This is a genomic window from Thermogemmatispora aurantia (assembly GCF_008974285.1).
GTDB classification, from domain to species: Bacteria; Chloroflexota; Ktedonobacteria; order Ktedonobacterales; family Ktedonobacteraceae; genus Thermogemmatispora; species Thermogemmatispora aurantia.
In genome coordinates this window covers 115,343-173,013 of sequence record NZ_BKZV01000007.1, presented here as the reverse complement: position 1 = coordinate 173,013, position 57,671 = coordinate 115,343, and the positions used below count along the sequence as shown (strand labels likewise).

General features: G+C 59.8%; 43 protein-coding genes and 2 tRNA genes (2 of these 45 running past the window's edge). 31 read left to right on the top strand and 14 right to left on the bottom strand.

Annotation, left to right across the window (positions count from 1 at the left end):
* Together KTAU_RS19005 and KTAU_RS19000 are read right to left on the bottom strand one after the other, a co-directional pair.
* Positions 1–628: the 5' portion of a formimidoylglutamate deiminase gene (locus KTAU_RS19005; RefSeq protein ID WP_151729860.1), read on the bottom strand. Its footprint begins 689 nt before the window's first position; 628 of the gene's 1,317 nt are visible here — the first part of the coding sequence; its start codon is at positions 626–628; its stop codon lies off the left edge, out of view.
* 62 nt (positions 629–690) lie between these two features.
* On the bottom strand, positions 691–1,695 hold the full coding sequence (locus KTAU_RS19000) for a LacI family DNA-binding transcriptional regulator (protein ID WP_151729859.1): 1,005 nt from the start codon (positions 1,693–1,695) through the stop codon (positions 691–693).
* Positions 1,696–1,988: 293 nt separating this feature from the next.
* On the opposite strand from KTAU_RS19000, the gene ptsP reads away from it, so the two are divergent.
* The 3 genes from ptsP (at position 1,989) to KTAU_RS18985 (ending at position 7,238) form a co-directional block, all read left to right on the top strand.
* A complete protein-coding gene (gene ptsP, locus KTAU_RS18995; RefSeq protein WP_151729858.1) occupies positions 1,989–4,451 on the top strand; it encodes a phosphoenolpyruvate--protein phosphotransferase in 2,463 nt (820 codons plus the stop codon).
* Positions 4,448–5,401 carry a 1-phosphofructokinase gene (gene pfkB, locus KTAU_RS18990; protein WP_151729857.1) on the top strand — a complete coding sequence of 318 codons (954 nt, stop codon included), beginning with the start codon at positions 4,448–4,450 and terminating at the stop codon, positions 5,399–5,401. The genes ptsP and pfkB overlap by 4 nt, the downstream gene beginning before the upstream one ends.
* 319 nt (positions 5,402–5,720) lie before the next feature.
* Entirely contained in the window at positions 5,721–7,238 is a 1,518-nt protein-coding gene (locus tag KTAU_RS18985; protein WP_151729856.1) for a PTS fructose transporter subunit IIC, read from the top strand.
* Positions 7,239–7,637: 399 nt separating this feature from the next.
* Here the strand turns inward: KTAU_RS18985 and KTAU_RS18980 are convergent, their stop codons facing one another.
* Together KTAU_RS18980 and KTAU_RS18975 are read right to left on the bottom strand one after the other, a co-directional pair.
* Entirely contained in the window at positions 7,638–7,820 is a 183-nt protein-coding gene (locus KTAU_RS18980; RefSeq protein ID WP_151729855.1) for a hypothetical protein, read from the bottom strand.
* A 315-nt stretch (positions 7,821–8,135) separates the two neighbouring features.
* Positions 8,136–8,378 carry a hypothetical protein gene (locus KTAU_RS18975; RefSeq protein ID WP_151729854.1) on the bottom strand — a complete coding sequence of 81 codons (243 nt, stop codon included), beginning with the start codon at positions 8,376–8,378 and terminating at the stop codon, positions 8,136–8,138.
* Between the two features lie 435 nt (positions 8,379–8,813).
* Here KTAU_RS18975 and KTAU_RS18970 point away from each other — a divergent pair, with 435 nt between their 5' ends.
* Positions 8,814–9,923, top strand: coding sequence for a LacI family DNA-binding transcriptional regulator (locus tag KTAU_RS18970; RefSeq protein WP_151729853.1), 1,110 nt, complete (start codon positions 8,814–8,816; stop codon positions 9,921–9,923).
* Positions 9,924–10,313: 390 nt separating this feature from the next.
* Positions 10,314–11,072, top strand: a complete 759-nt coding sequence (locus KTAU_RS18965; RefSeq protein ID WP_151729852.1) for a hypothetical protein — start codon at positions 10,314–10,316, stop codon at positions 11,070–11,072.
* Between the two features lie 145 nt (positions 11,073–11,217).
* Here the strand turns inward: KTAU_RS18965 and KTAU_RS18960 are convergent, their stop codons facing one another.
* Together KTAU_RS18960 and KTAU_RS18955 are read right to left on the bottom strand one after the other, a co-directional pair.
* The gene (locus KTAU_RS18960; RefSeq protein WP_151729851.1) at positions 11,218–12,039 is read right to left on the bottom strand and encodes an alpha/beta hydrolase family protein; all 822 of its coding nucleotides are present in this window, start codon (positions 12,037–12,039) and stop codon (positions 11,218–11,220) included.
* A gap of 268 nt (positions 12,040–12,307) precedes the next feature.
* Positions 12,308–12,769 (bottom strand): S-adenosylmethionine decarboxylase family protein, encoded by a 462-nt coding sequence (locus KTAU_RS18955; protein WP_112427191.1) that lies wholly within the window; start codon positions 12,767–12,769, stop codon positions 12,308–12,310.
* 1,275 nt (positions 12,770–14,044) lie between these two features.
* Here KTAU_RS18955 and KTAU_RS21685 point away from each other — a divergent pair.
* Positions 14,045–14,197, top strand: a complete 153-nt coding sequence (locus tag KTAU_RS21685) for a hypothetical protein (RefSeq protein ID WP_170293431.1) — start codon at positions 14,045–14,047, stop codon at positions 14,195–14,197.
* 232 nt (positions 14,198–14,429) lie between these two features.
* Here KTAU_RS21685 and uvrB read toward each other — a convergent pair whose 3' ends face one another.
* Positions 14,430–16,445 (bottom strand): excinuclease ABC subunit UvrB, encoded by a 2,016-nt coding sequence (gene uvrB / locus KTAU_RS18950; RefSeq protein ID WP_170293430.1) that lies wholly within the window; start codon positions 16,443–16,445, stop codon positions 14,430–14,432.
* Positions 16,446–16,774: 329 nt separating this feature from the next.
* Between uvrB and KTAU_RS18945 the strand changes: the two genes are divergently transcribed.
* Entirely contained in the window at positions 16,775–17,878 is a 1,104-nt protein-coding gene (locus KTAU_RS18945) for a zinc ribbon domain-containing protein (RefSeq protein WP_170293429.1), read from the top strand.
* A gap of 233 nt (positions 17,879–18,111) precedes the next feature.
* Here the strand turns inward: KTAU_RS18945 and KTAU_RS18940 are convergent, their stop codons facing one another.
* Positions 18,112–18,792 (bottom strand): hypothetical protein, encoded by a 681-nt coding sequence (locus KTAU_RS18940; protein WP_151729848.1) that lies wholly within the window; start codon positions 18,790–18,792, stop codon positions 18,112–18,114.
* A gap of 488 nt (positions 18,793–19,280) precedes the next feature.
* On the opposite strand from KTAU_RS18940, the gene KTAU_RS18935 reads away from it, so the two are divergent.
* On the top strand, positions 19,281–21,299 hold the full coding sequence (locus KTAU_RS18935) for an APC family permease (RefSeq protein WP_151729847.1): 2,019 nt from the start codon (positions 19,281–19,283) through the stop codon (positions 21,297–21,299).
* A 318-nt stretch (positions 21,300–21,617) separates the two neighbouring features.
* Positions 21,618–22,541 (top strand): class I fructose-bisphosphate aldolase, encoded by a 924-nt coding sequence (locus KTAU_RS18930; RefSeq protein WP_112427203.1) that lies wholly within the window; start codon positions 21,618–21,620, stop codon positions 22,539–22,541.
* Positions 22,542–22,786: 245 nt separating this feature from the next.
* Here KTAU_RS18930 and KTAU_RS18925 read toward each other — a convergent pair whose 3' ends face one another.
* Positions 22,787–24,163 carry an MFS transporter gene (locus KTAU_RS18925; protein WP_151729846.1) on the bottom strand — a complete coding sequence of 459 codons (1,377 nt, stop codon included), beginning with the start codon at positions 24,161–24,163 and terminating at the stop codon, positions 22,787–22,789.
* Between the two features lie 467 nt (positions 24,164–24,630).
* Here KTAU_RS18925 and KTAU_RS18920 point away from each other — a divergent pair, with 467 nt between their 5' ends.
* The 8 genes from KTAU_RS18920 to zwf all read left to right on the top strand — a co-directional run bounded on the left by KTAU_RS18920 (position 24,631) and on the right by zwf (position 32,412).
* The gene (locus KTAU_RS18920; RefSeq protein WP_170293428.1) at positions 24,631–25,881 is read left to right on the top strand and encodes an MFS transporter; all 1,251 of its coding nucleotides are present in this window, start codon (positions 24,631–24,633) and stop codon (positions 25,879–25,881) included.
* Between the two features lie 154 nt (positions 25,882–26,035).
* Positions 26,036–26,109: transfer RNA gene (locus KTAU_RS18915), tRNA-Glu, on the top strand.
* A 292-nt stretch (positions 26,110–26,401) separates the two neighbouring features.
* Positions 26,402–26,475: transfer RNA gene (locus KTAU_RS18910), tRNA-Glu, on the top strand.
* A gap of 300 nt (positions 26,476–26,775) precedes the next feature.
* The gene (locus tag KTAU_RS18905) at positions 26,776–27,171 is read left to right on the top strand and encodes a cupredoxin domain-containing protein (RefSeq protein ID WP_151729844.1); all 396 of its coding nucleotides are present in this window, start codon (positions 26,776–26,778) and stop codon (positions 27,169–27,171) included.
* 458 nt (positions 27,172–27,629) lie between these two features.
* Entirely contained in the window at positions 27,630–28,319 is a 690-nt protein-coding gene (locus KTAU_RS18900) for a hypothetical protein (RefSeq protein WP_151729843.1), read from the top strand.
* Positions 28,320–28,709: 390 nt separating this feature from the next.
* Positions 28,710–29,684, top strand: a complete 975-nt coding sequence (locus KTAU_RS18895) for a hypothetical protein (RefSeq protein WP_151729842.1) — start codon at positions 28,710–28,712, stop codon at positions 29,682–29,684.
* A 208-nt stretch (positions 29,685–29,892) separates the two neighbouring features.
* Entirely contained in the window at positions 29,893–30,342 is a 450-nt protein-coding gene (locus tag KTAU_RS18890; protein WP_151729841.1) for a hypothetical protein, read from the top strand.
* Between the two features lie 492 nt (positions 30,343–30,834).
* Positions 30,835–32,412 carry a glucose-6-phosphate dehydrogenase gene (gene zwf / locus KTAU_RS18885; protein ID WP_151729840.1) on the top strand — a complete coding sequence of 526 codons (1,578 nt, stop codon included), beginning with the start codon at positions 30,835–30,837 and terminating at the stop codon, positions 32,410–32,412.
* A 145-nt stretch (positions 32,413–32,557) separates the two neighbouring features.
* Here zwf and KTAU_RS18880 read toward each other — a convergent pair whose 3' ends face one another.
* The 4 genes from KTAU_RS18880 to KTAU_RS18865 form a co-directional block, all read right to left on the bottom strand.
* Positions 32,558–34,021, bottom strand: coding sequence for an MFS transporter (locus tag KTAU_RS18880; protein ID WP_151729839.1), 1,464 nt, complete (start codon positions 34,019–34,021; stop codon positions 32,558–32,560).
* Between the two features lie 148 nt (positions 34,022–34,169).
* Positions 34,170–35,441 carry a pentapeptide repeat-containing protein gene (locus KTAU_RS18875; RefSeq protein WP_228026536.1) on the bottom strand — a complete coding sequence of 424 codons (1,272 nt, stop codon included), beginning with the start codon at positions 35,439–35,441 and terminating at the stop codon, positions 34,170–34,172.
* A 617-nt stretch (positions 35,442–36,058) separates the two neighbouring features.
* Complete coding sequence (locus tag KTAU_RS18870; protein ID WP_151729837.1) at positions 36,059–36,688, bottom strand: bacterio-opsin activator; 630 nt, start codon at positions 36,686–36,688, stop codon at positions 36,059–36,061.
* Positions 36,685–37,581: a KaiC domain-containing protein gene (locus KTAU_RS18865; RefSeq protein WP_228026535.1), complete on the bottom strand. Its 897-nt coding sequence runs from the start codon at positions 37,579–37,581 to the stop codon at positions 36,685–36,687. Before KTAU_RS18865 ends, KTAU_RS18870 begins: the two co-directional genes overlap by 4 nt.
* 375 nt (positions 37,582–37,956) lie before the next feature.
* Between KTAU_RS18865 and KTAU_RS18860 the strand changes: the two genes are divergently transcribed.
* The 12 genes from KTAU_RS18860 to murD all read left to right on the top strand — a co-directional run bounded on the left by KTAU_RS18860 (position 37,957) and on the right by murD (position 51,420).
* Positions 37,957–38,403: a carboxymuconolactone decarboxylase family protein gene (locus KTAU_RS18860; RefSeq protein WP_069801716.1), complete on the top strand. Its 447-nt coding sequence runs from the start codon at positions 37,957–37,959 to the stop codon at positions 38,401–38,403.
* A 168-nt stretch (positions 38,404–38,571) separates the two neighbouring features.
* A complete protein-coding gene (locus KTAU_RS18855; RefSeq protein WP_151729836.1) occupies positions 38,572–39,585 on the top strand; it encodes a catechol 2,3-dioxygenase in 1,014 nt (337 codons plus the stop codon).
* 440 nt (positions 39,586–40,025) lie between these two features.
* The gene (locus KTAU_RS18850) at positions 40,026–41,108 is read left to right on the top strand and encodes a cobalamin-independent methionine synthase II family protein (RefSeq protein WP_151729835.1); all 1,083 of its coding nucleotides are present in this window, start codon (positions 40,026–40,028) and stop codon (positions 41,106–41,108) included.
* Between the two features lie 463 nt (positions 41,109–41,571).
* Complete coding sequence (locus KTAU_RS18845; protein WP_151729834.1) at positions 41,572–42,306, top strand: response regulator transcription factor; 735 nt, start codon at positions 41,572–41,574, stop codon at positions 42,304–42,306.
* Between the two features lie 183 nt (positions 42,307–42,489).
* Positions 42,490–42,990, top strand: a complete 501-nt coding sequence (locus KTAU_RS18840; protein WP_151729833.1) for a putative universal stress family protein — start codon at positions 42,490–42,492, stop codon at positions 42,988–42,990.
* Positions 42,991–43,080: 90 nt separating this feature from the next.
* Entirely contained in the window at positions 43,081–43,551 is a 471-nt protein-coding gene (locus KTAU_RS18835; protein ID WP_151729832.1) for a DNA-binding transcriptional response regulator, read from the top strand.
* A 110-nt stretch (positions 43,552–43,661) separates the two neighbouring features.
* Complete coding sequence (gene kdpF / locus KTAU_RS18830; protein ID WP_151729831.1) at positions 43,662–43,757, top strand: K(+)-transporting ATPase subunit F; 96 nt, start codon at positions 43,662–43,664, stop codon at positions 43,755–43,757.
* 35 nt (positions 43,758–43,792) lie between these two features.
* Positions 43,793–45,529 carry a potassium-transporting ATPase subunit KdpA gene (kdpA, locus tag KTAU_RS18825; protein ID WP_174844078.1) on the top strand — a complete coding sequence of 579 codons (1,737 nt, stop codon included), beginning with the start codon at positions 43,793–43,795 and terminating at the stop codon, positions 45,527–45,529.
* Between the two features lie 3 nt (positions 45,530–45,532).
* Positions 45,533–47,746 (top strand): potassium-transporting ATPase subunit KdpB, encoded by a 2,214-nt coding sequence (gene kdpB, locus KTAU_RS18820; RefSeq protein ID WP_151729830.1) that lies wholly within the window; start codon positions 45,533–45,535, stop codon positions 47,744–47,746.
* Positions 47,747–47,773: 27 nt separating this feature from the next.
* Positions 47,774–48,394, top strand: coding sequence for a potassium-transporting ATPase subunit KdpC (gene kdpC / locus KTAU_RS18815; RefSeq protein WP_151729829.1), 621 nt, complete (start codon positions 47,774–47,776; stop codon positions 48,392–48,394).
* Positions 48,395–48,465: 71 nt separating this feature from the next.
* A complete protein-coding gene (locus tag KTAU_RS18810; protein ID WP_151729828.1) occupies positions 48,466–49,833 on the top strand; it encodes a universal stress protein in 1,368 nt (455 codons plus the stop codon).
* Positions 49,834–50,022: 189 nt separating this feature from the next.
* Positions 50,023–51,420, top strand: coding sequence for a UDP-N-acetylmuramoyl-L-alanine--D-glutamate ligase (murD, locus tag KTAU_RS18805; protein WP_151729827.1), 1,398 nt, complete (start codon positions 50,023–50,025; stop codon positions 51,418–51,420).
* 120 nt (positions 51,421–51,540) lie between these two features.
* Here the strand turns inward: murD and pckA are convergent, their stop codons facing one another.
* The gene (pckA, locus tag KTAU_RS18800) at positions 51,541–53,124 is read right to left on the bottom strand and encodes a phosphoenolpyruvate carboxykinase (ATP) (protein ID WP_151729826.1); all 1,584 of its coding nucleotides are present in this window, start codon (positions 53,122–53,124) and stop codon (positions 51,541–51,543) included.
* A 765-nt stretch (positions 53,125–53,889) separates the two neighbouring features.
* On the opposite strand from pckA, the gene KTAU_RS18795 reads away from it, so the two are divergent.
* Positions 53,890–56,943 (top strand): FtsX-like permease family protein, encoded by a 3,054-nt coding sequence (locus KTAU_RS18795; protein WP_170293427.1) that lies wholly within the window; start codon positions 53,890–53,892, stop codon positions 56,941–56,943.
* 33 nt (positions 56,944–56,976) lie between these two features.
* A protein-coding gene (locus tag KTAU_RS18790) for an ABC transporter ATP-binding protein (protein WP_151729824.1) crosses the window boundary here: on the top strand, positions 56,977–57,671 show its 5' portion. It continues 271 nt past the right edge of the window; 695 of the gene's 966 nt are visible here — the first part of the coding sequence; its start codon is at positions 56,977–56,979; the stop codon falls past the right edge of the window.

The following is a 57,671-nucleotide window of genomic DNA, read 5'->3' as shown; positions in this document are numbered from 1 at the left end:
CCAGTCCGACGGAGGCTCCCTGACTGCGCAGGGCCTCGACCCGCTCCAGATAGGCAGCGACCGAGGAATCGCAGAAGCGGCGCTGCTCCTTTAAGGCCGGCTGGCCAAAGTCGTTGCGCGCATAGGCGGCAAGCAAGATCACCAGACGAATGCCTGCCTCACGGGCTGCTTGGAGCAGAGCCTCAGCCATGAGATTGGGGGGACTGTAGGGCTGACCATCGGGTTGATGGTGCACATAATGAAACTCGCCAACCGTGGTGTAGCCGGCAGCCAGCATCTCGCGATAAGTAGCCCGGGCCAGCGTGTAAAGACGTTCAGGGTCGAGGCGCTGGGCCTCGGCATACATCGCCTGGCGCCAGCTCCAAAAGGTATCACGCCCGCTTACAGGCCGCTGAGCCTGACCACGTAGCGCGCGCTGGAAGACATGGCTGTGGACATTCACAAAGCCAGGCAGCAGGGCCTTGCCCGGCAGCGGCTCTAATACAGCCCCTTCCGGCAAGGTGAAGGTCACCCCATCGGCAAAACGTGGCTGCAGTCCCGCAAGGCGCCCATCCTCACCCAGGGCCACTAGCAGATCGCGCTGCCAGCCGCGGGACGTATAGACATAATCAGGCCATAGATAGCGCATGGCCGCCCCTCTTCTCCTTTTAAGATATAGTCTTCCCTACCAGCAATTCAGGCCCGCCGCTCTCAACCACAACGAACGCGCGGCGCACTAGAGCCGCGAACCAACAGGCGGCCTTTAAGAATAACGCGTCGCGTCGGACGCTCCGGCTCAGCCACCCGCTGTAGCAGCAGTTCGGTAGCCGTCTTGCCAATCTCATACGTCGGCTGCTCAATCAGGGTAATCGGTGGCTGGACCAGCGAGGCCCAGGTGGTCTCATCAAAGGTGACGAGCGCTACCTCATCGGGAATACGCAGCCCGCGCTCGCGGATCGCTTCCAAGGCTCCCGCCGCCAGCAGACTATTGGTCGTGAGCAGGGCCTCCGGCGGCTCAGGCAGATCTAACAGTCGCAGGGCCGCCGCATAGCCAGCCTCAATCTGCGGCGGCACAAAGCGCACCAGCTCCGCTGTCGGCAGCAGCCCATAGGCTCGCAATGCCTGCTCGTAGCCGGCACAGCGCTCTCTCCCCGTGGTACTGCGCTCCCCGCAGATGGCAGCAATACGCTGATAGCCATTCTCAAGCAGGTGTCGGGTCAGGCGATAGGCCGAATCAACGTTGTCCAGTAAGACCATATCAACGTCAGCGTCAGGAATCGAGCGGTCGATGACCACCACCGCAAAACCCGCCTCCAGTTCGCGTAACCCCGCCGCCGTCGGCCCGGTCGGCGAGAGGATGACGCCCGCTACGTTGGCATCACGCATCACATTGAGATAAATGCTCTCCTTCTTGGGGTCCTCGTCCGTGTTGCAGAGAATCAGACTGTAGCCTTCCTCGTAAGCAGTATCCTCGACGGCCCGGCTGATGGCCGTGAAAAAAGGATTGCGAATGTCTGAGACAATCAGGCCAATAGTCGTGGTCTGCTGAGCACGCAGGCTGCGCGCAATGAGATTGGGACGATACTCTAGCTCCTTGATAGCCTTCAGTACACGCTCGCGCAGCGCCGGACGCACGTGCGGACTGTTGGCCAACACCCGCGAAACGGTGGCCGTCGATACGCCCGCCGCTCTGGCTACCTCTTTGATGCTCGCCATGCACGCTCTCCGAATGCCTCTCGGTGATGGGCTTGCTTGCTGGCTGACTGACTCACTCCAGTCAATTTGAATCTTACTATACCACAATTTTGTATCTCGGCATATCACCATACGGCCATTTCGGTAATCATATTGAAATCGTTTACAAAATACTCTGCCATTTTCCGGCCAAAAAAGCCAATTTCTGGGCTTCTCAAGCCGCGGAAGAAGGGGGACCACTTGACAAAACTATTGTAATCGTTTACAAATAAGACAGAGTGTATGCCCTGGCTCCTCTCCCCCTGGAGGCAACGATGATTCGCATAACTGAGCAGCAAGTTCGGCTGCAGGCGCAGGCCGAGGACAAACAAGGAGCCATTCGCCAGGCGGGCGACCTCCTGGTGCGCAGTGGCTGCATCGAGGCAGGCTACATTGACAGTATGTTGCAGCGTGAGCAGGTCGCCAACACCTATCTTGGCAACGGCATTGCCATCCCCCACGGCTTGCCCCGCGATCAGGAGCTGATTCACCATACCGGGATTGCTGTGCTGCAGCTACCTGCTGGCGTAACCTGGAACCCCGGCGAAATTGTCCACCTGGTAGTGGCCATTGCCGCTCGCTCCGATGAGCACATCGATGCGCTGCGGCGGCTGACGCGTGTGCTTGGCGACATGGCTGCCGTCGAGCGCCTGATCCACACGACCGACCCCCGAGATATTATCGAGGCTCTCACCGGCGAACGGCCCGCCGCTCCAAGCACCGTGGCTGACTACGCTACATCTTTTGAAGCGGTGATTCAGAATCGGACCGGGCTGCACGCCCGTCCGGCGACACACTTTGTGGAATTGGCCCGCGCTTTCCAGGCAGCGATTCGGGTGCGCTACGGTGAGCGTGTCGCTGATGGCAAGAGTCTGATCGCGCTGCTCCAGCTGGGGGCCGAGCGCGGCGCCACCATCCGGGTCTCAGCAGAAGGCCCCGATGCGGCCCAGGCCCTGGCCACTCTGCAAGAGGCCATCGCCGCTGGCCTGGGCGACGAGCTGGAGCCGCTACCAGCCCGCGATGAGCAGATTCCAGGCGCTGTCCCTCGCTGGGCTCCACGCTCAGCGGCAGCCATCTACAGCGGCCTCGGAGCCTCTGGCGGTCTGGCGATTGCGCCGCTGCAGCGCTATCGCCGCGAGCGTCTAGAGGTCTTCGATCAGCCGGGCGATCCCGCCAGCGAGGGGCTGGCCCTCCAGCGCGCCCTCGATAGTGCACAGGCCGAACTGGATCAGCTCTACGAGGAGGTGCGGGCGCGCCTCGGTTCGAGCCGGGCCGCGATCTTCCGCGCCCATCGTGAGTTTCTGCAGGACGCTGAGCTGATTCAAGAGGCGGTCCGCTTCATCTACGCCGGGCACGGCGCTGCCTGGGCCTGGCAACAGGCCATCAGTAGGCGCGTGAATCAGCTGCAGCAGCTTGATGATCCGGTGCTGGCGGGACGCGCCGTCGATCTGAGCGACGTCGGCGAGCGAGTGTTACGCCACCTGCTCGGTATGAGTGCCCCAGGGGCCTTCCCCAGCAGTGGGCCGGTGATACTGGTGGCAGACGATCTGACGCCCTCGGATACGGCAGCTCTGGACCCGGACATCGTGCAGGGTCTGTGCACGGCGCGCGGTGGCCCAACATCGCATACAGCCATTATTGCTCGTTCCCAGGGCATACCGGCGGTGGTGGCCGCTGGTGAGGGGGTGCTGGCACTCGCCGATGGAACGCCAGCTATTCTCGATGGCTTCAACGGACGACTTTACGTGAAGCCCAGCGAGGCCGATCTGGCTGAGGCACGGACGCTGCAGGTGCAGCTGCAACAGCAAGAGGAAGCGGCTCAGGGCCAGCGCTTTGCTCCGGCAGTCACCCGCGACGGTCACCATGTGGAGATCGCGGCCAATATCAACCGCGCTGAGGAGGTTCCCCAGGCCCTGGCCGCTGGAGCGGAGGGCGTCGGTTTAATGCGCACGGAATTTCTCTTCCTGGGACGGGCCGCTCCTCCTTCGGAGGATGAGCAGTACGCGGCGTACTGCGCGATGGCCCGCGCCTTGAACGGGCGCCCACTGATCATTCGAACGCTGGATATCGGCGGCGATAAGCAGGTGCCCTATCTGGAGTTGTCCGCCGAAGATTCTTCTTTCTTAGGTCTACGCGGCATTCGTCTGTGTCTGGCCTATCCAGACCTCTTTCTAACACAGCTGCGCGCGCTCTACCGCGCCGCCGCCTGTGGGCCGATCAGTATTATGTTCCCGATGATTGCAACGCTGGAGGACTTTGCCCAGGCCCGCGACTATGCCGAGCGCGTACGGCGCGAGTTGAACGCGCCGCGGCTGCCGTTGGGCATGATGGTCGAGGTGCCTTCGGCGGTGCTGCTGGCCGAGGAGTTCGCCGCGGAGGTCGACTTCTTCTCGATCGGTACCAATGATTTGACACAGTATACGCTGGCGATGGATCGCCTCCATCCCCAACTCGCGCGCCAGGCCGACGCGCTTCATCCCGCCGTGCTGCGGATGATTGCGCACACGGTGGAGGCAGCACGCGCTGCCGGCAAGTGGGTGGGCGTCTGTGGCGGCCTGGCGAGCGAGCCACTGGGGGCCGCCCTCCTGGTCGGTTTGGGCGTCTCAGAACTGAGCATGACTATCCCCGCAATCGCGACGATTAAAGCTCAGATCCGTCGCCGCTCATTGGTCGAACTGCAGCAGCTGGCCCGGCGGGCTTTAGGCTGCCGCTCGGCAGAGGAGGTACACGCCCTATGAAGGTGGCAACGGTGACTTTGAATCCGGCAATCGATCAGACGGTGCGTGTGGCTTCTTTGGAGCCGGGCCACGTCCACCGAGCGCGGACCATGCTCTTACAGGCTGGCGGCAAGGGGATCAACGTGGCAGCCTTTCTGGCGGCGAGCGGCTGCCCAGTGATTGCCACAGGCTTTCTGGGAAGCGAGAACGCCTCGGTTTTTGAGCGCTTCTTTGCCGAGCGCGGCATCGCTGATGCCTTCGTACGTCTTCCAGGCCAGACCCGCATCGACATCAAGATTGTTGATGAGGAGCGACGACAGACTACCGATATCAATTTGCCGGGCCTGGCTCCTTCAGAGGAGGCCCTGAGCAAGCTGTGGCAAACAGTCGAAGACCTGGCAGCCGACTGCCGCTGGTTTGTGCTGGCGGGAGCCTTACCGCCAGCGGTCCCTAGCTCCCTCTACGCGACCTTCATCGCGCGTCTGAAGGCCCTGGGTCGACTAACAGTACTCGATGCCAGCGGCGAGGCCCTTGCCCAAGGTATCCTGGCCGGGCCTACGCTGGTGAAGCCAAACCGGGTGGAGCTGGAACAGCTGGTGGGTCAGCCCCTAACCAGCCTGAGTGAGGTGGCACAGGCCGCTCGCTCCTTGTTGCGGCACGATATTCGGCGCGTTGTGGTCTCGCTCGGCGAGCAAGGGGCGCTTTTTGTGGAAGGCGAGCAGGTTCTGCAGGCTCTGCCGCCAGCGGTGACGGTAGAGAGCACAGTCGGGGCTGGCGATGCCATGGTAGCAGCTTTGGTGCTGGCCGAGCAGCGCGGCCTCGATCTGGCCGCCACTGCGCGCCTGGCTACAGCTTATGCCCTGGCTCGTATTTCGCGCCTCGATGGGACGTTGCCGCCATCGGCAGTGCTGGAGGACTACAGTGAGCGCGTGCGGCTTTCGCCGCTGGCTTTGCTCAGCGCGGAGGGCTAGCACCGTACCGGGTTTCCATCCACGGTCGGGCTTGGGTCCCCGCTCATTAGATGAGCCGTGGGTCCGGAGGCTTAACCGCGGCGATGATCGTTACCGCCCTGCCTTCTGAGCCTGAGATAGCTGCCTGGCTCACCTGACCTGCGCGGCCTCTTCTCCCTCGCCTGGATGGGCTGAGCCGCAGGCGAGCAGTGCCTTGCTGTCAGATCAGCGGCCAGTCAGCACCCAAAAGAGCAGTGTCAGTGTTTTAGCCCCTATCTACGTAGGAGCAACGAAGCAGCGTCGTTTCGTCGACACCTAGCACACACAAAGGAGTTCGCACATGGCACGGATTGTAGCCATCACCTCATGTCCCACGGGCATCGCCCACACCTTTATGGCCGCTGAGGGTCTCCAGCGCGGCGCCGAGGCTCTAGGCCATACGATCAAAGTCGAGACTCAGGGATCGGTCGGAGCCCAGAATACCCTGACTCCCGAGGAGATCGCCGCCGCCGATGTGGTGATTATCGCTGCCGATACCAAGGTCGACCTGCGTCGCTTCAGCGCGAAGACGGTCTATGAGACCTCCACCAGCGCCGCCATCAAGGACGGCCAGACGGTCATTCGCGAAGCGCTCGCCCGCGCCGCGGCTACGGCTGGTCAGGTTAGCGCGAGCGCAAGCGGCGCAGCCAGGGCCGAGTCCGGCGAGAGCAGCGGCTATCTGGCGCGAGTGCAGCAGGCCAAGGCGGCGCAGGCTCAGGCCCGCCGTGGTCCTTACAAGCACCTCCTGACTGGCGTCTCCTACATGATCCCCTTTGTTGTCGCAGGCGGTATTTTGATCGCGCTGGCTTTTGCCATCGCTGGTTACCGTATTGCCTTCTACGATACCTCCAATTTGACTACCTTGACGACTGGCTTCAGTGCCAATCCGCTGCAGTCGGTAGGGGCGGCGCTCTTCGTTATTGGCGCTAAGGCGGGCTTCCTGCTCTTCGTCCCCATTCTCTCGGGCTTCATTGCTTACTCTATTGCCGACCGGCCTGGCATCGCCCCAGGTATGATCGGCGGCGTTCTGGCCAGCCTGACCGGCTCGGGTTTCCTGGGCGGTATCATCGCCGGCTTTCTGGCTGGTTATCTGGTCTATTGGATGAACCGCAGCATTCGCCTGCCCAGCAATCTCGCTGGACTGATGCCGGTGTTGATCCTGCCCTTGTTCGGTTCACTAATTGTTGGCCTGCTGATGCTCTATGTGGTCGGTACACCGGTCGCCTTGCTGAACCAGGCCCTGGTCAACGGCCTCAAGGATCTGCAGGGAGCTAATGCCGCCGTGCTGGGGCTGATCATTGGTTTGATGATGGCATTCGACATGGGTGGCCCGGTTAACAAGGCGGCCTATGCTTTTTCGACAGGCCTGCTACTCGACGCCCACAACCCCGTCTATCTACCAATGGCCGCGGCTATGGCTGCCGGAATGACGCCCCCTCTGGGGCTGGCTCTGGCGACGTTGCTCTTCAAGAATCGTTTCACTCCTGACGAGCGCGAGGCTGGCAAAGCCGCCTGGGTGCTGGGCCTCTCCTTCATCACAGAAGGCGCCATTCCTTTCGCTGCCAATGATCCATTCCGCGTTATTCCTTCGATTATGGTCGGCTCGGCAGTGACCGGCGCACTCTCGGCCTTCTTCGGTTGCCAGCTTCACGTGCCTCACGGCGGGATCTGGGTCATGTTCTTGCCAGGCGTGGTGGGCAATCTGCCGCAGTATCTGTTGTCGATTGTGGTGGGCACCTTGGTGACAACAGGTATGCTCTTCGTGCTCAAACGCCCCATCACAGTTGAGCAGGAACGGCTGGAAGCGGCCCTGGCCTGAACAGCAAGCTCTCGCCAGCCCAGTAAGCCGGAGGGGAGAAGCCCAGCCGCCTGGGGTGAGACAGCAACTGGCAGAGACCACCGCTGTCTCACCCTCCGTTGGCGGGAGAGAAGACCACATTCCCACAGCCCTGATCGGCAGCAGGCTGCTTCTGTCACGGCGCACCAGGCTCATTTGATTTGGCCGGAAGTCCTCAGAAGAGGACTGCCAGGTTTCAGAGCGGCTACCTGCAGCCTGGTCTGCCGCCAGCGTGGCTTTGACCTGACACGCCGGCCTGATCCTTTTCCTTTGCCCACCGTACTCGTCCCCACGAGGGCACCAGTCACCAGTCGGAAGACCAGCATGGTGAGCCAGTAGGGCGAGAGCAGCAGCGCACGAGCTGCCGGACCCCGGAACTGCTTAATACTGACTGATAGCTACGCTCTCCTCTCCGGAGAACACGATGCTGACCTTGATGGCCGGATCAATCGCCTTCACGAGGCGAATCAATGGCAATGCATTGATGGCACAGGCCACTGGTCCTCTGGTCCTCTTTGGAACGTAGACGTCATTCCCACGCTGCTCCACAGGTCCCATTGCCATAGACTTCGTTGCCAATCTCCCAAAATTTGATATCATAGTGATGGGTGACGTTGGCATACCTCACCCAGGCAACAGCCTCCTGGGACGTCCCAGCGCCGTAGTGGACAGTGATGACGGGGATGGCTTCTACTGGCGCACGACCTGCATGAAGCGGAAGCGGTCAACGGTGACTGGTCCGGCATCGGTATCGCCAGGCTCAATAGTCTTGCTCGGCTAGTGAAAGACATCCGCGGTCGAACCATCCAGGTGGCACATGACCGGTACGCCGTCTGCTCGTAGGAGGGCGGACACCTGGGAAGCAAGAAGATGCCCATCTCAGACGGCTTCGTTGACGCCAAAGGCGACAGGCGCCAAGAAGCTCACCGTCTGCCGTGGCGTTATGCGCATGTCGACCACAACCGCCGTGGTCGCAGCCCTGGCTCCAATCTCTTCCTGGCTGGATGCTTCGGCCTCTACCGAGGGAATGCTGGAGAGATTCAGTAGCAGCAGAGCGGCAACGACAATGAGCTTTAGCCAGCTGCGCTGGACCAGCTTCGAGGAGATGCACTTGCCGGTCATGCTCTCTCTTTACTGGTTGTCTGTTCGTCAGCCCGCTCTGCTCGTTCGCCCGTCTGCCAGCCCGTCATGCACTATGACGGGCCCTGCATTGCCTCTCCGACGACCGACAGAAGCATGAGGTTGTTTGCCTTCTTTTGCAACCGTTACCGTAATCGTTTACGAAAGTAGATATATTAAGAAGACTTCTGATTGTCAAGAGTGGGACATTAGCAGGCAGGATGGAACCGTCGGGATGCTTGTGCTTATGCTGGCGTTTCGGTATACTTATCTCGTAAGCAGGTAACCGAAGCAGGTCACCTGTGATCTCTCACAGAGTAGCGCAGGAACCCGGAGCAGCACGGCAGAGTAGAGACGACATGAGGGCAGGTTTCCATCGGCCTGCCTGCCTTGAGGCAGTTATGTTCCACAAGCAGCGGAGGCGAAAAGCAAACACCTATGGCCCACAAAGTTACGATACTCGATATTGCACGCCTGGCGAAGGTCTCCACGACCACCGTCTCGCGTGTCCTCCATAACAAGCCGGATGTCGACCCGGCGACGCGCGAGCGCATCCTACGTATTGTTGAGGAGCAAGGTTTTGTACCCAGCATCACTGCTGCCGGTCTAGCCGCTGGGCGCAATCCCCTGATCAGCGTGCTGGTGCCAGCTCTGACCTGGCCATTGATCCCCGAACTGCTGCTGAGTGTGGCGTCCGTTGTCGAGAGTACCTCTTATGAGATGGTGCTCTACAGCATCAGCAGCTCCAATCACGAGCGAGACTGTGGCAAGATCATCGACCGTATTCTCGCCACGCGGCTGACCGCCGGACTGCTGGCCGTCTTCCCGGGCCAATCCAGCCAGCACCTGACGCGGCTGCGTCGCCAGGGTTTTCCGGTTGTGCTCATTGATGACCAGAGTCCGCCGCCGGAGGGCATTCCCTGGATTGGGGCCGACAATCGGCGTGGCGCCTACGAAGCCACGCGTCACCTGATCGAGCTTGGTCATCGGCGCATCGCTCACATCCAGGGGCCGCTCAAATACTGCGTTTCCCACGAGCGCTATCTGGGCTACTGTGACGCGCTCCAGGAGGCGGGCCTGGAAGTTGACCCCTCGCTTGTTCTGGAGGGCGATTTTATGCCTGCGGGCGGTCAGCGCTGTGCCCTTGCTCTCCTTTCGCGCCCCGCCAGCGAGCGGCCCACAGCGATCTTTGCCGCCAGTGACTACATGGCCTATGGCGTGATCGCCGCTGCCGAAACGCTCGGTCTGCGTATTCCCCAGGATCTGGCTCTGGTCGGTTTCGATGACAATCCAGCCTCGGCCCATGTGCGGCCCGCCCTGACGACCGTGCGACAGCCAGTACACGCGATGGGCGAGCAGGCCATCAAACTGCTCCTGGAGATGATCGAGCAGGAGCAAATGCCACGACGCCGACGGCAGACCCTGCCTGCCACAGCCGAGGAGTCGCCGCGTGAGGCGCCGCGCATTGTTCTGCCCACCAGTCTTGTGATCCGCGAGTCCTGCGGCGCCCTGCAGCGCCATCCCTCCGCGCTGCTCCCAGAGATCTAGCTGGCCGCTTACTCGCTCGCGCCTATTGTGGTCCTCTTATCCTGTCTGGTCTGTGTCGGCGCCTGCTGCCACCTCAGTTCTCTTGCAGCAATCTCTTGCCCGCAGGCGGCGCCGACCGGACCAGCTTATACTCTCCTCTTGTGGAGTCAGTCCCGACCTTCGGCCTGGCACTGGCAACTCTCTTCTCGATCGCCTGGCCCGCTCTTCCTCGCCGTCCTTTTTCTCGATCTGCTGTCACTTGACCCCCCCGACCGCGCCCGGTAAGATTCTTCTCGAAGAGAACCACAACCCCCGGCAGGACGTGTTTTCTGATAGAGAAGCGTTTTCCTATGGCTGAAGGGAAGCAACCTTCCCACAATACCGGGGAGCAGAATTGATAAGGACGGCCCGATGAATACACCCTTTGTCTTCGGCTGGCAGCAGCTCTTGCTTTTTGCCATCGCACTCCTTGGCCTGGCCCTGCTTATCTACGCCATCCACGGCGTGGTCCGTGGCGAGAAGGTCTACTACCGTCAAAAGCATCCCTACCGCAGCGAGAAAGAAGCCTGGGAGCACGGCTGGTATGACCATCCCCACCGACGCTTCTTTCGCTATCGACGGCGCTATCGCGTGGGCCACGGTCTTGGGGGGCTGGTTCTGTTGTTGTTCGCGATCCTGCTGCTTTGGCTGACCTCGCTGATGCAGACTTATATTGGACTGACCGGCGATATCAAGGTAGCCCAGATCCGGGCTCATCCTGTTGCCAATATGCCTCACACCATGAATGTCGAGCTGATTCTCTATGGCCAGGACGGCAGCCAGCTCTCGGATAACTTCTACATTGTGGCTGGCGATGAGTGGATGCTCCAAGGCGACATCGTTAAGTACCCGGCCTGGCTGAATGTCCTGGGCCTTCATTCGGGTTACAAGCTGACGCGCCTGGAGGGGCGCTTTGACGATCCCAATCTGGAGGCGAATGCCAAGCACACGGTCGTGGTCCTGAACGGGGGCGATGATAACTTCTTCCAGACGATGCGCAATCAGCAGGGCAGCTGGCTCTCAAATTTCGTGGAGGCCTCTTACGGCAATGCCGTTTTCAACCCAGCTGATGGCAGCTACGATGTCTTCGTCTCCCAAACCGGCCTGTGGGCGAAACGCACGTCCTCTTAGCTGAGCTGGATCGAGCGGGGCTGAGCCAGGAGAGCGCCGCGACGAGAGGGCGTCTGGCGGCCAGGCTGATCGCTTGTCCCAGAGATTTTACCACCGCCGCAGCGCTCCCCATCTCGATCGCCCCCGCTCACGCACTGTCTCCGCCTCAGCTCCGGCGAGAGAGGGAGAGCACCAGCTCGCGGGTCGTTTGCCAGGCTGACGAATGGGGATCGATGAGAGCAAAGTGGTCAACGCCGGACAGCTCGACAAGTGTGAGCTGATCACCCACAGCACAGGCGCGGGCTGCGTAATCGCGGCTGATCTCTACAGGTACACGATCATCTGCCGTTCCATGGATCAAGATCTGGGGGACGCCGAGCGGAAGCAGAGCCGCTGGCGAGGCCAGGTGATAGCGTTCCGGCACATCATCAGGACCGCCTCCCAGCAACTCAGATACGGCATCACGTCCTAGATGGCGACGCCAGCCGGCCTCTAGATCGATGACCCCCGCCAGACTAACTGCTCCCTGCAGGGGCAAGGCTTCCTCACTGGCAAGCAGCGCCCGTTCAGGGCCGGCGACCCGCTGTCCGAGGCGGGGCCGCGCCGCCAGCCAGAGAGCAAGCTGTCCTCCAGCGGAATGGCCAACAGAGACGAGTCGTTCGAGGTCAAGATGATAGCTCCCCGCCATCTGCCGCAGGGCATCCACGGCTTGGGCGACGTCCTGCAGCGTGCCTGGCCAGCCTCCCCCGTCGTCGCCCAGGCGGCGATACTCTATATTCCAGGTGGCCAGACCGTGGGCCGTCAGATCCTCGGCCAGCCCGTGCATGAGAGAGAGATCATAAGGATTGCGCCAGAAGCCGCCATGAATCAGCACCGCCACGGCATGAGGTCCTGGAGCAGACGGCAGACGCAGTTCGCCAAAGTGCAGGGGCAAAGGGCCATAGCTCAGGCGCATCACTGGTGCTCCAGGGCTGGATGGGTCCGTCATGCCCATTGCTGCTTCCTCCCGCTCGCAAGATGAGACAGCCCCAATTGGGGCCGTGCACTTTCTCAGGATAACAGACGAACTGGTCTGGAGACAAGCCGGGCCTCCTTGGCTGGATGAAGCCCTTCCCTCAGCCCCACAAGCCAGGACCTATTAGACAAAACGAGGAGCTATCCACTTGTCGCAGATAGCTCCTCAGCCGGGATGGATACCCGGACGAGACTGATGGTGAAGGGCCGTGGAGCCATTCCCCGGCCTCTTGTCCTTGCCTTTAGGACACCTCCGTCGTCAACCTGGATTCGCCCAGGGCTGCCTGCCTGGCACGACGGGCCGCCATTGCTTCGGCATAGCGCACCGGATCAGGTGTGTCCGGGCGCAGTGAGCGCGTGGCACGGACTACAAAATGGGCCTCAACATCCTCCGTCTGGAACATCTCTTTGGCATAGGCAATGGCATCTTCCTGGCTGAATTCCTTGCAGGAGCAGATATCTATATCGACCTCGCCGTACTCGGGCCAGGCGTGCAGGCTAATGTGGCTCTGGGCAATGATCACAAAGCCGGACATGCCGGAGTCGAGCGGATTCGGTGTCTCGATGTCGTAGAGGTGCACCGGACTCACCTTCTCCATCCCCACCCGAGCCGGGAATTCGTCCAGCACGCGCCTGAGCAGCGGCTCACTGGTCAAGAGTTCCCGTTTGCAGCCGTACAACTCCAGCATTAAATGCACAAGCATCGGGCTACTCCTCCTGTAGACATCAAAAGTATGAAATCTGCGAGTCTTCACCCTTACTCGGCCCAGACTGCCAGGTTAGCGACTCGCTGCAATCAATTCAAGTGCCGTTTTGAGCACAAGTGATATTATACGGTAGCAGGTCAACGGAACCACAAGGCGACTGCTGTCGCGGCCCAGCCTGCTGGCTCTCTCCTCTCAGGAGAGGAAACTCAGAGCCGACGCTGAACCAGAAATGCATCCAGCTCCCGGATGATGACTAAGGGGAGCCGCTTCATTGGCCTGCCTCCTCATCTGAACTAGTAATCGAACCCAATCGTTAGAGTATCACTCTGCTTGAGCTTAAGTTGCTCTCCATCTGTAAGCAAGCGCGCCTCGATCACTGGCCAGCCCAGTCCCTCAGCTGGAACCAGCTGGGGAGACATGGGCAGACGCGTTCCCCAGAGCAAGCGAATGGAAAGAGATCAGCTCAGCAGTTTGGGGAGGAATGGCGGGCGCTGCATGGTAAAAGGATCAACCGGGGCGCAGAAGCCCAGAGCCACCGCTCCCCAGCGCTCAACAAGCCTGGCAACGAGAGAGCCACGTTGCTCCCGCCAGCCACGCAGCGCGTCGGTCGCGAAGGTGCTTGCGTGGAGGGAGCCAGGCCCTGCTGGCAGGACAGGTCATCAGCAAGTGGGCCGCCTTGGTCCAGTGGACGCAGTTGATCGTTGCACTTGTGCGTCGCTCAGGCTCAGGCTTGGCAATCCGCCAGGCGGTCATCGCGGTAGAGAGCGGCCTCTCCTGGTCACGCCCACTATCCCGTGGGCCGCCCAGCTGCGGTAGTAGAACATTCAATCGCTGTACCAGGAGGAAGCTGGTTATTGGCTCCTGGTCAAAGACCCACGCCTTGAGCACTAACAGCCCTCTCCTTAAGGCCGTGCGGATCTGGCGCTTCCTGATCACGATCATGCCGGAGACCGAGGTAGGCCAGACCTTGCCACTGGCGCAGGAACTCTGCTGCGGCCCCCTTCGAGCTGGCCAGACCTGAACCTTGATGGTGAGGTCGCGGGCTTCCTCCTGTATCGCCGCTCTCAGCGGCTGAGGGAACGCGGGGTAAGCAATGGCGTCGTTCCTATTGAGGATGAGCTGCTGTCGCTGTATGTCTGTGCTACATGCCGCGCTTGCTACAAAGAAACGTGCTGCCTCCTGCCAGCACGCAATATGATCAGCTTCAGCAAAGTGGTGGTCACTTGCTACTGCTCTGCCTGCCTCTAACTGCCGCCGCCAACAAGGAGGCAGATGAGGACAACACCACCGATCGGCGTGGAAGAGACGTTCTTCCGACTGCTCAGATTGCTCGGATTGCTCAGACTGTCCGGCTTCCTGGGTCGCTGCGTGATGACCGCGCTGGGTCTGCTGCCGACAATGTGGACTCTGCTGGGCCATAGCTGATAGTACTGCCAATCCTTTCCTCCCTGGTCGGGTAGGTAGTGGTGCCGGACTCCGGCAAGCCTGACTTTCAAGCAGGCACGCATGCAAATAACTTGCTCTTTTCGAGCCAGGCATAGGGGCCTGGCAAAGTGAGCGCCGCAGAAAGTACTTCTGCCCTCTTGCTCTTTCTGCCAATGCGTCTGGCCAGGTAATGAGCTATCACGCGACTGACGCATGAGCACGCCTGGCCGGCTTATTCAATCATCGCACGCCGGATCTCGATGATCTGATCGCGCAGCTCAGCAGCTTTTTCGAATTCCAGCTGCTTGGCAGCGGCGCGCATCTGAGCCTCCAGATTCTTAATCAGGCGCAGAGCTTCCTCTTTGGGAATACCCGTCAGGGCCAAGGCAGCTTTCTGCTCCTGATGACCCTCATCGCCCCCCGTCCCACTCATCGCCTTGATACGCTCGGAGAGCGTCTTAACCTCTTTCTTAATACCACGTGGGGTTATCCCATGCTGCTCATTATAGGCCATCTGCAAGCGACGCCGGCGGTTCGTCTCATCAATGGCCCGCTGCATGGAGCCAGTGATGGTATCCGCATACATAATGACCGTGCCTTCAACATGGCGCGCGGCTCGCCCGATCATCTGAATAAGCGAGCCTTCCGAGCGCAGGAAACCCTCTTTATCTGCGTCCAGAATCGCTACCAGTGAGACCTCCGGCAGATCTAGCCCCTCGCGCAAGAGGTTGATGCCCACCACCACGTCGTATACCCCCAGGCGCAGGTCGCGCAGGATGTCGACGCGTTCGATGGTGTCGATCTCCGAGTGCAGATAATGGACTTTGATGTTTAGCTCCTGCAGATAGTCGGCCAGGTCCTCGGCCATTTTCTTGGTCAGGGTGGTGACCAGAGCGCGCTGCCCTTTCTCGACCCGCTTGCGAATCTCAGCCACCAGATCATCGATCTGGCCCCTCGTTGGACGCACAAAGATCTCGGGATCAACCAGGCCCGTCGGGCGAATGATCTGTTCGACCACTGCCTCGCTGTGCTCATACTCATAGGGGCCAGGCGTGGCCGATACAAAGATCGCCTGGTTGATCTGGCGCTCAAATTCGGCGAAGGTCAGCGGGCGATTATCGAGAGCCGAGGGCAGGCGAAAGCCGTAGTCCACCAGCACCTGCTTGCGCGAGCGATCGCCCTCGTACATGCCGCGTACCTGGGGCAGGGCAATATGCGACTCATCGACCACCAGCAGAAAGTCATCGGGCATGTAATCGAGCAGCGTCCAGGGCGGCTCACCTGGGGCGCGTCCCGAGAGGTGCCGCGAATAGTTCTCGATGCCCGAGCAGATGCCGGTCTCACGCAGCATCTCGATGTCGAAATTCGTCCGCTGCTTCAGACGGGCCGCCTCCAGCAGCTTCCCCTGGGCCTCCAGCTCGGCCAGGCGCTCTTGCAGCTCGGCCTGGATCGATTCGATGGCACAGTTGAGACGCTCACGCGTCGTGACCCAGTGCTTGGCCGGGTAGATGTCCAGGCGCTGCCTCCTCCCCAGCACTTCTCCAGTCAGCGGATCGATCTCCGTCATGCGCTCAATTTCATCGCCAAAAAACTCAACCCGCACCGCTACATCCTCATAAGCCGGAAAGATCTCCAGCACATCTCCGCGGACACGAAAGCGCCCCCGAGTAAAGTTGGTGTCGTTGCGCTCATACTGAATCTCGGTCAGATGGCGCAAGATTTTATCACGCCGCCGCTCCTCACCAACGCGCAGCGTGAGCACTACCTCCCCGTATTCTTCCGGGCTGCCCAGGCCGTAGATACAGGAAACTGAGGCCACGATCAGGACATCGCGCCGCTCAAAGAGGCTCCTGGTTGCTGAGAGACGAAGCTTCTCTATCTCTTCGTTGAGGAGACTCTCTTTCTCGACATAGGTATCGGTGCGCGGAATATAGGCCTCTGGCTGATAGTAATCGTAGTAAGAAACAAAGTACTCTACTGCATTATTTGGAAAGAATTCCTTGAACTCGCTGTAGAGCTGTGCCGCTAGGGTCTTATTGGGGGCCAGCACTAATGTTGGTCGCTGCACCTGCTCGATGACCTTGGCTATCGTATAGGTCTTGCCACTGCCAGTGACTCCGAGCAGCGTCTGCATGCGATAACCCTTTTTGAGGCCCTCGACGAGAGCCGCTATGGCCTGCGGTTGATCACCGGTTGGTGCGAATGGTGCTTCTACTTTGAACTCAGGCACCGGTCTTGACCCCCTCATGTCTCTTAGCGCTTGCCCGCTGATACTTGTCTGCGTCCTCTGCGTTGGCGGTGGCTTGGGCTTATGGCCGAGTCTCCAAAAGTCCTCACCATTATATCATCTTCTCTCCCCAGTAGCGACCCTTTCTTTCCCCTGGTCGCCTGGCGGGCGCTTGCTATTCAGGGAACCCGGACGGACATGCACGGGTATGGGACTCTGGGGCAAGGTTGATTTACACTGTCTTTACGAGGCGTTATGCTACAATGGTAGCGAGAGGCCGGGGGGAGAAGCCCCCGCCTTTGTCACTACGCCAAGCCCAGAGAGAGTATCCACCCAAGGAGTCTTTGGTTATGGCGCAGGATTCGCCATTGTCGTCTTGCCCTCGCTGTGGCGCCCCGGCGAGACCCGGTCAGCGTTTCTGCCCTAACTGTGGCCTGAGCGAGGAAGAGGCTTTCTCTTACCTAAGCGTACAGCCACCGCAGCCTGCATCTGGACAGCAGGCGCCAGCGGTGCCCGTCATGGCAGCACGTCCGCTCGCCAGACGCCTTCCACGGCAGCGCTGGCTGCTTCCTGTCCTACTCGCCCTTGTGCTCCTCGTTGCCCTCGGCTACATCGTCGCTGGCTTCGTCGGTGTCCCTGTGCCAGGTTTCCCAAGCCACGCCCAGGGACCAGTGACGACGCTGACACTGAATGCGACGGTGACTTATGCTAGCGCTCGCCTGACGATCCAGCGCGTTCAGCAGGCGCAGACCTTCGCCGATGATCCACAAGCTACGGCAGACGGGATGCTGCGTATCTTCTTGCATGAGGAGAATCCGACAGCCAGCCCAATTATGTATAATCTTTATCAGTGTGTCCATCTGCTCGTGCCCGGAAAAGGCGCGGAGGCTCCGTTGCTTGTGACTGCCAATGGCCCGCTTGTTCCCCAGGCGAGCCGCAACAATCTGCTGGACTTTGCAGTCCCTCTGAATCTCCCCCTCAGCAAGCTCACCTTGCGCCTGGGCACGGCCAATGAGGCCCAGATGGATATCCCTCTGACGAGTAAGCCGGATCTCTCACGCTACGCCCCCCGTAGCGTCACGCTGAATACACAACTGCAGTACTTCGGACTGAACTGGACCGTTACCAGGGCAGTGCTGGCCTGGAGCACTGCGGGCCAGCAGGCTCCACGGGGCAAGGTCTTCTTGACCCTGACGCTGACGGTTGAGAATACGCTGGCCCAGACGGCGATCCCCGGCTCCCCGTACGATTATATCCGTCTTCAGACAGCCAACGGTGACAGAATTGCCCCTAGCTATAGCACCTTGCCCGTGGCCTTCGTCCAGGGAGCTAATGGCCAGGGCGGCACGGTCACTTTTAGTGTTCCTCAGCAGGATCAGCAATTTACCCTGATAATGGGCCAGTCCGGCAGCGGCATGCAGAGCGCTAGCACGACTATTCGCCTGGCATCCTAGCCTTACCGCCGCTGTCTGCCCAGACAGTTCGGCACTGGCCGGTAGTTCGTCCATCACTACCGGGGATCAAAGGCGAGCAAACACACACAGCAAAGAGAAGAGGCGAGGAGAACCAGCTGCTGAGCTGGTCAGAAGGACGTGTCCCTGGAAGGAGATCCCCCCTTCCAGGGACAGCAGGCAGTTGTGTTCCACAGGAGCAGTGAAAAGCAGGGGTTTCTGACCCGCGCTGGCGCTTAGTCCAGCAGGAAGCTCCCCATCAGCTCACGTCTGAGGGCCGCCTTGCTTTCTTCGTCGAGGGCCGTAGGTGCAGGGCCTGCTGGTTCGCCTTGAGCCAGCCTTTGCTCAGGTGGATGTTCTGCACTCTGGGGTCCAGCTGATCCAGCTTCAGGACCAGAGCTGGCAAAGGCCCCGAGCGGCCCTGTGGCAGCGGCGGCAAACTCATCAAGTAACATTTCTTCGAGATACGAAGGGGAGAGCCGCGGCCCCTCTAAGGCTGGTGCCTGGGCCGGGGGCAGAGACCGAGCCATCTGCTGGGCCTCCAGCGGACCAATCGAGGCCCTGATCTGCGCGATTTTCCCGGAGCGCTCCTCCGCCGACGTTACCCCTCGCTGGTCCTGACTCCCGAGGTGCTCCTCGTGCCGCTCTGATAGCGACTGAGATGACGGCGGCACGGCTATGTATTCAGGCTGCGCAGCGACCGCCGGTGCAGGCGCGGTGATCTGCCGCTCTACCGTCCCCACCACAGACAGGGGATAGCGCACCCCCAGAATCTCTACAAAAATCCCTCGCCCCTCGCGTAGATCTTGCAGCTGCTGGCGCAGCTCGCGATTCTCTCTTTCAAGCTCTTCTAATAGACGCTGTTGGGCATAGATTGCTTCTAGAAGACGATCAAAGGTATTGCCACTTACTGTCATTGTATTCAGTTTCTCCTCTCCAGTTGCAGACCTAACGATCCGATCAGCCACGACCAACCGCTGCCCGCGAACTCTGGAGACAGACAAGATAGAGACGGACTATAATCTCACGACCTGCCCCCACTCCCCAGCGTAAGACAACTGCCGCCCTCTTGCCTCGTCCAGGCGCTGATTCTGGCCACCCTACACCGATACACCACCAGCTAGATGCGCCTGTCATCAGGTCTGTCCGACCAGTGAAACAGCGTGATTACCCGAGAAACATTTCTTTGGCTTAGAACGGTTGAGCGGCAGCGAAGTAACAATGGCCGAGCTTTGGCCAATGGCCCAGAGTGAGGCGTTTTCCCCTTGCCCCGGATTAAGATTGCATGTTACAGTTATAGCCGGAACAACCGACGCGCCGGCTCAGGTGCCTCTCCCCCTTTGGGGTAAACCAAAAAGGGGATGGCACAACCCAAAATCATCTGAGCTCAGCTAAGGACTCTACAATGCAGGAATCGGTGACACAGGCAGCAACAACAGACCAGTCGCAGGAGCATCAGCCAGGCCGTGGCCGCCTCGGCCCCCTGCTTTGCTGGGCAGTCGTCTTCGCCGACATTGGCACCTCAGTGTACTATACACCCGGCATTCTCTACGTTACTGTGGGGAAACTGGCCGGGTTCTTTGTCCTCCTCACGATGGTTGTCTTCGTACTGCTCACGCTCAAGTACGCTGAGGTCTCGGCACGCTTCCCCCAGGGCGGTGGTGTTGTCAGTGTGGCAGCCCATGCTCTCAATCCCTGGTTCGGCGCCCTGGGCGGGATGTTTATTCTCGTGGACTACTTCTTGACGGCAGCTTTGAGCTGTCTCTCGGGCATCTTCTATTTCAGCGTCGTCTTCCCAGCCCTGGGGCCTAACGCTCTCTGGATTACAATCGCTGTCCTGACCCTTCTGGGCATCCTTAATTGGATCGGTATCACAGAGAGCGCCACGGTGAGCTTGATCGGCGCCTTGATCGCCTTTGTCAGCGATCTGGCTATTCTCGTTACAGTTTTTAGCCATATCTCACTCGCTGAAGCCCTCCATCTCTTCGCAAGCATGTTCGCCGGCAACGCCGTGACTCCGGTCAAGCTGCTGGTCGGCTTCGGAGGGGCCTTCCTGGCTTTCTCAGGCCTGGAGAGCATTTCTCAGCTGTCGCCGGTCATGAAGACCCCTCGCAAAAAGGTCGCCGGCCTGGCTCTGCTGCTGGTCGTCGTGACGATCGGCCTCACCAGCCCCCTGCTCACGACTTTCTCGACGCTCCTGCAGCCCCAGGAGGCCACTGACCCTCTCAAGAACAGCCAGCTTGTCTCGCTGCTGGCCGGCCATTGGGGGAATATCTGGCTCCAAAGCGAGGTGGCGATCAGCGCCAGCGCTTTGCTGGTCTTTGCCAGCAATACCGCGATCATCGGCGCTTACCATGTGTTTATGGCCCTCTCGCGTATGGAGTTCCTGCCCTCCTTCGTGCTGAAGCGGAATCGCCTGCGCGGTACCCCCCACTATTCGATTGCTCTGGCCACTGGCGTGCCGATCGTGGTCTTGCTGCTCGTTCACGGCCAGTTGGACCTGCTCGGCGATATGTACGCCTTTGGCCTGTTGGGGGCCTTTTCCTTGACCTGCCTGGGCCTGGATGTTGTGCGCTGGCGCGAGCGACAGGCGGCTCGGAATCGCGCCGCCGCCCTGGCGGAGCTGCGGGAGAGCCAGCAGAATGGCCATGTGTCCAGAGAGGCAGATCTGGCGCTCACCGCCGAAAGTGGCCTGGTCCTCAACGGCCACCACGGGCTTCAGTCCTCGCAGCAATCCACTCACGGCGAAATCGTGGAGAGCTCCGAGCGCTCTTACGAGGGCTGGCGCGGCCTCTGGTACACTATCGATTTCTATCTGGGGGTCATTACCACTTTCCTGGTGACGCTGGCCTGGTCAATTAACCTGGTGGCCAAGCCGCTGGCTACGGCCTTCGGCGGCTCGGTCGCTTTATTGGGCATGGGGGTGGCTTTCTATAACTATCGTAGCCACCGCCTGATGGGCCGCTTGCCTGTGCCTGTGACAACGATCGAGGACCATCTCCACGGATCCATTCTGGCAGTGCTAACAGCTAATAATCCTCATAATGAGGATGTGATCCGTACGGCACTCCAGAGCGCCGATGGGCGCCCAGTGGTCTTCCTCTACGTTGGCGAGCCACGCGTGGCTCGGACACCACGCCTCTTCGAGGTGGTCGATCCCTACCTGGAGGATGAACAGGCCAAGGAACTCTTCGGGAAGGCCGAAAGCCAGGCTCGCCGCGCTAAAATCAGCACCCGCCGCTATGTCTATCGTCCCTATGAGCCGGGAACGATCGCCCGCGTTTGGCAGATCGTTCACCCTCACGATACGATTGTCCCCGCCGACGAGGTGCCCAGAATTGAGGATATTAACCCCGATCGCATTAGTTACGAGATTAGTCCCGGTGGCGGAATGCAGGTGGCGCATATGGTGAAGCGCTGGTAACCTGAGAAGGTCGGCAGGCGCTCAGCAGGTGCACCGTCGGTGTGCCAATCCCAACTGGTCGGCACAATAGCATTCAATAGCATTGAGCAGAGTTATGCCCGCTCGTAGAGGAGCAGGTTCCAGACACTGGCGAAGATGCTTATGCCTGCCCGGTCTGGCCCGGCCCAGCGACTTGTGTGGTTCGCTGTCTTCCCTGGTCAGGACCACAGTCCCAGCCGTGGTACAATAAAGGTTGTGAACTCTCTCTAGCTGAGCTACGCTTACAGATCCTGTTTACCAACGTATTTGTCGCTGTTGATGGAGGAAGGAGCAACACGTATGAACGAGCGCATTCGCGAGATTCTGAGCTGGTACGCCGGCGAGAACCCCGGCGTCTTAACAAACCTGGCCCGTATCCTGAATCATGGCCGCCTGGGAGGAACCGGTAAGCTGGTGATCTTGCCAGTCGATCAGGGCTTCGAGCACGGTCCGGCGCGGAGCTTCGCACCGAACCCGGCTGGCTATGATCCCCGCTACCATTTCCAGCTGGCTATCGAGGCTGGCTGTAACGCCTACGCCGCCCCGCTGGGCTTCCTGGAGGCCGGCGCCGCAGAGTTCGCCGGTGAGATCCCCCTCATCCTGAAGTGCAATAACCACGACCTGCTCTATGAGTCGCGTGATCCTTTGCCAGCTTTGACCTCTAGCGTCGAGGACGCTCTGCGCCTCGGCTGCTCGGCGATCGGCTTTACGATCTATCCCGGCTCGGCTGCTCGCGACACGATGTACGAGGAGCTACGCGAGCTGACTCGCCAGGCCAAGGCCCACGGCCTGGCTGTGGTAGTCTGGTCCTATCCCCGCGGCAGTGGCTTGAGCAAGGAGGGCGAGACGGCCATCGACGTAGTGGCCTATGCAGTGCACATCGCCGCCCAGCTCGGCGCCAACATTATTAAGGTGAAGCTCCCCAGCGAGAAGATCGAAAAGCCAGAGGCGCAAAAGGTTTATCAGAAGTACGAAATTCCAATTGCTACCCTGGCTGATCGCGTGCGCCATGTGGTGCAGAGCGCCTTCGATGGCCGGCGCATTGTGATCTTCTCGGGTGGACCGGCAGCTGCCGACGAGCAGGTCTTTGAGGAAGTGCGTGCCATTCGCGATGGCGGTGGCTTCGGCTCGATCATTGGACGCAATTCCTTCCAGCGCCGCAAGGACGAGGCTCTGCGCTTCCTGAATACAGTGATGGGCATCTACGAGGGGTCTATTCGCTAAGCTCAGCCGCTCTTGTGACAAGCACAATGGGTGAGTGCCGCCACAGCGGCCTTGCCTGACTACGCAGGGCTGGTCGCCTGGTTTTGGGTTGACCAGCCCTTTGCTTTGGCCATACACTGGCATAGGCAGCACTCCGGCTCGCGCTAGCGCTCTACCTGGCTGGCCATACCGCCTCTCTTCTCGCAGGACGGCTTGCTCCGTCTCAAGCCTGAGCAGCTAGCTGGCTCTTTGCATGGGTCAGCTTGCTAGCGCGCTCCCCGAACTTGCTTGATGGCGAGGGTACCAATGGCAAAATAGAGCGTAGTCACGGCAAAGAGGACCGTGTAGCCGAGATGATTGGGCAGGCTTTGTAGCAGCTGGAGAATGACGCCACCAATGGCCGTCCCTATGACCTGGGGCAGAATGCCCATCATTGACCAGAAGCCCATAAATTTTCCGGCCTCGTTGGTTGGCGGCAGCACATCGGTGGTCAGGGCCCAGTCAACGCTCGTGTAGGCCCCGAAGCCAACACCAAAGATGAGTGCCGCAATTAAGGCCCCATATTGGGTCTGAAAGAAGATAAAGACTAGACAGACGACGGCCATCATCGCTCCAGAGAGATAGACCAGTCCTTTTCGGCCCCAGTGGTCCGAAGCCCAACCGCCAACGATCGAGGTCAGCAGAGCTGTGAGCAAGAGAGCCGGTTGAAAGACGAGGCCGTTGAAGAACTCTCCCGAGAAGGGCGTATTGTAGATGATGGTCCGTACCCCCGGTCCCCCCAGTACGTTGTCAAAGTAGTATTGCAGGAAATAGTAGACGGTCCAGATCCCCATCATGACCAGCAACCTGGCAAGGAGTACCCAGGCCATGTCAGGATAGTGGAGGGGATTGAAGAGAAAGCGGCGGATAAAGCGTCTGAAGCTGAAACGCTCCTGACCCGTCATGGGGAGGGGCGTCTCTTTGACAGTGAGGACCGTGTAGGTGACGAAGATGATCTGGACGGCGGCAATGAGAAGGAAGATCTGGACAATCTCTTGACGGTAGACTGGGAGAGGATCGTGCTTGTTGACAATGGCTCCGGCAACGAGCGAGCCGACGGCAGTTCCGAGTAGCGAGAGCAGTCCATTGAAGCCAGCAGCGAGGCCGCGCTGGCTCTGGGGAACTTTGTCAGCGATAATAGCGCTCCAGGGGGAATTGGCAACGTTGTTGGCAATCTGGAGAAGGATGAAGAGGACGGCGAAAAGAGCGAGCAAGGCCGTAGAGCTGGCCCAGCCGGGGGCGAAGGCAAAAGCTACCAGGACGATGATATTGAAGACGGTGCCGATGATCATGAAGGGACGCCGTCGTCCCAGGCGAAAGGTGGCATAGTCGGAGATGGCTCCGACCAGCGGGTTGACAATCACGGCGACGATAGTCCCCCAGAGCACGACGGTGGTGAGGTTGATAGCCTCCTGGCTGACTGGCAGGAATTTGGCCACCATACTGGGAATGACGATGGCCAGCAACGCCTGCCAGTGAAAGTTGTTGGCGAACCAGAAGACGTTGATGTTGATGTGTTCGAGGAGCGACACCCGACGGATAGGAAGCTCCGCAGTCGCTGCGGCGCTCATGGCCACTTCGCCTGAGTCTTTGCCGATTTCCATGAGGTTTCTCCCCCTCTCTTCTCTTGGCTTCGGCTGGCATGCTTGGCCGGCCTGGGGGCCGCACGGCGTGGCTTGACCTGGCCTGGCCAGGATTCGACCTCCGGTCTGGCTGATGCGACAGACGAGGACGAGAGAACAACTCATCTGCGCTTCCAACGCTGGCGGCGCTACCTCGCCTCTCGCTCTGCCCGTGCTTATAGCAAGACTGTACCCGTTCCTCTGCTCATCTGTCAAGTCTTGGCTCACTATGCTCTCTTATGCCCGCATTTGATCTCGGCTGCCAGCTACTTGACGCCCCGCTCTCTGGCTGGCATCCTTTCTCTGTATGGAGCAAGGAGATCCAGGTGCAGATCGCCAGCGGCGGCCTCTCTGAGATGAGGTCGCCTGACTCGGCTGCACTATGCTATCTGCTGGCCTGGTGACCGCCGCTCATGCATGCTCCAGTCCGGCTGACAAGGAAGGTTATTATGCGCTTTCCTCCCTTCGAGCGACGATGCAGCGCACCCTGGCGTATTTTTGCTGCTTGTCTGACGCTGCTGATTCTGACGGTGCAATACACGAATTACAGCCCGCTGATCCCTGAGCTGCGAGCTACGCTGCAGATCAGCGCTGGCGAAGTCGGCCTTTTTTCGACCCTGCTCTTTCTCGGCCTCACCCTGGCCTATCTGCCAGCAGGAGTGTTGATCGATCGCTACGGCGCTCGTCCAGTGCTGCTGGCCTCGACGCTGCTGGCAACCTGCGGGGCCTTGCTGCTACCTCTTGTTCCACATTTCGGCTGGCTGTTGGCCATGCGGCTCGTGACGGGATTGGGAATCGGCGGAGCTTTCGTGGCAGGCGCCAGTGTGGCGGCAGGCAGCGGTCGCCTGGCGGCCCTAGGCCAGGGCCTCTACGGCGGCTCAACCCAGGTGGGGGCCGGCCTGGGCCTGCTCTTGACCCCCTATCTCGCCAGGCTGTTCGGCTGGCGTGGAGCTTTCTTTTGCTGGGGCCTCCCTGGCCTGCTCGGCGCGCTGATCTGGCTCCTGGTAGACGTTGAGGAGCAGCACCCGCTGCGCCAGGGAGGACTGAGGCGCGGACTACGCTCGGGGGCCGTCTGGAGCCTGGGGCTGGCGCATATGGGAACGTTTGGTTTGGGGAATGCCATCGCTACCTGGATCGCACTCTACCTGGTGCAGCTGGATCACCTGCCCCTGGCCCTGGCAGCGACCTGTGGCTCGCTGGCTCTGCTGAGCGGGATGCTTTTCCGCCCGTTGGGAGGCTTGATCCTTGGGCGGCGCTGGCTGGGCAGCATCACCCTGGTACGCCTGATGGCCTTATTTTGCTGCGCAGGTATCATCTGCCTGGCTCTGCCCTGGCATAGCGCCCCGCTAAGCTGGATCGGGATCACTTTGACGGCAATTGGCTCTAGCACTCCCTACGCGGCCATCTTTAATGAGGCCGCCTCTCTGCGCAGCGTCGGCAAAGGCGTGGCTCAGAGCCTGGTGAGCGTGATCTCTTCGCCTACCTTGATTATGGGTCCACCTCTGATCGGCTTCTTACTCGATCAAACGGCCAGCTACAGCGATGCTTTTGGGATCATGCTGCTCTTTAGTGCCGTGGCCATTGTGGCTGCGCTGGTCGCCGGACCGGCCATCGCTCGTGAGCACTGGGGCGGATACTATACTGTGACGGAGTCCCTACCAGCTCCAGGTGAGCCTTCTCCCTCCACTCGCAGCGAATGACTGGCGGCAGATCCGCGGCTCCTGGGTCTCAACTTCAGCCGGCACTGGCGATGACAGTCCTTCTGAGAAAAATACTTGACAAATGGCAAAGGGTAGGGTATGATAATTGCCGTCAGCGGCTCAGCTCCTGCTGACCTGAGTGAATCGCTTACATGGCGCATTCGTCTAGCGGTCTAGGACACCGCCCTCTCAAGGCGGAGATCACGGGTTCAAATCCCGTATGCGCTACCCTTTCTCGCCCGAGGCCCGCTGGCTAGCTACGCCTCGGGCCTTTTGTTTGTGCACCCCCTCCTCTTCTCTTTCCCTGTTACCTGATTGATCCTGGCAGCTAGCTCAGGCTCCCTCAGCTATACACGCGCCGGGACGCTCCGCTAGAGAGAGGACCTGAGCCGCAGTCTCCATACTCAGCAAGCCAACCGCTGGGCCTTGGCTCCGGAAACCCTTGACAGGCGGCCCAGAATAGGGTATGATAACCGCGCCAGCAGTTGAGTTCCTGCTGACCTGAGTGAATCGCTTACACGGCGCATTCGTCTAGCGGTCTAGGACACCGCCCTCTCAAGGCGGAGATCACGGGTTCAAATCCCGTATGCGCTACCCTTTCTCGCCCGAGGCCCGCTGGCTAGCTACGCCTCGGGCCTTTTGTTTGTGCCGGCACGGCACGGTTGTCCTCCTGGCACGATCGTGTGTAGGGAGAGGTCCTTTTCCCTTCTCGCCACTGTCGGCTTTTGCTATAGTTATTAGCAGGGGCACCGCACCTGTTCATGTAGCAAGCACTGCACCACCTGGCCGGCTACGCTGACTCCCGCATCAGCCAGCCCGCGCCAGGCTGACGGCAGCAGGATCTCGCTCGCCTGCTCCTTTTCTATCTCTCTATGACGAAAGGGATGTCTTCCTATGTATAAAAAGGTTGTTACGGGTCTGGTACTTCTGGGACTCCTCACACTGGTTCTGGCAGCCTGCGGTATTCGCGATACAGCCGCGGGGGCGACCAACACTGGTCCGACGGTGAAGATGAGTTCAACTGCGTTCGAGGTGACGCAGATTACCATCAAGAAGGGCCAGGCGCTTACCTTGGTGGATGATGTGGCCGTCCCCCACCTGATTAAAAACGGCATCTGGAAAGGCTCCAACCCCGATGTGACCAAGGAGGCTGGCGCCCCCACGGTGGATCTGAACTTCAATGGAGTTCAGGGTGAAAGCGCCACAACACCGCCTTTCACCACCGCTGGCACCTATCATCTGCTTTGCACCATCCATCCTAACATGCAGTTAACCGTTATCGTCCAGTAGCAGGAGAAGCAAGGCCGTTCCTAGGCCAGCCAGAAGCAGCAAGGCATGTATGAGCAGGAGACCGCTGCAGGCGCCCCCTGCTGGAGAACAGCGGCTCACTGCGCAGAAGCGAGAGGGCCGGGTGGCCGGAGATTGCTCTTACCTGTCGCCTGTCACAGAGGACAGGAAGCTCTCTGGCCCGCCGGCCCTCCTATACAGGTCAGTCTTGCCCTCCTTCCACATCCGCCCTTGCCCTGCCGCCACCACTCTCTCCTCTCTTCTGCCACTTAGATCAGCCGCCGCTGTCATGGGTCCTACGCGCTTGCTAGTACTTTTTGTCACAAGCAGACGCCGATCCGCAGATGGCCAGAGTCGGTATGCTATACTCAAGTCAGTCTCAAGCAGTGGCCCCTCATCCGGCAGCCTGAAACGCTGGCTGAATAGAAAGCAGTTGCTGCTATTTTTGTAGATGATGACTGATGAAGAAGACATTTCCTTCTTCCATTTATAAACGGGCATTGAAGTTTAGCTCTCTGGGTCTGTTTTTAGCTTTTTGTGTAGTGATTGTCGCCTGTGGCAATAATAGCTCGCAGGCGAACCTGGAGAGTCCGAGCGTAACGGCTACCATTGTTTTCGGTACGAACGATTCTCCCACTCCGTCCCTGCCAGACTACCTCTGCGGTGCGTGGGCGACCGATACTTCACCACAGATCAGTAGCGGGAAGATGATCATGGTCTACGCCAAGTTTGTGCACACTGTCGATGGGAACCCGGTGGGAGTGGGAGATGCAACTGCGACAGCCACAGTGCGCTGGTGGGATGGCAGTGTGACGACGCAGACGGTGCAGACGACAAGCGACGGTCTGGCGGTGTTTTCTATCCCCCCTCGGGCAGATGCTGTCGGCAAGCTGACGCTGGTGAACGTGACCTTCAGTAAAGAGGGAACACCAGGCTGTACCGTGCCCCAGGCCGCCTATTTTACAATTAGCAGCGGTGGGACAGCGACGGCCACTAAGACGGCCAGCCCTCAAGCGACCAGCGGCCCGACACAGGAAACGCCAACGCCCACGGCTACTTCCACCGCCGTGCCGTTCCCAACCGTGACGATCACGGTGACGTTCCCTCCAGGGCCACCCCGAGGAACGGCCACTCCCCCTCCTCACCCGTGAGGCCGCCTTTCGGGTTGGCTATGCCGCCTCCGGCGCTCGTCCGCCAGAGAGCAAGCTGAGTAGCAACCCGGCTCAACGTTGGAAGACGCCCAGGCCCAAGACGCCGGTAGCGTTGAGCCGGGTCTGTTTTTTTAATCTGTCCTCCTATCAGGAGCGTCCCCTGCCACTGTCTCGGGAGATGCGGCGCTGTATCCCTTGAAACCTCTCTCAATTCGAGGCATAATTGCTGTAGAGAGAACTGTACCGGCGTGATGTGCTTCTATTTTGCTGCTCCTTCAAGCAGGTTAAGAAGCGTGCTATACTATCATGTGATAGATAGTGTCTGCTGACATCTCTCCATAGGTCAAGATACAGATCATTGCAGGCATATTTAGATATAGGAAAAGCACCATGACACGCTCTTCAGAGGAGAGACCACCTGAGCAGCTTACCCCAGCCCCCGACGAGAGTCAGCACTCAGCCAACCAGCATGAGGCCGCCTCCGCCAGTATGCTCAAGTCGTGGTCAGCCAGCCAGAACCGCGAGATCAATCTGGCCCAAACACGTAATCTTCAACGCCAGCTTGTCTTACTGCGCGAGGAGAACAAGCGCCTGCGCAGTGAGCTGGCCGAGCAGCGCGCCGAGCTGGAGCGCCTGGTCGCCGCTTATAACGCCCAGCAGGCTAGCTTCGACGAGGAGCTGGCAGCCCTGAAAGAGGGGCATCAGCAACAGATTGAGCAGTATCAGGCGCACCTCCGCGATATGCTGGCCGAGAATCGCCAACTCCAGTCAGAGAAGCAATTTCTGCAAGGGCAGTATAAGGATCTCCAGAGAAATTTTCAGCAAGCAGTCGAGGAAGAGGCGCACAAGATGATAGCAGAGGCGGCCAATACGATCATTATGCGTCCCGATCACGTCCCTTCCCTGTTCCAGGATGTTAAAAAGACAATTGAGCTGAAAGTACGCCAGGAGGAAGATGAACAGGCCGCTGCCGCTCTCTATCTGATACGCGACGCACAGCGCCGTGCCCGTCAGCTTGAAGAGGAGCTGGCCCACGAACGCCAGCAGATCGCTAGCGAGCGTCAGCAGCTCCTGCAAATGCAGCAGAGTATCCGCGAACAGGCTGAGCTACGCTACAAGACGCTGGTCTCCCACCTTGGTGGACGCTGGTCGCTGGCCGTGACCCTCTCGGTCTTGCTCCTCATCGTACCTTTACCGGTGCTTCAATCACTGTTCTATTTCGTATTACACTTTCCAGCGATGGTTTCTCTCTATGTTCCAATTTTGATCTGTCTAGTATTGATTACCATCTTCGCTCGTCTCCGCGTCGCGATGGCAACATACTACTCCAGCGCACCTAGGAAGTCTTCTACTACTAAAACGTGATTTACTCCACAAATGAGATATCCAGTCAACGTAGACGCTCTTTTATCACTTTTCTTGACGCTATTTTTCTTGTATAACAAGAAAAACCTGAATTGCTCTAGACAAATTTTTGTCTTTCATGTACCCTATACAAGGGGAGTCGTGTAGCTCCCCAGTCTACAGTCACTGCCCCCGTTCGTGGCAAGGAAGGAACGGAAAGGGGAAGGTTATGTCGAATCAGTTGCAACTGCAACAGGCCACCGAACAGGATGAGATCATCAACGAGGTCTGCAACTTAGCCAGCAAGCTAGCCAGTGTCTTCCATGAGCCTCCCTGCTACTGGACCGCCGCCATGCTCCGCAAGTGCTACCAGCAATCATACGCCGCTTTCTCCGAGTCGCAGCGCTCGCCCTGGGAGCAGCGTCGCCGCTGGTGGGTCCTCCACTATGCTGACATGGCTCTCTATGCGTTCTGCTGTCGTGCCGAAGGAAGCATCGAGGAGCTGGAGGACTTTCAGGATGTTACCCAGTCCCTCAATCGCACGCATGGTTACCGCATCACCCTACGTCAGGCCGCGAATGCCGCTATCGCTCGCCATTCGCTCTACCTGCGCGGCTCCCTGCCCTCGCGCGAGGAGAGTCGACGCGCAGTGTTGGAGGCTCTCCAAATCGAAGCCTGACGCCAGTCCTTGAACTGGCCTTTCCTATCCCTCCACCGATCTGAGCAGGCCGTCAGCCCGCCTGTCACCTGACCTTTCTCCTGCGACCCGCTTCGTCTCCCCGTTGCCCGCGGAAACAGGCGGGTTGACGGCGGGCCTCGGTCGCTACCTATACCAACACGCTGAAGCTTCATAGCTTTTCCGTGAGTGTATTACTTGGGGCCAGGGCAGCGAGGACTGCGAGCGCTGCTTAAACAGTCTGCTCGCTCTCTTATCCTCCACTACCTGGTCCCCACTTTGATCTCTAGCTGTCGGCTGCTGGTCAACAGCCTGCCTGTCTTCACAGTCAGACCGTGTACCCTCTGGCCGGATAGCGGCTGGCCATCCTCTTTTGCTACAATGAGGGTAGGAAACATAGAAGACCGCTGGCCGGCCCTTTGCCTTATCCGCAACGAGCCACTGATCTGACCCAAAAAGACCGGTCCAGACGCCAAGGAAGCAGGAGAGACCTCGATGGCGAATGATACACAGGTGCAATCCTCTCTTCAGCCTCACGTCATCTGGCAGGATGGTATTCATCCTGAGCCTTGCATTGTGGTCATCTTTGGGGCGACGGGTGATCTGACCCGACGCAAGCTGCTCCCAACCCTGGCCCACTTGATGCACGCCCACCCGCAACCCCAGGGTTTCGTAGTGGTAGCTTTCGCCCGTCGCCCTTTCACACAGGAACAATGGCGCCAGCTTGTCGTGCAGGCTCTTGCTGAGAATAGTCCACCCGAGCTGGGCCTGGATGAGGAGGCCAGACAGTCTTTTGCCCAGCGCACTTTCTATTGCCAGGCTAACTTGAATGAGTCCACAGGCTATCAGAAACTCGCTCAGCTGCTTGAGCAATTGGATCAGCAGTATCAGACCCACGGTAATCGCATCTTCTATCTGGCTATCCCCCCTGATCTCTACGCCCCGGTAGTGCACAGGCTCGGCGAAAATGGACTCGTCCATCGCCCTCACGGTGGCCACCGCGCCAATCATCATGGACCCTGGAGCCGCGTGATCATTGAAAAGCCTTTCGGGCGCGATCTTCCTTCCGCCCAGAAACTTAACCGCGAGATCGCCCGCATTCTGCACGAGGATCAGATCTACCGCATCGATCACTATATGGGGAAAGAGACGGTACAGAATATCCTGGCTATGCGCTTCTCCAATGGTATCTTTGAGCCGCTCTGGAACCAGAAGTATATCGATCACGTGCAGATCCTGGTCGCAGAGGATATCGGCATCGGTGGGCGAGCCGAGTACTATGATGAGGCTGGGGCCATCCGTGATATGGTGCAAAACCATATCTTTCAAGTGCTCTGCCTGACGGCAATGGAGCCGCCCGTCGCCTTCGAGGCGGATGCGATCCGCGACGAGAAGGTGAAGCTGTTGCGCGCTATTCCTCCTCTGACCCCCGAGGAGGTAGCGCATCAGGTGGTGCGCGGCCAGTATACGCGCGGAACCATCAACGGCCAAGAGGTTCCCGGCTATCGTGAGGAGGAGGGGATTCCTGCCGATTCATCGACCGAGACCTTCGTGGCTCTTAAACTCTTTATCGAAAACTGGCGCTGGGCCGATGTACCGTTCTATATCCGTACGGGGAAACGCTTGCCAAAGCGCAGCACTGAGGTGACTATTCAGTTCAAGCGCGTGCCTCATCTACTCTACAAGCCAAGCGAGGCCCGTGAGTTGATCCCTAACCGGCTGACGGTACGTATCCAGCCAGAAGAGGGAATCACGCTGAAGTTCGGGGCCAAGGTGCCCGGCGCTGCTCAGCGACTGAAGTCGGTTGATATGACCTTCTCTTATGCGTCAGCTTTCCAGATGGAGCCGCCCGATGCCTACGAGCGCCTGATCGCTGACTGTATGCTTGGGGATTCGACGCTGTTTATCCGCCGCGATGAGATTGAGACAGCCTGGCGCATCATTGACTCTATTACAACGGCCTGGCAGCAGATGCCGGCGGAGAGCGTGCGTCCCTATGCCGCCGGGACCTGGGGACCAGCCGAGGCGGATGAGCTGATCCAGCGCGATGGTCGCGAGTGGGATACCCCTTGACGGCAGAGCGGCTATGCTGGCTGTTCCGCCCACAGGCTCAGTCCGGGGCCTGGTTCGCTCGGCCAGGCCCCTCTCCTCTCTCTGGTTCCAGGCAGGGCGCTAGCCTGGCCAGGGTCCTGCCGTCACCTCACTAGTCGCCATACCCTTAATCGGAGAACTCAGTCACGGAAACAGGACGAGCCACCTTCTCTAGCGATTGCCGCTCTGCATCAACCCCGTAAACCATTTCGACCCCTCCGGCAGCCGCCATGACTACGGCCCCCAGCAGGTAGCCGAAGAAGACATTGATGGCTTCGCCAGACTGGATCAGTAGACCAAAGAGGAGCGGCGCCACCGCTGAAGCCCCCGTACCAACCGCATAAAAGAGGGCAATGGCCTGGGCCCTTACCTCCAGGGGAAAGATTTCGCTGACTGTCAGATAGGCCGAGCTGGCTCCCGCTGAGGCGAAGAAGAAGATGACGGACCAGCAGAGCGTCTGAGTGGCCGCCGTTAAGCTCCCCTCCATAAAGAGCCAACCAGTGAGCACCAGCAGCACCCCCGGCAGGATATAGGTAAAGCTAATCATCCTGCGCCTGCCTAGCGTGTCAAAGAAGCGTCCCAGCAGCAACGGGCCAAAGAAATTGCCAATCGCGAACGGGACCAGATACAAGCCTATGGACTCATCCGGCACGTGATAAAAGCGTGCCAACACGAGGCCATAGGTGAAAAAGATGGCGTTATAGAGGAAGGCTTGACCAACGAGTAGGGAGAAACCAAGCAGCGAGCGCGTCGGGTAATCCTTGAGCATGATACGCATCAGCGTTTTCAGACTTACCATGCCCACTGGACGCATTTCGATCGTTCCATAAACCTCGGGCAGAATGCTCAGGTGCTTCTCTTTAATTATGATGCTTTCAATCTGGCTTACAATCCGTTCTGCCTCCTCAAAACGTCCATGCATTAAGAGCCAGCGCGGACTCTCAGGAAGATTACGCCGTACCAGCAAGACCCCCAGACCCAGGATGGCCCCCAGTGCAAAGGCCAATCGCCAGCCAATGTTCACAGGAAAAAGATGTGGGTTAAGCAGAATAGTAGTGAGCAAGGCACCAACGGCAGTGCCTAACCACCAGGAGCCATTGATCGCCAGGTCAACCTGACCACGCATCCGGGCAGGGATCAGTTCATCAATGGCTGAGTTGATCGCCGCATACTCACCGCCGATGCCAGTCCCCGTGAGAAAACGACAGGCTGCAAACCAGAGAAAGTTGAAGGAAAAAGCGGTGGCTACTGTTGCCAGGAGGTACACACTGAGAGTGATTAAAAACAGCAATTTTCGCCCGAAGCGATCGGTCAGGCGCGCAAAGACAAAGGCGCCAAGCACTGCCCCAATCAGATAGGCTGTACCAGCCGAGGCAACTTGAACACTTGATAGGTTGAGTGTACGTGCATTTGTCAGGACAGCCGCAATCGACCCAATAATGGTCACTTCCAGGCCATCGAGAATCCAGGTGATCCCCAGCGATATGACGACCAGCCAATGCCAGCGGCTCCAGGGAAGGCGATCCAGACGAAAGGGAATACTGGTCCTGACCTTCTCTGGTCCAGTTCCTAGATGCGCGGATGTAGCCATCCTGAACCTCCTTTGTCACACTCAGTCTGCGCTGCTACCCCTGCTCAGGTTGGGTGAAAGCTGCTCCGCTCTTACTCAGGCGAGAGGCAGCCCTCTCTTTCACTGCTCAGGATCGCGCCTATCCCGAACCGCCCGCTGGGGAAGCAGCTCAGCTCTGCGTACTCAATGAGCCATCGGGTAAAACCGTGCCGGCAAGCGAGCGGGCCTGAGTCCATTGTTCCGCGGAGAGATTGGCCCCACGGAGATTGGCATCGCTGAGATCGGCCTCAGCAAGGCGGGCCTCCCGCAGGTCAGCATGCTGCAGATCGGCCCCATGCAGGTTAGCCCCCCCGAGATCGGCCTTTCTCAGATCGGCATCTACCAGCACGGCCTTCCAGAGGTCAGCCTTACTCAGATTGGCGCTGCTCAGGTTCGCCTCGTTCAAATCAGCTCTGCTCAGATCCGCCTCGCTCAAGCGAGCGCCTCGCAGATCGGCTCTGCTCAGGTAGGCATCGCTCAGCTTGGCGCCGCTCAGATCCGCTCCGCTCAGGTAGGCATTCGTCAGGTCCGCTCGCCTGAGATTGGCATTGCTCAGATTCGCTCGATTAAGGCTTGCTGCGACCAGAAAGGCATTGCTGAGATCTGCTCGGCGCAAATCGGCGTTGATCAGATTGGTATTGCGGAGCAGAGCATCGCTCAGGTCAGCCCGGCGCAGGTTGGCCCGGCGCAGATCACAGTCGCACAGATCAGCTCTGCGCAAATTCGCATCGCTTAAATCTGCCCTCCGCAGATCAGCTCCGCTCAACTTGGCCGCGCTCAGGTTTAAATCGCTGAGGTTGGCGTCACTCAGGTCCGCGCTCGCTAGATCGACCACAGGCTTCTCTCGATTAATCAAGCCTGATTCATAGAGAAATTGCACAACGCTTCTCTTCCGATTGGCATCCAGGCGCGGAAGTACCGTCAATACCCTGACACGGGCGATTTTCTGAGCCTCAGCCTCTTTTGAGCACGAACGCAATTGTTTGTCCAACAAAAGTTCTGAGATTTTATTGATATAATCCTGAAGGACAGATTCTCTTTGATTATCAAGAGCAAGTTCCTGGTCCGCTTGATATCTCTGCTGCTGAATAGTATGGTCTCGCTTTTGTTGCCACTGGGCGAAGCCGACCCCCAGCAAGAGGAGAACGATAGGGGCGATTAAGAGCTGCAGCCAGTCCCAAAGAGTCTTTTCCGGTCGATATGGCTGGTTTGGCTTGAGGACTGGCCCGATATAGGACGAGACGCCAGTCCACTCCCATCCCCAAAGATAACCACCAACGATGGCAATGATCAGGCCAATACTCACTCCTACCAGGCAGATCACGCCCAGGAAGACCAACGACTTGCCTATCCGCTGTAGCCAGGCGCCTATCCGCGGTCGGGAAATCTTCTGGCGCATCATTCGCATCGCTCATCAATAGAGCGGCGTGGAGATCCCTGGCTTGAGCCACGGAGCGCAAACGCCGCCTCCCTTCCTCAACAAAACAAGGCTTGACAAACGTGATAGAGCAGACCGGCCTCTCATCCGTAAAGACGTGCCGCTCTTGCCCCCTGGATGAATCCAGGGGAGGAAGGCGGCTCCCTGCTTGCTCTCCGCCAGGGGGAGACATTGCAGCCTCTCTCATGGTATCGTGCTCCTCGTGAGGCCAAAGGCACTGGCCTGTCGGTCAGCGACGGCTTCGCCTCACACCGCATGGGGAGGCGGGTCATCCCCTCCCACAGTGCTCTCCTGTCCTGTGGGACAGTGGGCTGCTGTCGAAGTGGCCCGGAAGCCCGGGCCGCTGCGGCTGCGGGCAAGCCCCTGGCTTGAGCCAGGGGTCATTGACAAGAGGCCCTTGCGACCTGGAGGCAAACCCCGCCTCGCTTTTTCCAGAGAGGTCTGACAATCAGAATCACACCTAGGTGGCATTGATCCCTAGATGGCCCAAGCTGCGTGTGGGCGATGATGACGCCTGCCCAGGGCGAGAGCGGGACGGGTCGCCTGGCGGAATCTCCCACCCTCGCCCGCGCGGCGAGCGCTCAGCTCCTCAGCTGCTGGGCAAGCTCTTGCAGGAGAGCCGCCGGCGAGGCCAGTGGATAGCTTAAGTGGTCAAGCAGTTCTCTGGCCTGCTTCCCTCTGATGGTGAGGTCGCCGAGATGAGCGGCCAGAGTCTCCTTCTCAACGGGAAAATCTAGCCCTTTGATGCGGCTCAGGACCTCAAGTGGCCAGATAATCTCTGCCAGGTCCCCCAGGTAGCTCTGCAGCATGCTCACGAGGAAATCAATATTGTCGCGGCCCTGGGCGATCTCCTGATAGGCCAGCTTCGCCAGGCCTCCCGCCACATGAGTCTTGATCTGCCCCGCTTCTTCACCCTCGATTTCTTCTTTTAGACGCTCCTTCACCTTCTGCTCGTCAGCCACAAGGATATTTTTGACCGTTGCCGGCGAAAGACCCAGCTCCTTGGCAATGTCAGCTTGCATTTTCTGGTGATCCCGGCTGAGGACGATGACGTAGGCCGCCTCCATCAGCGAAGGTAGCCAGGTCAGGTGCCGATATTCAAAGAGCTTGCGCGGGCCTCCAGTAATCTCCAGGGCTTTTAAGAAGATGCGCAGCGCCTTGTTATCTACTTCCTTCTCTTTCTCTACGGGAGGATGTTCTAGCACTGTCATGCTTCTTCTTGGCCTCCTTTCGTATGAGTGACTGGGGGTCCAACTTTGATCAGACCAGCCTCGCTGATGTCCAGCGTGTGAACACGCGTATCATGGCCGGCTACCCGACAGCCGTCGATTCGGAAGAGGCGAATGACGCTGCCAAAGGGTAGATGATACCAGCGCTCATCATAGGCGCTCATGATCTCACGCTTGGAAAGCACCAGCGTGCCATCAACGATGTGCCCGACTGCATAGCCACCCGCTGCCTCAGCGCTGATGTCTTCGTGACTGCTACGCTTCTGCGAGATGAGCAGAGCCGTCTGGCGCCACTTCTTCAGGAAATGATAGAGGAAGCGGACAATTTGCCTGGCCTGCATCTCTCGCGCCTCGTAGAGGCCCGTCACCGAATCGATGACGACAGAGCGACAACGATACTGCTTGATGGCATAGGCCAGGGTGTCGCCCAGGGCCATCAGGTCCTCACGCAGCGGAGCATGACTGGCCGCATCGATGATGACGATGCGATCCTCGATTAGCTGCTCGTTGACACCAAGGGCAAGAGCGCGCTGGCGGAGTCCAGCGATAAGAAAAGGAGCAGGCTGCTCGACAGTGACAAAGCAGCAGCTATAGCCCATTGAAGCCTGCTTAATAGCAAACTGCTCTACCATTAGACTCTTGCCACTATCGGGCACTCCAGTGATCTGCAGGACACTGCCGGAGGGATAGCCTCCCAGCGGCTTGATAACAAGCTGCCCTCTTTCGTCATGCCCGGTGGTAAAAAAGAGGTCGTCCAGTCCTTCGACCCCCGAAGGGATGCCGCTGATCTGAGGGACCTCCGGACGAAAGTGGGCCAGGGTGCCTACACTCTCTTTGAGAATTTTGCGCTGCTCACTTTCAGCTCGCATTTCCATGCTCTGCTTCCTTCCATCCAGGCCAGAGCCTTTTCAGCAGAGCTTTTCCCCTACTGCTGGCCCCTCTCCTTAAGACGCTGACTTTTCTTCCTGTGGGTCTGAGCAACCTAACCTTGTACCCATGAGGGCATCTGGCAGCCAATACGTCGATCCCCCCAGCCCCGGTTTCAGCCCCTGCTATTGCCCTCGGACAGGCTCGTGAGCGTCTTTTCGGCACCAGCCGGGGTTTATCTATCTACTGCTTTCGTCTGTAGTCTGTGCAGTCTGCCTGCAATTTTATGGTATCATGTATACAAACAGACACGCTCGCCTCGCTCGTATGCAGGCCGGCTATTTCAGTCAGCCCATTGAAGGGCAAGGAGAAGAGACGCGCATATGAGCCACTCTCAAGGGGGAGATCAGCTTCCTGAGTTGAAGCTGAGCCAGGAGCAGCTGGCGGAGCTTCGCCAGCGCTATGCCGAGCTGATTGGTTTTGTTCCCCCGCGTGTTCAAGCCCGAACTGATCTGCTAGCCCGCCTCGATCCCGATTTCCTTCTGCTCCAGGAAGAGATCCGCCGGCGCGCTATGTACCCCTCCTGCTTCGATACGAAGACAGCCCAGCTGATGCTCTTTGGCATGCTGCTGGTGCTGCTCTCCGATGCGGCTCATCTGCATGCCCGCGCCGCCCGGCGCGCTGGCGCCACCTGGGAAGAACTCAACGCGGTGGTCAATCTGGCTTTTCTCTTTCGCGGGTTGCCCGCCGGCAACCTCGGCGCTCAAATTCTTCAGCAACTGGTCGCGGATGAGGACCAGCACGGTTCAAAGGAGTCGGAACCACGCTGATGCGACGCGAGACGGCAGAGCAGGAGATGAGCCTTGTCGGCCACAGGTACCGGTCTCTATTCCGCGCTGTGCTCAGCGAACGGGGCCTATCGCAGCCGCAGGCAAGGCCCGGGCCTGTTCTCCGCCGCGCTGCGCTGCAATGCCGCAACCAAGAGAGGAGATGGCCCTATGACGGATTTTCAGGAGCCAATCAGGGACGTTGCCCACCTGGGCCATGTCGAGCTGCTTACCCCTCGACCTGCCGAGAGCCTCTGGTTCTTCACGGAGGTGCTCGGGATGACGGTGACCGACCGCCAGGGCCAGTCGGTCTACCTCCGCGCTTACGGCGATTACGAGCACTGTACCCTCAAGTTGACTGAGGCCCCGCATGCCGGCCTCGGCCATGTCGGATGGCGCACGGTCAGCCCCCAGGCTCTGGAACGACGCGTTCAGGCGCTGTCTTCTCAGGGCTACGGCCAGGGCTGGATCGATGGCGATGTCGGCCACGGACGCGCCTACCGCTTTACTGATCCCGATGGGCATGTCATGGAACTGTACTACGAGGCTCAAAAATATTTGGCCTCGGCAGAGCTACGCTCCCGCCTCTACAATCAGCCTCAGAAGTTCACCGGCCACGGTGTGGGTGTGAAGCGCATCGACCATGTGAACCTGATGTGCTACGATATCACTCCCAACCGCCTCTTCCTGCAGGAACAGCTCGGATTCCGTCTGCGCGAGCTACTGCAACCGGAGGAGAACGGTGCTGAGGAAGGTGCCTGGCTCAGTGTGACGCCGCTCACTCACGATATCGCCTATATGCGCGATTTCAGTGGCGCGCATGGGCGCCTGCATCACATCGCTTACTGGCTGGATAGCCGAGAGGAGGTGCTACGCGCCGCCGATATTCTGTCAGAGCATGATATCTTTATTGAGGCGGGACCAGCGCGCCATAACGTCTCGCAGGCGTTCTTTCTCTACCTGTATGAGCCAGGCGGCAATCGGGTCGAAGTCTACTCCGGCGGCTACCTCGCTTTTGCTCCCGATTGGGAGCCGATTGTCTGGCGTCGCGAGCAGCGCGGGCGCGGCGTCTATTGGGGCGGCGCCTTGCCAGAGAGCTTTAAGACCTACGGGACGCCGGTCATCGAGCCAGTGCAGGCCGGTCAGGGTGGACAGACCCCAGCTCCTGTCTTCGATCCTCTCTGACAGGGGGCAAGAGCACGCCGCTCTCGCTCTTGATCTGCTGTGATCGGCCTGGCTGGTCACTATCTCGCTGATCTCCACTGGTTGCTGATGTGATTATCGGGCCAAACAGTGGTTTGGCTTGCCGCGCTCCAGGCCGCTCCGTTTCTTGATCGGGCCTCCCAAGACAGGATCTGAGGCGGTGGCTTTCCGCCTGCCGCTCATTCAGGTCAGACTGAGATGTTGCTGGCTGTTCGCCTTCCGCATTCGCTGACCAGCCCCGAACGGCGCGTCGCCGGTCACCAGTCCCCCGGCGAGCGGCGGGTGAGATAGAGCCGCTGCCTGGCCAGGGTCTGGCCGAGACAGCCGGAAAACCCCTCCCCCTCGCTTACGACTCTGGGTCAGAGGGAGCGGTCAGTCAGTGAGTCAGAAGAACGAGAAGTGCATGAAGAAGGAGAAGCGCAATGGTCTACCATAGCGAAGTAATCGGCAGTTTGCTCCGTCCCCCCTATCTCCATCAAGCGCGCCAGCAGTTAGAGGCGGGAGCGATCAGCGCCGCCGAATTTAAGGCCATCGAGGACCGAGCCGTCGATGAGGCGATCGCGCTGCAGGAGGAGGCCGGCATCGAGGTGATTACCGATGGAGAGCAGCGACGCTATGCCTTCTTCGGCCATCTCATCGAGGCCCTCGACGGCTTTGACAAGTATGGCGGCTGGGCGATTCCTTTTCGCGACGAGAGCGGCGAGGAGCTGGTCATGCGCCGCCCGGTGGTGGTGGATCGCTTGCGCTGGCGCCGCAACATGTGCAGCGAAGAGTGGGTCTATCTGCGTGCGCGCAAGAAGCACGCTGGTAAGGTGACCATGATTAGCGCCCAGCAGGCCGCGGCCTACTACGATCCCGAGAAGTCGAAGGGCGCTTACCCTACGCTCGATGCCTACCTCGCCGATATCGTTGATATCTCCCGCCGCGAAGTCGAGGAGTTGATCCGCCTGGGTTGCACCTATATCCAGATCGATGCCCCTCAGTACGCTGCCCTGCTCGATCCACAGATCCGCGAGGGCTATCGCCAGCGCGGCAACGACCCCGAGAAGCTCATCGATCGCTGCATCGAGCTGGATAACGCCATTATCGATGGCCATCCGGGAATTACGTTCGGTATCCATATCTGCCGCGGCAATAATCAAAGCAAGTTTTATGCCAGCGGCGATTATGGACCAATCGCTCGCATCTTCCAGAAGACGCATTTCCAGCGCTTCCTGCTGGAGTATGACGATGAGCGCTCGGGCGGCTTCGAGCCACTGCGCTATATGCCAGAGGACCGCTTTGTGGTCTTAGGGCTGGTGACGACGAAGAAGCCGCAGCTGGAAAGCCGCGATGAGCTGCGCCGGCGTATCGAGGAGGCGACGCGCTATATTCCTTTGGAGCGGCTGGCGCTTAGCCCGCAGTGTGGGTTCGCTTCTACCATCGAAGGGAATCGCCTATCGCTCGAAGACCAGCGTCGCAAGCTGGAATTGGTGGCCAGCGTGGCGCACGAGGTCTGGGGCTAGGTTGCCCTCTCAGGCACAGGCCGCTGACAGCTGGCTTTTCTTTTCTTCTTCTCTCTCGGCCAGGCGACGATGGGCCAGGACGGCTACAGGCAACATTCCCGCCTCCTGACCCATCGTCTCCGCCTGCCCTTGATGACCCCCCTCGCACGAGGGTGAGGGCAGGCAGAGGTCCTGTCTAGCTCCAACTGCTCTTCTTTCCTCCCACCCCCTCTTTATTGCAAGGTCTCCCTTTCTCTCGACTCGACCTCGCTGGCAGCTTGCTTTCTGGGGACAGAGGTGTCGAGGCGGAACAGAGTCATTTTTTGAGGAAATCCTGAGAACCAGACCCCGAACTTCTGCCCGTTTTTTGACCGTTCTCAGGCTATACTGGCCGTGGCTGAGGGTAGGTAAGGACAAACGGTCCAGTAGTAGCGGAGAGGCAGATGGTTCGGTTCTGCTGCCTGGCTGAGGGAGGTGTCATACTATGGCGAGCTTTGGGGCCACCATCCTGGTGGTCGAAGATGAGCCGGAACTGGCTGGCGCTCTGGAGCGCAGTCTGATTGCCCACGGCTACCGGGTCCAGAGTACCGGCAGCGGCGAGGAGGCGCTGGCGCTGTTCAGCCGCGCTCATCCCGATCTCGTGCTGCTCGATTTGCTGCTGCCCGATGTAAGCGGCCTGGAGGTCTGTCGCCGTATCCGGGCTGTCTCGCCGACGCCAATCATTGTGCTCTCAGTGAAAAATAGCGAGCACGATAAGGTAGAGGCCCTGGATTTGGGGGCCGACGACTACGTGGCCAAGCCGTTCGGGATCGCTGAGGTGCTGGCCCGTATCCGCGTGGCCTTGCGCCGGCTGGAGCGCCAAAATGGACATTCTGCGGAGGAGCAGGTGCGCATCGGGCCGCTGGTGGTTGACTTGGGAAGTCGCCGGGTGCTGCTCAATGGACACGATGTGGCTCTGACCCCGACTGAGTATGAACTGCTGAGGATCTTTGTAACGCATCGCGGTAAGCTGCTGACACGCCAGATGTTGCTGCAAATGCTCTGGGGCGCAGCTTCGTATGATCGCATGCATAGCCTCCATGTCTATGTGGCACAGCTCCGGCAGAAGATCGAGCCTCGACCCGGCGAGCCACGCTTGATCTTGACCATTCCCGGTGTGGGCTACCGCTTCAGCGATGAGGTCGAGGCTGCTCGCGAGCTCGACTCTTCAGAGCCTTGAGTTTGTCTTGAGTCCTCGCCCCGCCCTCTGGAGAAAAGCTTGAGCAAAGTGGGACAAACTCGGAACGCATCCTGAGCGATCTTGCTCTACACTCTAGCTGAGAGCAAGCCGAAGCAGCGAAGTGCCAAGGCTCCGCTATCGGTGGCGATGCGATGGCGAAGCCGCAAGAAGGGACAGATCAAGATGAGCCGACGCTGGTTACTCCCCTTTAGCTGGGAGGTCGATGTAGAGGCGATCGATGCCATTATGCGTCTCGCCGCTCTGGAGGGAGCAAGCTTGATCGCGCTCTCTCTGCTGCCAGGGGTAACGACACGCTCGCCCAATAAGCTGCGCGCCGAGCACTGGCAGCAGTCACAGGATTTCCTGGAAGTAGTGCGCTGGAAGTGCCAGCGCTACAGGGTCAAAGGCGAAGCTTATGAGCTATTGACCGAGGATGTCGGGCAAAGCATTGTGAGCTTTGCTCACGAGTTCGCCTGCGATCGAGTACTTGTCATCCGTCGTCCGCGCGGCGACGCTCTGCTACCCGCATCACAGGTCCAGCGGCTCGTGCGCGAGCGCCTGGTACCCCTGATGCTTTTTTATCTACCAGAGCAGTCTGAGGGTCTCTCACTTGTGCAACGGTTCTGCGCCTGGCTGAAAGTCCACAGCCTCGGACGACTGGCTCGCATTGACAGCGCTCGCTAGATAGCATCACTCAGCCAGAGGCGCTAGAGCGCTATCAATCACGACTTGCTGATTTATTATGCTCTATAGAGCAGAGGTATATATTAAACGATGACAACGGAACATATCTTGATTGCGACCAGTGATCCATCCCTCGGCTCTCTGCTGCAGCGGGCACTGCAAGCTCAGGGCTACGAGACAACGCTTTGTGAGACTGCAGCGGCTGCCCTGGCTCAGCTTACAGGGAGAAAAGCCGCTCTGCTGATCGTCGATCTGGCCCTGAGCGACGATACTGGCTGGGGTCTGCTACGCCAGGCCCGCGCACGTGGCTTACTTGCTCCCCACGCTACGGAGCAAGGCGATCCCTGTCTCCCTGTCATCCTGTTGTCTGCTAATCCGCTTCAGGTATGGCACAGAGCTGAGCAGCGTCCGCTTGCCTATCTGCCGCGTCTCTGTCCACTTGGCGCCGTGTTGCGGCTGGTTGCCAGAGCCTGTGCCCGCCAGCGAGGGGAGCAGGTTGCCCATTCTTCCGCCCTACCAGATACAGATAGGCTGGCTTCTGAGGAGTGGCTCTATGCTTGATACGCTGATTGTGCTGGTGACCTTGCTCATATTCCTGATCTTTATCGGTTTCACGCTGGCCTGCGAGCACTTGTGAGCAGGCCCCGCTGAAGGACGAAGGAGCTATCTCGATGAATACACCACTGGAGTACTTGCTGACCGGTTTGATCGCGTTGCTGCTGCTGATCTACCTGTTTATCGCACTACTGAAGCCGGAGCGCTTCTAAAACCTCTCATTCAGCCATAGAGGATGGCTTTTGCAATGTCCATTACGTTCAACAGCTTTGTACAGATTGCTCTCTTTTTAGCACTGGTGTTAGCGCTGACGAAGCCGCTTGGCCTCTATATGACCAAGGTTTTCAACGGCGAGCGCACCTGGCTGTCGCCGGTCTTCGCTCCGCTAGAGCGCTTCCTCTACCGCGCCTGCGGCATTGATCCAGCACGGGAACAACGCTGGACCGGCTACGTGATCGCCATGCTGGTCTTTAATCTGGCTGGCATGCTCTTGCTCTACGGGCTGGAGCGGACACAGCAATGGCTGCCCCTGAATCCGCAGCATTTGGGACCAGTAGAGCCACAGCTGGCGTTTAATACAGCCGCCAGTTTTACGACGAACACAAACTGGCAGAACTACGCCGGCGAGCAGACCATGAGCTACCTGACCCAGATGGCCGGCCTGACTTACCATAACTTTATCTCGGCGGCCACCGGTATGGCTCTGGCCGTGGCCTTAGTACGCGGCCTGGCCCGCCACAGCGCCGAGCACCTTGGTAATTTCTGGGTCGACCTGACGCGCGCCACGCTCTATATCCTGCTGCCCATCTGCCTGGTCGGGGCCCTGGTCCTGGTTTCACAGGGCGTGGTCCAAAATTTCAACCCTTACACGGTCGTCCATACTCTCGACGGCGGCCTGCAGGTCATTGCTCAGGGGCCAGTTGCCTCCCAAGAGATTATCAAAGAGCTGGGGACCAATGGCGGTGGCTTCTTCAATGCCAACTCAGCCCACCCCTATGAGAATCCGACCGCCCTGACGAATCTGATCGAGATGCTGGCGATCATCAGCATCGGGGCAGGCATGTTCTATATGTTCGGACGCATGGTCGGCAACACCCGTCAGGGCTGGGCTTTGTGGGCCGCTGCTGCCATCCTCTTTGTCCTCGGCCTGGCTGTGGCCCTGCCCGCCGAGCAAGGCGGAAACCCTTTGCTCGCGCATCTGGGGGTCAACCAGCAGGCTTCCGCCCTGCAGCCCGGCGGTAACATGGAGGGCAAGGAGGTGCGCTTCGGTATTACTGACTCTGTGCTCTTTACAGTGACGACAACCGCCACTTCTTGCGGAGCAGTCAATAGCTTCCTTGACAGCTATACACCGCTTGGCGGTCTGGTGCCTCTGGCCAATATCGCTCTGGGTGAGGTGATCTTCGGCGGCGTCGGTTCGGGCCTCTACGGCATGCTGATGTTCGCCATCCTGACAGTCTTTATCGCCGGGCTGATGGTGGGGCGCACGCCAGAGTACCTCGGGAAGAAGATCGAGCGTAAAGAGGTCATGATGGCTGCTCTGGCACTGCTGATTAGCCCGGCTACGGTCCTGGGCTTCGCCGCCGTGGCCAGCGTCTTGCCCCAGGGCCTGGCATCGCTAACGACGAATACTGGCCCGCACGGCCTCTCAGAGATTCTCTACCTGTATACCTCCTCGAACGGCAACAACGGTTCAGCCTTCGCCGGCCTGGCTGGCAATACACCTTTCTACAACTGGACCGGGGCTCTGGCTATGCTGATCGGGCGTTTCGCCTTCCTGATTCCCATCCTGGCCTTTGGCGGCTCGCTCGTCGGCAAGCGCGTTGTCCCCGCCGGACCAGGCACCTTCCCGACGACGGGGCCGCTCTTCGTCTCGCTTCTGGTGGGAGTGATCCTGATCGTGGGAGCCTTGACCTACTTCCCGGCTTACGCCCTCGGGCCAATTGTTGAACATTTGCTGATGCTGGCAGGAAGGACCTTCTGAAGAATGAGCAGTCACACACTGGAAGTGCGACCGTGGAAGACACGGCGCAAAGGAGCCGTCTCGTCTTTTGATCCGCAGATTGTGCGCCAGGCCTTACTGGATGCGTTCCGCAAGCTTGATCCACGCTGGCAGATTAAGAATCCGGTGATGTTCGTGGTGGAGGTCGGCAGCGTGATCACGACTATCGAGTTCGTGCGCCTGCTGCTGACCGCCCCCGGGCCGGCTTTCCCTGTCACGCGTTTACATAACGAGACGCTCTTTGTGCTGGCCGTTAGTCTCTGGCTCTGGTTTACGGTGCTCTTCGCCAATTTCGCAGAGGCAATGGCCGAGGGACGCGGCAAGGCTCAGGCTGAGACACTGCGCCGCGCGCGGACGACCACAATGGCCAAGCGCCTGCGCCGTCCCGAGCGCTCGGCCCCCTGGGAGGAGGTGCCAGCACCCGCCCTGCGCAAAGGCGACTATGTGCTGGTGGAGGCCGGCGATGTCATTCCTGGCGATGGCGAGGTAATCGAGGGTGTGGCGGCGGTCGACGAATCGGCCATCACCGGTGAGTCGGCTCCGGTCATCCGCGAGAGCGGCGGCGACCGCAGTGCTGTGACCGGCGGGACACGCGTGCTCTCGGATTGGATTATTGTGCGCATCGGCGCCAATCCTGGCGAAACTTTCCTCGATCGGATGATCGCCCTGGTCGAGGGAGCGCAGCGCCAGAAGACCCCGAATGAGATCGCCCTCAATATTCTGCTGGCCAGCTTGACCATCATCTTTCTGCTGGTCGTAGTCTCGCTGGAACCGTTTGCCATCTACTCGGGAAGCCCGGTTTCGATCACAACGCTCATCGCCCTGCTGGTCTGTTTGATTCCGACGACAATCGGCGGCCTCCTCTCCGCTATCGGTATCGCGGGCATGGATCGCCTGGTGCAGCGCAACGTGCTGGCTATGAGCGGGCGCGCCGTGGAAGCCGCTGGCGACATCGATGTGCTCTTGCTCGATAAGACGGGGACCATCACTCTGGGCAACCGCCAGGCCACGCGCTTCCTACCCCTGCCCGGCATCGACGAGCAGGCTCTGGCCCAAGCAGCTCTGCTGGCTAGCCTGGCCGACGAGACCCCCGAGGGCCGCTCGATTGTGGCGCTGGCCCGCGAGCGCTTCGCAATCGGCGAGGAGGTCAGCCTCCAGCAGCAGGCTAGCCGCTTCGTGCCTTTCTCGGCCATGACGCGCATGAGCGGTCTCGATGTGCTGGCTGACGCCGATGGACAGGCTGCCAGTGCCAGGGGCGAGGAGGAGGCGGCTCCTCCTGTGCGCACCATTCGTAAAGGGGCTGCTGAGGCGATTATAGCCTATGTGCATGAACATGGCGGCGATAACACCCATGGTGAGCTGCTGCAGCGCACGGTCGATGAGATTGCCCGCGCTGGCAGTACACCATTGGTGGTCGCTGAGACCTGGCGCACCGGCCAGGATCATCAGGAGCAGGCCCGTGTACTGGGCGTAATCGAGCTGAAGGACATTGTCAAGGGCGGCATGCGCGAGCGCTTCGAGCAGCTGCGCCGCATGGGTATTCGTACGATTATGATCACAGGCGACAACCCTCTGACAGCGGCAGCGATCGCTCGCGAGGCCGGCGTCGACGACTTCCTGGCACAGGCTACACCGGAGACCAAGCTGAAGCTGATCCGCGAGCAGCAGGCTGGCGGACGCATGGTCGCCATGACCGGCGACGGAACCAACGATGCCCCCGCCCTGGCGCAGGCCGATGTCGGCGTCGCTATGAATAGTGGCACGCAGGCCGCCAAAGAGGCTGCCAATATGATTGATCTCGATTCAAACCCGACGAAGCTGATCGAGATCGTGGAGATCGGCAAGCAGCTGCTGATCACGCGCGGCGCCCTGACTACCTTCAGCATCGCCAATGATGTGGCGAAGTACTTCGCCATTATCCCGGCGGCCTTCTCGACTACCTATCCGCAGCTGAATGCCCTGAATATTATGGGCCTGGCTACCCCACACAGCGCGGTGCTATCGGCGGTCATCTTTAATGCCCTGATCATCATCGCTCTGATTCCGCTGGCTCTGCGCGGAGTCAAATACCGCCCGATCGGGGCCGGGCCATTGCTGCGGCGTAACCTGCTGATCTACGGCCTGGGCGGCATCGTGGCCCCCTTCGTGGGCATCAAGCTTATCGATCTACTGCTCTCGCTGTTGCACTTAACGCTCTAGGCCATCTTGTTCAAGGGGATGAGCACCATGCATCTGTCATTGAAGTCTCTCTTGCGCGAGTATCTGCGCCCGGCTCTGATGCTAACCCTGCTCCTCACTATTCTGCTGGGCCTGCTCTACCCAGGAGTGGTCACCGCTCTGGCGCAGCTGCTCTTCCCTTACCAGGCCAACGGCAGCCTGCGCTATGCCGATGGCCGGCTGGTCGGTTCAGAGTTGATCGGGCAGTATTGGACCTCGCCCAAGTACTTTCACGGACGGCCCTCGGCCACGCTGAGCGATGACGGCAGCCACCTCCAGCCCTACAATGCAGAGAATTCCGGCGCCTCTAATCTCGGCCCCACCAACAAGGTCCTGGTGCAAACAGTGCAGCAGCGCATTGCCGAGCTGAAACGCGAGAACCCGGATGCTCCACCGGGTCCGGTGCCCGCCGACCTGGTAACGGCCTCCGGCTCGGGCCTGGACCCTGACATTTCGATAGCCGCCGCGCTCTACCAGGTGCCGCGTGTGGCCAAGGCGCGCGGGCTGAGCCAGGAGACTGTGCGCCAGCTTGTACTGAGCCATGTCCAGGGGCGCTTTCTGGGCATTTTCGGCGAGCCTCATGTTAATGTGCTCGATCTGAATCTGGCGCTCGACGCTCTTAAACACTAAGGCTGTCGAGCAACTAAGGGAATGGATCAGCAGAAGAGGCCCACAGCCCAGCAGGGAGGTGCCTGCCGACTATGAGCGAGCAGAGAGCAAGCCGCGAGTCCAGCGATGGGCGCCCCTCTCCCGAGGAACTGCTGCAGCGCTACGGCCTGCGCGATGAGGATCTGGCCGGGCAGCAGCAACCCCAACAGGGAGCCGGGGCGGCTAGCAGCGACCACAAACCGGCTACAGGTCCAACCCCAGCGCCGGAGGCGCACCCTCCACGGCCTTCTTCGGGCCGCCGGGGGCGCCTTCGCATCTACCTGGCCGCCGCCCCGGGAGCAGGCAAAACCTATGCGATGCTCAACGAGGGTCACCGACGCAAAAGCCGCGGAACTGACGTGGTCATCGGCTACGTCGAGACCCACGGGCGTCCACGTACCGCCGAGCAGATTGGCGATCTGGAGATCATCCCTCGCAAGAGGATCGCCTACCGCGGCCTGACCCTGGAAGAGATGGACCTGGAGGCCGTCCTGGCGCGACGCCCCCAGGTGGTGCTGGTCGATGAGCTGGCCCATACTAATGTCCCCGGCTCCAGGCATGAAAAGCGCTACCAGGATGTGCTGGAGCTGCTGGAGGCCGGCATCGATGTGGTGACCACCCTCAATATCCAACACCTGGAGAGCCTCAATGACATTGTGGCTAACATCACAGGCGTGCGCGTGCGCGAGACGCTGCCTGACTGGATTCTCGACCAGGCCGATGAGGTTGAGCTGATCGATATCTCGCCCCATGCCCTACGTCAGCGCATGAAACATGGCAACATCTATCCTCGCGAGCGCATCGATGCCGCCCTTAATAACTTCTTCCGCGAGGGGAATCTGACGGCCCTGCGCGAGCTGGCCCTCCGGCTCACTGCCGAGAAGACCGAGGCCCAGCTGCAGCAATACATGGCCTCGCATAGGATCAATAAGCTCTGGCCAGCTTGCGAGCGCGTCCTGGTCGGCTTCGATCACCGTCCTCACAGCCGCCAGGTGATCCGCGATGCCTGGCGCCTGGCGCACAGTCTCCAGGCTCAGCTGATTGCCGTCTCCGTTGAGCCAACCGGCTTCGCCTCCGTGACGGCGCGCCTGGTGCGCCTGCTCAAATATGGCCGTCGCTTGCGCGCTGAGGAGGAGGTGGCACGGCGCCGTCTTGAAGCACACGCCTTGCTCGCTGAGGACCTGGGGGCCGAGGTGCTCCATGTGCGCAGCCCTGACATTGCCCAGGCGCTCGCTACTATCGCCCGCGAGCGCCGCGTCACCCTGATCGTCCTGGGCCTCCCAACACGCCGCCGCTGGGAGGAGCTGCTGCGCGGCTCTTTGGTCAACCGCCTGCTCCGCCTGAGCAACGACATCGATATTCATCTCGTGCCACGCCGCCCCGAGAGCGAAGCGGAGGACAGCTCTTCACCTCGCACATAAGCTCCTGGCCCGGCTGGCAGGCGAGCGGCCTGCATGGTTGACAGCCAGACCGGCGTTCAGCCGCGTTCCAGTTCCAGAGCAGGGGCTTGACAGCAGTGCGCTCAGGCTGCTATACAACCTCCTATATACTGCTGATGAGACTTCCCTCTCTGGGGGAGCGGAGAAGCGGAGAAGAGGAGCTGTTGACGGATGGAGCTACGCGGGAAACGCGTTTTGGTCATGGGGCTGGGCTTGCAGGGTTCAGGTATCGCCGCAGCTCGCTATGCTGCTGAGCAGGGCGCCATCGTGCGCGTGACCGATAAGAAGCCGGCGGACGTGCTGGCACCTAGCATTCGCGCCCTGGCGGGCCTGCCCATTGAGTTCATCCTCGGCGAACATCGCGAAGAAGACTTTCGCTGGGCCGAAATCGTTATCCGCAACCCGGGCATTCCACGCAATTCACCCTACCTGCAGATCGCCCGCGCTCACGGCGCCCAGATCGAGATGGAGCTGGCGCTCTTTATGCTTGCCTGCCCGGGACGCACCATCGGCGTCACCGGCACACGTGGCAAGACTACTACCACCACGCTCATCTATGAGATCTTGCGCGCCGCCGGCAAGCCCGTGGTTATCGGCGGCAACGTTGCTGGCGTCGAAACGCTCTCGTTGCTGCCCCAGGTCAGACCCGAAACCCTGGTGGTCCTGGAGATGTCAAGCTGGCAGCTGGAGGGCTTCGAGCAACATCACATCAGCCCTGCTGTGGCCGTCATGACCAATCTCTACCCCGACCACCTCGACACCTATGCCAGTATGGAAGAATACGGCGCGGCTAAAGCCAATATTTTCCGCTATCAGCGGCCCACAGACCTGGCCGTCTTCAACTACGATAATCCCTGGACACGCCGCTTTGGCGAAGAGGCGCCGGGCCGCACCTGGTTCGCTAGTCTGGAACGCGGCGGCAGCTTTCCCCGTGGCTCCAACGAGCTGCTGCCTTTTACCTTCCGCAACACTCCTCTGCCCGGACGCCATAATCTGGAAAACGTGCTCCTGGCTACGACCGTCGCCCGTCTGCTAGAGATCCCGGATGAGATCATCGCCAGCACCGTGCGCCAGTTCCGCGGCGTCGAACACCGCCTGCAAGAGGTGGCCACTATCGATGGCGTGCGCTATATCAACGATACGACCAGCACCACGCCGGTCGCCGGGCGCATGGCCCTGATGGCCTTCAACGAGCCACTGATCCTGATCGCCGGCGGCAACAGCAAACACCTGCCGCTGGAAGACTGGCCAGCTCAGATTGTAGCGCGCTGCCGCGCCGTGCTCCTGCTCCAGGGTAGCGGGACAGAGGAGCTGCTGCCTGCCCTGCGCGCCGAAGCTGCCAAACAGGGACGCCCTGACCCGGTTCAAGGGATCTTCGACCGCTTTGAGGAGGCCCTCGACGCCGCTGTAACTTTGGCCCGACCAGGCGACGTCGTGCTGCTCTCGCCCGGCTTCACCAGCTTTGGCATGTTCCAGAACGAATTTGAGCGAGGACGGCGCTTCATCGCCTATGTGCGCGCTTTGCAGGAGCACAAGGGACAGCAGCCAGAACCAGAGCAAGACCACTAGTAGGGGAAGCTCAGCCTCCAATACGGACCGACCCCGCCAATGCTAAAGAGGGCTGCACCCGCGAGCTCGCGAGTGCAGCCCTCCGATCTCTGTCTGGCCGACCAGGCCACGGGGAGCAGCTCAGCGCGGCCCGGCAGCGCGTATTTCCTCACCCGGCAGCGTAAACTGCTTGAAATTCTCTTTGAAGCGCGCCGCCAGCTCCGCCGCCTGGCGATCGTAGGCTTCAGGATCAGGCCAGGTACTGCGAGGATTGAGCAGCTCCGCGGGCACCCCAGGGCAGGCTACAGGCACATGTAGGCCGAAGATAGGGTCCGTGATTGTCTCCACACCCTCCAGTTCGCCGCTGATCGCCGCTCGTACCATCGCCCGCGTATAGTTGATGTTGATGCGCCGTCCCACCCCATAGGGACCACCGGTCCAGCCCGTATTGACCAGGTAGCAGCGCACCTTGTGGGCGACAATACGCTCGCGTAGCAGATTGGCGTATTCTCCAGGACGCAACGGCAGGAACGGCGCCCCAAAGCATGGGCTGAATGTCGCCTGCGGCGTCGTCACCCCTGACTCCGTCCCCGCCAGCTTACTGGTGTAGCCGGAGAGGAAATAGTACATCGCCTGCTCTGTCGTCAGCTGTGAGATCGGCGGAAGTACTCCGAAAGAATCTGCGGAGAGGAAGATGATCGCCTGGGGATGGCCGGCACGACCTTCCAGGACCACGTTGTCGATAAAATCGACCGGGTAGGCCGCACGTGTATTCTCAGTAATCGAGGCATCCTCATAGCGCGGCTCGCGCGTCTTTTCATCGAGGACGACATTCTCATAGATGGCGCCGAAACGCATGGCGTTCCAGATCTGCGGCTCATGCTCGCGCGAGAGGTTGATACACTTCGCATAGCAGCCGCCCTCGAAGTTAAAGATGCCCGTGTCGCCCCAGCCATGTTCGTCGTCGCCAATCAGGCGACGTGTCGGATCAGCCGACAGGCTCGTCTTACCGGTACCCGAGAGGCCGAAAAAGAGCGCCACATCGCCCTTCTCCCCCACATTGGCCGAGCAGTGCATTGGCAGGACTCCCTGGGCTGGTAGCATAAAATTGAGGACCGTGAAGACCGCTTTTTTCATCTCACCCGCGTAGTGGGTCCCAGCGATCAAGATCAGGCGTTCCTCAAAGTCGATAATGATGGCCGTCTCTGAGCGCGTGCCGTGGGTCCGTGGGTCAGTATGGAAGTTGGGCACGCAGAGAATCGTGAAGCCCGGGCGCTCGCTGGCCAGATCCTCATCCTTCACACGCAGGAAGAGCTGGCGCGCGAACAAATTATGCCAAGCCAGTTCTGTAATGACCTGCAGCGGTATGCGGTAAGCCGGATCAGCCCCGGCAGCGGCATCCAGCACATAGACGTCGCGCCCCTGCAGATAGGCGGCCAGGCTACGACGCACCATTTCGAAATGCTCCGGCGCCATCGGGTGGTTATTCTCGCCCCACCAGATGCGTGACGCCGACTCTTCATTCGAGACAATATATTTATCCTTGGGAGAGCGCCCCGTATGTGGGGCGGTCTTGGTAGCAAGCGCGCCGTTCGAGGCCAGCACTCCCTCCCCGCGCGCCAGAGCATGCTCAACCAGGATGGCCGGGGCAAGATTCCAGTGGATCTTGCCCAGGTTCATCAGCCCATATTCTTCCAGGGCCTTCCGGCTCATCATCATTGTCATAGAGTGTTCTCCTTTTAGGGCACGTTGGCAACGGCTTTGTCCTCTCGCCGTATGCCTACCCGCACAGGCTCCTGAGCGGAGATCAAAAAAACCAATGGCATACATAGCCCGATAAATATGCCCAACGAGCACAATGAACAGAGAAGTGAGGCGCTCAGGCAAGCCCGGCGCTCGGCATACGCGCGTGTGCGTATCCGTCTTTGAGCGTCCGCACAGCAACGTTGATGCCCCTACCGGTCGTTAGTTTATCAAACTTGACCGGGACAAAGCAACCCATTGAGCCACGGGCCTGCTACTCTTCCCTCAGCCTCTCCAGCCGCCAGACAACGGAATGGACCGGGCTGCAGCGAGCTGCGTCGGCGCTTTTGACCTAACGGTTGCTTATTCATTGGCAAAAAAACTTGAATAGGTTGTTGGCACTCACCAGCCCTTCTGTGCGCTTGGACAGAGCCGACAGGCTTCAGCAGCATCTCCTGCCCCGCAGGTATTCGCTCCACTTCGCTGCCGACATGCTCCCTTTAGAGACAGATGCTTGCGACTTTCAGCTCATTTATCCGTTTTCCTCTATAGAGAGACAGCCGGCTATCCACATGTCTTCAGGACAGCCTATTGCTTCCGCTACCTCTTACTCCTTTCTTTGTGGGAACAGGGTGTCTGAATACGCTCGCCTGCCATCCCTCAACCCAGGGAAGCGGGAGCCACCGCCAACCGTCCAGCCAAATGTGGGCCGCCTGCTGCCTAGCATCGCACCGGGAAGGAAAGAACATGGCTCGCTTTCTACCCGCTTTTCGTTCTGCCAGTCCGTCCCCTACCGTTGACAACGGCGGGGAGGCTGCTTCGCGCTCGCTTGTCAGGCTGGCTTTCTGGCGCCTGCGTCGCACCTGGGGCCTGCTTTCGCTGACAGCGTTGGGCCTGCTGGCAGCGGTCACGATTCTCTGTACCGTACCTCTCTACTCCGCTCTGACGCTCTCCCTCGGCTTGCAAGACGCTTTCCGCGCTCAGCCCCAAAGCGCCGATATTCTGGTAGAGAGCAACGCGGAGCAGCTCTCTATCTCTGGACTCAGCCATGCTTCTGCACTGCTCGATCAGCAGTTCCGGCACTTGCTCGGAAGCTATCTGAGCGATGCCAACCTCTCCATCACCACGCCCCTTGTTCCGCTGGTGAATGCAGACACTCAGACGATTAGCGGCAGCGAGGTCCAGCTGGTCACCGAACCGGCAGCCAGCCTGACCGCTCACGCTTCCTTGCTGGCAGGCCGCTTTCCCCAGGCAACGCTGCCTTCTCCTTCGTCGGATATCTTGGAGATCGCCATCTCTTCGCAGGAAGCCAGCCAGCTGAAGGCCCGGCCCGGCTCGACCTTTATCGCACAGTTTGCTTATGTGCAGATTCCTACCCAGCGCGTCGTCTACAATGTGACCTTGCACGTGGTGGGGGTCTTCTCTCCTCAACCCGACCCGTCGTTCTGGCAGGGCACTACCTTTACAACTTCCCCCCGGGGAGTGAGCAACGGCCAACAGCTGGGCCAGCAAGCGACGTTTCTGACAACGACTGAGAGCCTGCTGACACTCTTCGATCGCTTCGGGCAAGAGACGCACGGCCTCGTTTTGGAGGAACCTTTCACGCTCTCCTGGCTCTACCGCATCGATCCTCGGAAGATCAGTATCGGAGACCTCCAGCTGCTTTTTACCAATATCGATCATGTTGAAAGTAATATTCTCAATAATCCTGATTTGAATATCCCACCTTTGATAGAGCATTTGCAGGTAAATCTTCCCAGCGCCGCTTTGCAGGATTTTTATACCCAGATGGTTACAGCCACGATTCCTCTTTTCTCTCTTGTAGCGCTGGTGATGGCCCTGGTGCTCTTCTTCATCGCGATCATGACCGACCTGCTGATCGATCGCCAAAGCGAGGCAGTGGCGATCTTACGCAGCCGGGGTGCCAGCCGTCTGCAGGTTGTTGGCATGTTCCTGGTCCAGGCACTGCTGCTGGTGCTCCTGGCCCTGGTTGGTGGTCCACTGCTGGCCCTTGGCCTGGCACTCAGTCTGGCTCATGTGCTCTTGCCAGGCAACGAGCAGCTCATGCAGCAGCTGCTGATCAGCCAGCCGCTGGAGACACTCTTTTCGCTTAGCGGCTATGCGCTGGCCGCCGCATTGGTGGGTCTCCTGACAATGGCCATCACAATTGGGCGTGCGACACGCTCCGATGTGCTAGCCCTGCGACGCGAAGCTGCCCGCACCACTCAGATCCCACTCTGGCAGCGCCTCCACCTCGATGTGGTGGCCGCGCTGCTGATGGTGCCCGGCTACGGGATGGCACTCTATTTGATAAATTCGCATGCGCTCGATGATCACACTCGCCTGATCCTGCTGACCCCACTCACGTTGCTGGGCGCACTCTTTTTGATCCTCTCCTCCCTGTTGCTCCTCCTGCGCCTTTTTCCACTCATTCTGACTGCAGGTGCGCGCCTGGCAGCAGCTCGCCGTGGCCTGGCTCCCCTCCTGGCTCTGGTCCAAATGGCACGCGCCCCTCGCCAGTCCCTACGCATGACGCTGCTTTTGGCTCTGGCAACAGCCTGCCTGCTTTTCACACAGGTGCTATTGGCCTCGCAGGTGCAGCGTAGCGACGATAGCAGCTCCTTTCAGGTGGGTGCCGATCTCAGTGGTCAGCTCACACAGCCTCATGCCCCTAGCGAGCTGGCAGCCCTGAAGGCGGCCTACCGTCGCCTACCAGGAGTGCTCTCGGCTTCGCCGGGTCTGGCGACGACGCTCTCAGGGGGCGGCACCCAGGATGTATCGATCGCCCTCCGCGCTGTTGATGCTGCGACGTTCACTCAGACAGCCCAGTGGAGGCGAGCGGACTCGGCTGTGCCTCTATCAACGCTGATGCAGTCGCTGGTCAGCGCGGGCAGAGACGCGGTCGTGACGCACGTGGTGCCTGCTATTGTCGATGCCAATGCCGCACGCTCGCTGCAGCTCGAGCCACACAAGACCTTTACGCTGAGCAGCAGCGATGGCCAACTCTCGCTTGCCTTTCTCGATGTGGCCACGGTCGACGCTATTCCAACCATTGTTTCCTCATCTTCGCCGAGTGGCTCGCCGGGTGATGATGTTCCTAACGGCGGCGTGCTCGTCGACTACGGTACCTACGTGAAGGTGCTGCAGAGTCAGTTTCAGCAGGAGTTTGTCGCCCAGGAGGCCCCGCTGAATTATGTCTGGCTGAGAACCGTGGACGATGAGAGCCGGCTAGCTGCGTTGCGTCAACAACTCAGCCAGACAGGAGCGCTGGCGCTCTCACCGCTCCTCGATCGGCGCGCGCTCCGTGACGAGTTGCTGCGCGCTCCACTCTATCTGGACTTGGTCGGGGTGCTGACGATTGGGGCCAGCAGCGCACTGCTCCTGGCCCTTTTTGGAAGCCTGACGGCTTCCTGGCTGAGTGTGCGCCGCCGCCTGACGGCTTTTGCTGTGCTGCGGGCCTTGGGGGGCAGTCCTGGACAACTGGCCGCCACGCTGGCCTGGGAGCAGCTCTTGATCTATGCCTTCGCCCTGTTGCTCGGCATCGGGTTTGGAGCCTTGTTCTCCTGGCTGACTGTGCCGGCCCTGGTTTTTACTGCCACTAGCGGCAATGCGCCAGCGGCAACTTCGTCCGGGGCTTTCTATGTGGCGCAGAGCATGCCGCCTGTGCAACTCGCTGTTCCCGCCTGGCTCCCTGCCATTCCTGTGCTTCTGCTGGTCCTCTTCGGACTCGCCTTAGGCCTGATGATGCGCACCGTCTCGCACCCGGCGGTGAGCCACGTACTACGTGTCAGCGAGGATTAGGGAGAGAGTAGGTCGTACTGGTAAGGAGTTTGTATGACGTCAGCGGTCATCGTCTGTGATAACCTGGTCAAGATTTATAAGGTGGCTGATCTGGAAGTGGTGGCCTTACAGGGGCTGGATCTGGAGGTCCAGCCCGGCGAGATGCTGGCCCTGGTAGGGGTTTCTGGCTCGGGCAAGACCACCTTGCTGAATATTTTGGGCGGCCTCGATAGTCCCAGTGCCGGGCGATGTCTGGTGGCTGGCTACGACCTGGCTCGTCTCAACGAGCGACAGCGCCTCTTCTACCGACGCTTTGTGGTCGGTCACGTCTGGCAACAGAGCGGGCGCAATTTACTGCCTGAGCTGAGCTTGCAGGAGAACATCGAGCTGCCGCAGCTTTTAAGCGGGGTTGGGCGCCGCGAGCGCCTTCGACGAGCACGTGAGCTGCTTCACTTGATTGGTTTGGAAGCGGCGGCTCAACGCTTGCCGGCTCAGATTTCGGGAGGCGAGCAACAGCGGGTAGCCATTGCCGTGGCTCTCGCCAATCGGCCCCAGGTCCTGCTGGCCGATGAGCCGACGGGCGAGCTAGATACCCAGACAGCGGGGGAGATTCTCCAGCTGCTGCGCCGCCTCAATCAGGAGCTGGGCCTGACCATCGTCCTGGTGACCCACGATCCGGCCCTGGCTGCTAATGTGGATCGGGTGATCGCCATCCGCGATGGGCGCACGAGCACGGAGACGGTGCGCCG

Coding starts and splice junctions, on each gene's coding strand:
- KTAU_RS18975 (WP_151729854.1), bottom strand. CDS start 8,378: ATGACCGGCAAGTGCATCTCCTCGAAGCTGGTCCAGCGCAGCTGGCTA.
- KTAU_RS18870 (WP_151729837.1), bottom strand. CDS start 36,688: ATGACAGTGCTAGAACATCCTCCCGTAGAGAAAGAGAAGGAAGTAGAT.
- KTAU_RS18840 (WP_151729833.1), top strand. CDS start 42,490: ATGAGCCGACGCTGGTTACTCCCCTTTAGCTGGGAGGTCGATGTAGAG.
- KTAU_RS18935 (WP_151729847.1), top strand. CDS start 19,281: ATGCAGGAATCGGTGACACAGGCAGCAACAACAGACCAGTCGCAGGAG.
- KTAU_RS18985 (WP_151729856.1), top strand. CDS start 5,721: ATGGCACGGATTGTAGCCATCACCTCATGTCCCACGGGCATCGCCCAC.
- uvrB (WP_170293430.1), bottom strand. CDS start 16,445: ATGAGGGGGTCAAGACCGGTGCCTGAGTTCAAAGTAGAAGCACCATTC.
- KTAU_RS18940 (WP_151729848.1), bottom strand. CDS start 18,792: ATGACAGTAAGTGGCAATACCTTTGATCGTCTTCTAGAAGCAATCTAT.
- KTAU_RS18890 (WP_151729841.1), top strand. CDS start 29,893: ATGTCGAATCAGTTGCAACTGCAACAGGCCACCGAACAGGATGAGATC.
- pckA (WP_151729826.1), bottom strand. CDS start 53,124: ATGACAATGATGATGAGCCGGAAGGCCCTGGAAGAATATGGGCTGATG.
- KTAU_RS18795 (WP_170293427.1), top strand. CDS start 53,890: ATGGCTCGCTTTCTACCCGCTTTTCGTTCTGCCAGTCCGTCCCCTACC.
- kdpA (WP_174844078.1), top strand. CDS start 43,793: ATGTCCATTACGTTCAACAGCTTTGTACAGATTGCTCTCTTTTTAGCA.
- KTAU_RS18850 (WP_151729835.1), top strand. CDS start 40,026: ATGGTCTACCATAGCGAAGTAATCGGCAGTTTGCTCCGTCCCCCCTAT.
- KTAU_RS21685 (WP_170293431.1), top strand. CDS start 14,045: ATGAGGACAACACCACCGATCGGCGTGGAAGAGACGTTCTTCCGACTG.
- KTAU_RS18965 (WP_151729852.1), top strand. CDS start 10,314: ATGAATACACCCTTTGTCTTCGGCTGGCAGCAGCTCTTGCTTTTTGCC.
- KTAU_RS18960 (WP_151729851.1), bottom strand. CDS start 12,039: ATGACGGACCCATCCAGCCCTGGAGCACCAGTGATGCGCCTGAGCTAT.
- KTAU_RS18860 (WP_069801716.1), top strand. CDS start 37,957: ATGAGCCACTCTCAAGGGGGAGATCAGCTTCCTGAGTTGAAGCTGAGC.
- KTAU_RS18945 (WP_170293429.1), top strand. CDS start 16,775: ATGGCGCAGGATTCGCCATTGTCGTCTTGCCCTCGCTGTGGCGCCCCG.
- KTAU_RS18845 (WP_151729834.1), top strand. CDS start 41,572: ATGGCGAGCTTTGGGGCCACCATCCTGGTGGTCGAAGATGAGCCGGAA.
- KTAU_RS18855 (WP_151729836.1), top strand. CDS start 38,572: ATGACGGATTTTCAGGAGCCAATCAGGGACGTTGCCCACCTGGGCCAT.
- KTAU_RS18865 (WP_228026535.1), bottom strand. CDS start 37,581: ATGGAAATGCGAGCTGAAAGTGAGCAGCGCAAAATTCTCAAAGAGAGT.
- kdpB (WP_151729830.1), top strand. CDS start 45,533: ATGAGCAGTCACACACTGGAAGTGCGACCGTGGAAGACACGGCGCAAA.
- KTAU_RS18895 (WP_151729842.1), top strand. CDS start 28,710: ATGACACGCTCTTCAGAGGAGAGACCACCTGAGCAGCTTACCCCAGCC.
- KTAU_RS18900 (WP_151729843.1), top strand. CDS start 27,630: ATGAAGAAGACATTTCCTTCTTCCATTTATAAACGGGCATTGAAGTTT.
- KTAU_RS18875 (WP_228026536.1), bottom strand. CDS start 35,441: ATGATGCGCCAGAAGATTTCCCGACCGCGGATAGGCGCCTGGCTACAG.
- KTAU_RS18880 (WP_151729839.1), bottom strand. CDS start 34,021: ATGGCTACATCCGCGCATCTAGGAACTGGACCAGAGAAGGTCAGGACC.
- kdpF (WP_151729831.1), top strand. CDS start 43,662: ATGAATACACCACTGGAGTACTTGCTGACCGGTTTGATCGCGTTGCTG.
- KTAU_RS18980 (WP_151729855.1), bottom strand. CDS start 7,820: ATGGCAATGGGACCTGTGGAGCAGCGTGGGAATGACGTCTACGTTCCA.
- KTAU_RS18970 (WP_151729853.1), top strand. CDS start 8,814: ATGGCCCACAAAGTTACGATACTCGATATTGCACGCCTGGCGAAGGTC.
- KTAU_RS18810 (WP_151729828.1), top strand. CDS start 48,466: ATGAGCGAGCAGAGAGCAAGCCGCGAGTCCAGCGATGGGCGCCCCTCT.
- KTAU_RS19000 (WP_151729859.1), bottom strand. CDS start 1,695: ATGGCGAGCATCAAAGAGGTAGCCAGAGCGGCGGGCGTATCGACGGCC.
- ptsP (WP_151729858.1), top strand. CDS start 1,989: ATGATTCGCATAACTGAGCAGCAAGTTCGGCTGCAGGCGCAGGCCGAG.
- pfkB (WP_151729857.1), top strand. CDS start 4,448: ATGAAGGTGGCAACGGTGACTTTGAATCCGGCAATCGATCAGACGGTG.
- KTAU_RS18905 (WP_151729844.1), top strand. CDS start 26,776: ATGTATAAAAAGGTTGTTACGGGTCTGGTACTTCTGGGACTCCTCACA.
- KTAU_RS18920 (WP_170293428.1), top strand. CDS start 24,631: ATGCGCTTTCCTCCCTTCGAGCGACGATGCAGCGCACCCTGGCGTATT.
- zwf (WP_151729840.1), top strand. CDS start 30,835: ATGGCGAATGATACACAGGTGCAATCCTCTCTTCAGCCTCACGTCATC.
- kdpC (WP_151729829.1), top strand. CDS start 47,774: ATGCATCTGTCATTGAAGTCTCTCTTGCGCGAGTATCTGCGCCCGGCT.
- KTAU_RS18835 (WP_151729832.1), top strand. CDS start 43,081: ATGACAACGGAACATATCTTGATTGCGACCAGTGATCCATCCCTCGGC.
- KTAU_RS18930 (WP_112427203.1), top strand. CDS start 21,618: ATGAACGAGCGCATTCGCGAGATTCTGAGCTGGTACGCCGGCGAGAAC.
- murD (WP_151729827.1), top strand. CDS start 50,023: ATGGAGCTACGCGGGAAACGCGTTTTGGTCATGGGGCTGGGCTTGCAG.
- KTAU_RS18955 (WP_112427191.1), bottom strand. CDS start 12,769: ATGCTTGTGCATTTAATGCTGGAGTTGTACGGCTGCAAACGGGAACTC.
- KTAU_RS18925 (WP_151729846.1), bottom strand. CDS start 24,163: ATGGAAATCGGCAAAGACTCAGGCGAAGTGGCCATGAGCGCCGCAGCG.